The following is a 55687-nucleotide window of genomic DNA, read 5'->3' on the forward strand; positions in this document are numbered from 1 at the left end:
GAAGACCTCGCTCATCCGCGCACGCAGGAAGCGCCGGGCATCCGCCTGCGCCCTGAACGGTTTTTGCGCGGCGTCCCCGAAATCCCTGACGTGATGCACGATCACGATCCGTCCCCGCGTCGCATTCGCGAGGGATCGCAGTAGCACCCGGCAGTCGCGGAGACCGAGGTAGTAGAGAATCTCCGACACCACGATCAGGTCGAAGGTGCCTTTGGGCATTTCCCGCGGCAGAACCGCGACAGCCGTTTCGACCCCGTCCAGATGCGCCGTCCGCCGTTCTGCCTCGGTGATGACCGTCGGCGATGAATCGAGTGCCAGCAGCCGCAGGCTGCGCGGCGCCAGTGCGAGCGTCGTCTCGCCATTGGCGCAGGCAAGCTCCAGCGTCCGACCATACGGGCGGTCGCCGCAGGCGCGCAGCAGGACCTTCCGCTTGAACGCCTCGAATCGGGAAGCGCGATAGTTCCACGGGTCGACATCGGCCCGGAACATCGCCTCGAAACCCTCCGGCCCGATCGCCTTCATGGCAGCGGGCGCCAGTATTCTTCCGTCGGACCCGTGAGCCTGTCGATCGTCTCGGTCGAGAGACGAAAGGCAGTCGGATCGTCGTCGATCAGCGCCGTCGTCTGCGACAGGTGCGCGGCCGTCGCCGAGCGTTTGGCGGCAACCGCCGCGCTAATATCGTAGCCGACCCGCTCGGCCTCCCCGGCATGGGGATGGTCTCCCTCGGCGCCCAGTTCGTGAAGCCAGATCGCATATTCCAGCGTCTGCGGCGGATGCGGCAGCTCTGCCATCGCCCGGTGCAGCAGCGCCCATGTGTCGCGGTGGTCGCAATGCGGGTCGCGCCGCCAGGGCAGAAGAACCAGTTCGGGCCGAAAATCGGCCAGCAGGGCGATGACGGCCGATCGCGCCTCGGCCTCCGCATCACTCCCCGACGGCGGCATGGCCGCGTCGGGCAGACGCAGGAAGGTGCGCCCGGAGTCGGGCGTGCCGAGGCGCCCAATGGCATCGGCTGCCTCGACTTCGCGCTGTGCCGCCAGGGCCGAGCGGGACCAGACGGCGGAGCCGGTATGCGATGCGCCGCCGTCCGTCACGAAAAGGAAATGGAACGAGCGGCCGACGCGGGCGAGCGTCGCGATCAGCCCGCCGCAGCCGAGCGACTCATCGTCGGGATGCGGTGCCACGACGAGAATGCGCTCGGCCGCGACGGTCTCCGGGTCGAGCGATGGGCGAGGGTCAAGCTGTCTCATTGGCATGGTCATGCGTTCATCCTGGTGCCCACCGGCCGGCGACGATTGCCTGGCCGAGCGCGGCGAGCGCACCATCCGGATTGGGCTGGCGCAAATAGGTCCGGAGATCGCGCACGAGGCGCTCCAGCGGGTGGGGCGCGATGAACCCGCCCGCGCCGACGCTGCGCTCGGCCAGTTCCAGGACCCTCAGCGCCTCGGTCTCGACAACGGTCCGGAAGGCGTTGGCAGTCGAGACAAGGCGCTCGCTCGACGTCGGCGTCTTGGCCTCGGCGGCTTCCTGCCACGTGGCGGCAGCCCGGTCGAGCCAGGCATAGCCGGTCTCCACGGCGATCCCCATCCGTGCGATCCGGTGGCTCTGGTAGGGGTCTCCCTCTCGCCTGATCCGGGTCAGGTGGTTGACGGCGACGTCGAGGATGGCGTGCATGCCACCCAGCTGCACCGCGGCGAAGCGGATCGCACCACCGGAAAACCAGGGTTGTGCGATGTAGACGTCGGGATCGCCGAGTATCCAGCTTGGCGGGACTTCACGGCGGCCGAAATCGACGATGTGGCTGCCGGATGCGTGCATGCCCATCGGCCGCCACCAGCTGCGATCGACGCTGACGTCGTCGAGGGGAACCGCCAGCATCTGCCGCCCGCCGGGTGTCGAAACCGTCACGATCGCCGTGGCGAGGCCGTCGACGCCGGAGGCGAAATTCTTGGCGCCGACGAGATGACCGTCCTCCAGCAGAAGGGGGTTGCCCGGCATGTCCGTGTTCCAGACGCCGAAGACCTTGCCTTGCGCCGTCGCTGTGCGCGCGTCGGTGCGCTGTTCCGGCGTGCCGCAGGCCTCGATCAGCAGCATCGCATTGCAATGCCCCTCGAAGATCCGCCCGGTGCTGAGGTCGCCGCGCCCGACGGCGGCGAGAAGTTGCAGCAGGGTTCCGATATCCGAGGCGGCGATCGGCGGCAGGGCGACATGTCCACCGCTTCGCAGGATGTCGAAATTTCTCTCGGGAAAGCTGCCCGAGCGATCGCTGTCTGGCGCATTGGCAGCCAGTGCCCGCGTCAGTCCAAGGAAACCGGGAGCATCGAGCCGTTCATGCAGCACGGGCGATCTCCCTGATCTGCCCGAGCATCACCTCGACTGCCGCGATGGCCGCATCGATGGGAACGGTCGCTGCCGCGTCGGGCTCGCCGACCGCAAAACCCTCGACGAGACGGGCGCCGGGCAAGGGATTTCCCCCGCTGTCGCAGAGGACACCCGGATCGACGCCGATCTCGTAGGCGAGGGCGACCCGGTCTGCGACGGAGGCGTGTTCCAGTTGCCGCAGCCTGCGTCGGCGGCTCAAACGCGCGATGACGCGCAGCGGATCCTCGACGAGGAGCGGAGTGCCCAAGGCCTCCTCGCGCATCCACTCCTTCAGGCAGTCCGCCATGCCCCCCTTGGCCCGACCGACCAGGCGGGCCGAGACGTCGATGCGCACGTCCAGCGGATGCCGAAGCCGGTAGCCCGCTGCCACGACCTTCGAGACGAAGGCGATATCCTCGCGGAGCGGCAGCGTGGGCAGACCGCCGACGGCGGCATAGACGTCCGCCCGCACGGCAAGGCTGGCGCCCGTGTGGTCGCGATGGCGCGGCCATGGGTCATGCTCGATCGGATCGATCCACGCGGCCAGCCGATCGGTCAGTTTGGCATAGTGCAGATGAAGGCTCGCGCGACGGCGAAAGCCCGGGCCGAGTTGCGCCTCCTCCGCTTCATTGCCGCGGATGATGCCGCCGACAAGATCGACGTCGTTGAGGTGGCGCAGGTTCGCATCGACCCAGTCCGATGGAGGGACGGCGTCGGCATCCGTCGTCAGGATCGCGCAGTGCTGGCGGTCTTCGGCAGAAGCCAGAGCCGTGTCCATCGCCAGACGCCGGGCATTGCCGACATGGGCGTCTTCGGCGGGCAGCTGGATGTTGATGAGGGTGACGGACAGCCGCGGCTCGGCGTCGATCGCGGCGGCGACGGCCGCGCTGGAGCCGTCGACGCAATTGTTGAGGACAATGACCACAGCGAGCGGTCGACCGGAGTGTCGTTGCCAGCTTTGTCCGGCGAGCGCTGCCAGCAGTGCCGGAAGCCGCCGTTCCTCGTTGCGCGCCGGTATGGCTACTACCGGCCAGTGCTCCCCCGCCTTGCTCATGCCCGCTGTCCCGTCAGATGTCACAGAGTCATGAACTGACGAAGTCAGCTTATGTTGCGCGGGCTCGGTAGCTGGCTCCTTAGTCTTCGGTTCTGAGTTTCGCCGGACAGGCATTGCAGATGGCAAAGCTCCTAGGGCTGCAGCATGATCTTGCCCTTGTTGATGCCGCCCAGCGCCGGAGCCAATTTTTCCAAGGCTTCGCCGAGGGATAGAGTGGCGGCGACGTCGGTCTTCCAGGCGCCGGAGATGAACCGTCGCTGCACCGTCGTGAAGGCGGCCTCCCGCTGCGCCGGGGGCGCAGACTTCAGCCACTGGCTGAGCCAGAAGCCTTCGATCTTCTTTCCCATGAAGATGAGCTGAGCGAGATTGGCGAGGCGAGGCGGGGTGTCGGACAAAACGCCGTAGACGATCCAGTGCGCCCCCTGCGGCATGGCGGCAAAGATGTCGGCGGCGTTCTGGTCGCCGACGGCGTCGAGCAGCACGGTTGGCTTGTCCGCCACAAGGGCCGCGCCGAGCGCCTCGGCATAGTCGGACGCGCCGGAGTTCAGGACGGTCTGGGCCCCCATCTGCGCCAGCAGCGCACGATGCTCCTCCCGGCGCACGATCGGGATGGCGTGCATTCCCTTCTCGCGGGCAAGCGAGCCGATCAGCTTGCACAACTGGCTGGCGCCCGCCGTCATCAGGAAGGCCTTGGCGCCGAGGTCCTCGGCGACATGCACCATGGCGACGGCGCTCAGCGGGTTGACGATCAGCGCCGCCGCATCCTCGTCGCGCAGGCCTTCGGCAAGTGGCACCACGGCGGCGACGTCGGTCAGCGCATATTCGGCCCAGGTCCCGGAGCCCGTGGCCACAACCGACAGCGCGACGCGCTTGCCGATCAGGGCTTCGCCCGCCGCATCGCCCGCCGCCACGACCACGCCCATGCCCTCGAAACCCGCCGGCACGCCCCGGCGCCGCGGTTGTCCGTATTCCCCCTTGATGAAGTGGACGTCGGACGGATTGACGTTGGCGAGCCCGATCCTGACGAGGACATTGCGGCCCGTCGCCTTCGGCACCGGGATTTCCCGGAGCTCGAGCCAGTCGCCGGCCTGCGCGATGCCAAGGCCTGTCGACGTCCCGGCATAGCCTTCGCCGGTGACGACCAGCGCCTTCATCGTTTCGGGAGGGGTCATGGCGGGATCCTTTTCTGGGTGCCGTCGGCGTTTCACCAGGGGTGGCGGCCGGGGAATAGTGTTCGAAGATAGGCTGCGGGGGCCGGATGGGTACCGCCCGACGTCGCAAGCCACCGGCGACTGCACAGGCGATGGTGGACCAGCGGGACTCCCGGTGTCAGTTTCGGCGAAGGTGCCGCGCGGTCGCGGCTTCGGGAGGGAAGCAATGGGTGTTTTGGACAGGCTCTTTTCGGTTGAGGGCAAGACGGCGCTCGTCACCGGCGGCGCCACCGGCATCGGCCGGATGATCGCGACCGGTCTTGCCGCCGGCGGCGCGCGGGTGCTGATCGCCTCGCGCAAGGCCGAGGCCTGTCTTGCCGCTGCGGACGACATCAATGCCGAGGGCCATCCCGGCCGGGTCGAGGGGTTCGGCGGCGACGTCGCGACGGAGTCCGGCATCATGGCCCTCGTGGCGGCGCTGGGCGAGAAGACGGAGAGGCTCGACATCCTCGTCAACAATGCCGGCGTCTCCTGGGGGGCGCCGCTCGACGACTTCCCCCACGAGGCCTGGGCCCGCGTCATGGGTGTCAACGTCGCCGGCCTGTTCACGCTGACGCAGCAGCTCCTGCCGCAGCTCACGCGCCACGCCTCGGCTGGGGATCCCGCCCGCATCGTCAATCTTGGCTCGGTGATGGGGGCAGCGCCGCTCGGCGACGGCGCCTATTCCTACGCCGCCTCGAAAGCCGCCGTGCATCACCTGACGAAGATCCTCGCCAAGGAACTCGCCGGCCGCCACGTCACGGTCAATGCCCTGGCGCCCGGGCCCTTCGCCTCGAAGATGACGGCCTTTGCCACCGGCACGGCGGAAAAGGCCGCGGCGGTCGGGCGCGGCGTGCCGCTGGGCCGGATCGGTCATGCCGACGACATCGCCGGTGCGACCCTGTTTCTTTGCAGCCGTGCCGGGGCGTATACGACGGGAGCGATTCTGCCGGTCGACGGTGGCATCGGGGTCGAGACCGGCCATGCCTTGTTCGAGGAAGGATGATTCTTGTCAGATGCCGAAAGGCGCGCCGAAGAAGCGGCGCTGCAGAAAAAGCTGATTCCGCTCGCCGACTACCGGGCGCTTCTCGGCGGCGAGGAAAAGCTCTCGGACTGGCTGATGGTCGACCAGGCGATGATCGACACCTTTGCCGATGCGACGATCGACCATCAGTTCATCCACGTCGATCCCGCCCGCGCCAAGGCCGAGGCGCCCTTCGGCGGCACCATCGCCCATGGGTTCCTGACCCTGTCGCTGCTGTCGCGCCTCGCCTTCGACGCGCTTCCCGGCGTCGAGCGCACGCGCATGGGGATCAATTACGGGTTCGACCGCGTGCGCTTCATGAACCCGGTGAAATCGGGTGTCCGCATCCGGGGTCGGTTCAAGCTGGTCGACCTGACGGAAAGGGCGGTGTCGCTGCAATCGGCGTGGGACGCGACGATCGAGATCGAGGGCGCGGTGAAGCCTGCTTTGACCGCGCACTGGATCACCCTGGCAGTGCTCAGCCCGCCCGAGGAATAGTCTCGCCCGCGCACCCGCGCGCCGATATGTCCGGAGCGGATGGCTTCGCGCGGACGTTCTCGCGTGAAGCCGCCGGCCGCCAATTTCAGTGGGCGGAGACGCTCACCGCATCGATCGTCGGAACGTACCAGTCGGGGGGATCGAGCGGCGCGATGTGCACGCTCATGTCTCCCGGTTCCACCGGGCCGATGAAGTTGGCAAACGCGACCTCGGCGGCATCGCGGCCGACGCCGATCCGCACCAGTCCCTCGATCGCCGCCTGGCGGGTCGGGTCGAAGAGATACCAGCGCCCGCCGAGATAGGCCTCGAAGACGGCGTGAAAATCCTGCGGGCGAAGCCGCCAGGCATAGACGCTGACATAGCGGGCGGGAATGCCGAGCGCGCGGCAGAGAGCGATGCCGAGATGGGCGAAGTCGCGACAGACGCCGGCACGGTCGACAAGCGTGTCGAGCGTCGAGGTGTGGAGATCGCTCGATCCCGAGATGTAGCCGAGCTGGCCGTAGATCCAGTTGCAGATGCCGGTGACCCGGTCATGCCCGCGCGCCATCGCCCCGAACTCGATGTTGGCGAGGTGCGCCAGCCGGTCCGCCTCGCAATAGCGGCTTGGAATGAGATAGGGCAGCACCCGCGGCGGCAGCACCGCGGCATCGGTCTCGCCGATGTCCGTCGCGTCGAGACGCAGGGGATGGTGATCCACGATCGCCTCGTAGCGCAGCGTCAGCGGACCCGGCCCGGTCTCGAAGCGCAGGCAGCGGTTGCCGGTCTCGGGCATGACGTAGGTCTCGATGGTCTGCGGCGGGTCGATCGTCAGGCTTTCCTCGATCACGGTCTGACTCTCGTTGCCCGCCGCCTGCACATTGAAGAAGAACAGCGCCCGGTCCCAGGCTTCGTAGGAGAGCGTGCAGCCGAGCTTGAAGTGCATGAAGATGTCCGGCGGTTCGAGGTCGGCGTGGCAGGGTTCACGCTTTACGCGACGGCGACGTTGACGACCATATCCCGACGCGTGATCCTGCAAAAATCCGCAGCGAATGAACCCGCGAATCGGGCCGTCGCAGCTCGGCCTTCGCGCAGAGGCTGGGGCCCCGCTATCCGATCGCCGGGCGATCGCAGGACAAGGATGCAAAAGCGATGACCTCACCCTCCTGGCCGAAGGCCGTGCTCTTCGATCTCGACGGCACGCTGATCGACTCGGCGCCCGACATCCATGCCTCGCTGAACCAGACGCTGGAGAGCCTCGGCGAGCCGCCCTTCCTCCTCGAGGCGGTCGTCGGCATGATCGGGGGCGGGGTGCCGAAGCTGATCGAGCGGGCCTATGCGGCGCTGGGCAAGGACATCGACCCGGCCTCGCTCGACCGGGTCGTCGACCGCTTCCTCGCCATCTACAAGCCGCGCGCGACGGAACTGACGACGTTGAACGCCGGCGCCAGCGACACGACCCGCAGCCTGGGCGAAAGCGGCATGCCGATCGGCGTCGTTACCAACAAGCCGGAGGCCGAGACGCGTGAAATCCTCGTCCATTTCGGCCTTGCCGACCTCATGGCGATCATCGTCGGCGGCGATGCCGGGCCGGAGAAGAAGCCGGCGCCCGGACTGCTGCTGCTCGCCTGCGAAAGGCTGGGGCTGGCGCCGGCCGACGTCGTCTTCGTCGGCGATTCGGAGAACGACGTGGATGCCGCGAAGGCCGCCGGCATGGCGGTCGTCGCCGTCCGCGGCGGTTACACCAGCCACGGCGCCGACGCCCTCGGGGCCAGCGCCGTCGTCGATCGCCTGAACGATCTGCCGGATGCCTTGCAGGCCCTGGCGGCAGTCGAGGGCCGGGTGTGAGCGCCTTCATCTTCGATGTCGACGGCACGCTGTCGGAAACCGAGGAAATGCATCGCGCCGCCTTCAACGCGGCCTTCGCCGAGGCGAACCTGCCCTGGCACTGGGACACCGACCGCTACCGGGAACTGCTGAAGGTTTCCGGCGGCAAGGAGCGGCTGCGCACTTTTGTCGAGGAGGGGGAGATCGTCTCCGACATGCCGTTCGACGCGTTGATCCCGGCGCTTCACCAGGCCAAGACGCGCCATTACGTCGAGGCCGTCGCCGGGGGACAAACGGCCCTCCGGCCCGGCGTCCTGGACCTCGTGATGGAGGCCCGGCGGCGCGGCATCCGGCTGGCGATCGCGACGACGACGAGTCGCGAGAACGTCGACGGGCTGCTCGCCACGGCCTTCGGCGACGCCGATCTTTTCGAAGTGATCGCCTGTGGCGACATGGTCGCCGAGAAGAAACCGGCGCCCGACATCTACGACCTGGCGCTCGAAAGACTTGGCCTGCCGGCCGAAGCCTGCCTCGCCTTCGAGGATTCCAGCAACGGGCTGCGCGCCGCCAAGGCGGCGGGCCTGCGCTGCGTCGTGACCCCTGCACGGTACACCCTCGACGAGGATTTCACGGGGGCGGACCTCGTCCTGCCCGATCTCCGCCACGCCGGACCGGTGTGGAAACTTTTCGGCGCCGGGGACGGAAAGCAGCCGCCGGGTCTGCCCTTGTCCCCGTGACGGGAACACGAGACACTGACGGGGATTGTCGTACGGTGGCGCGGACGCGCCGGTGGTCGACGGGGTCTCGGCGCAGGCCGAAGGCCCGGCGTCAGGCACGAAAGGGAGATGAGCGATGAGCGAGTTGAATTACGAGATCGTCCAGCATGATGGCGGCTGGGCTTACAAGGTGTCCGACGTCTTCTCCGAGACATTTCCCACCCACGACCATGCTCTCGTGGCCGCCAAGAATGCAGCCGCCCGGCAGTCGCTTTCCGGCGAGACGGACGGCATCAGCTATCAGGACGCATCGGGACGGTGGCACGAGGAACTGGCGCAGGGGACCGATCGCCCGCAGACTCATGTCGTCGATGTCGCCGAACCCGATCCGAAGGGCTGAGGGGACCGGCGGGTCTTGGCGACAGGCCGGCAGTGGCTGTTTGACGCAGACTGCTATCGATGGGCTGCTCGGGTCCCACGCGATACCACGGTTGGACGGACCGCGACGGTGCGCTGATGTCGGCCAGAGACAGGATGAAGTGGAGCGAGGGGCGCCCCAGCCCTTGCGGCCCTGCGCCACCACGGGGGGATTGGGAGAGCCTGCCACCTGGCGGTACCCTTTCAAGACAGGAAGGGGATCCATGTCGCAGGTTCTGCACGAGCGAGATGTCGGCGAGGGGAGCGATCCAGGCCAGCGTGCCAAGGACGTCGCTGCACTCCTGCATTTCTCCATTTATATCGCGAAGGAAGCCAGTCGGCTGGGCATTCCTGCGGCGGCAGAGAAGGCGCGGATGATCGAGGAGGACCTCCTTCTCGCGCTCGTTCGCGACACTGATGGAAAGGATAAACGGAAATAGCCTTTGTGAAACCGCAACAGGTGCTCTAGCTCGTATCCTCGGGAGCCTAATATTTTCCTGGAGTATGAGAAGTGCGTTTAGAGCCAGATGTCGTGGATGTGCACGTGGGGCGTCGCGTCCGCCAAATTCGATTGCAGAAGAACCTGACCCAGGAAGAACTCGGGCAGAAGGTCGGCGTCAGCTATCAGCAGGTCCAGAAGTACGAAACCGGCGCGAACCGCATCAGCGCCAGCCGCCTCTACCGGATTGCCGTCGAGTTCGATGTTGCGCCGGGCTGGTTCTTCGATGGTATCGAATCCGTCGAGATGGATCTCCCTCAAAACGATAGCCATCAGCATTCGGAGCCGGCGGGCATTGCGAGGTTGGCGGTGATGGCGCCCAGAGCGCCGGCACCCGCCACGTGACATACCGCCGACTTCGCCGAGGATCGATCAAGCGTGCGGACCTCGTGTCGGCAGGAACTACCCCGAAGACGATTTCATGCCTGATCGCTGGGCCGGCGGGTTTCGCGGGCGCAGGCACTCTCCGGCCCTCCGGGCCGGGTGCCTTGGTCGGCCTCTGCAAGAGCACGCTGTCCAAGGCAGGCGCCGGACAATTCGGCCCTGTCTCGCGCCGGCCGCGCCGGTCGGTGCGTCGCGGATATGGTTTCGCCAACCCGCCGGCCTCGTCAGCAGTCGAGCGTGTTCTCGCGCTCCCAGTCGGTCAGGTGGCGGGAGTAGGCGTTCCACTCCTCGCCCTTCAGCTTCAGATAGCTCGGGACTACCGCGCCGAGCCGCTGCTTCATGATGTCGGACGCGCCGAGGGCGCGCAGCGCGTCGAGCAGATTCAGCGGCAGCCTCTTGGCATCACCGACCGTATGGCCTTCGGTGTACATGTTGATATCGAGCCGCGGACCGGGATCGCGCGCGTTCTCCAACCCGTCCAGCCCGGCGGCGATGATGCCGGCCTGCAGCAGATAGGGGTTGGCCGCGCCGTCGGCGAGGCGGATCTCGAAGCGGTTGCCCTCGGGGATGCGGATGAGGTGCGTGCGGTTGTTGCCGGTATAGGTGATCGCATTCGGCGCCCAGGTGGCCCCCGAGGTCGTCCGCGGCGCATTGATGCGCTTGTAGGAATTGACCGTCGGATTGAAGATCGCCGTCAACGCCTCGGCCGAGTGCATGATGCCGCCGAGGAACTGGTAGCCGATCTTGGAAATCCCGAGCTCTCCGTCCGGGTCCTCGAAGACGTTCGTCTCGCCTTGCCAGAGCGAGACATGCGCGTGGCAGCCCGATCCCGTGAGGTCGATGAAGGGTTTCGGCATGAAGGTTGCGCGCAGCCCGTGCTTCTCGGCGATCGAGCGGGCCATGTACTTGAAGAAGGCGTGGCGGTCGGCCGTGAGGAGCGCGTCGTCGAAGGCCCAGTTCATCTCGAACTGGCCGTTCGCATCCTCGTGGTCGCTCTGGTAGGGCTTCCAGCCGAGGGCGAGCATGGCGTCGCCGATCTCGGTGATGATGTCGTACTGGCGCATCAGGGCCGATTGGTCGTAGCAGGGCTTCATCTGCCGGTCGGCCTGATCGCAGACCGCCCGCCCGTCCGGCGTCGTCAGGAAGAACTCGCATTCGACGCCGGTCTTGACCGCATAGCCCTTGGCCGCGGCCTCGGCGACGAGCCGCTTCAGCGTGTTGCGGGGCGCGTGCTCGACCGGGGCCCCGTTCATCCAGGGATCCGCCGCGAGCCAGCCGACCTCCGGCTTCCACGGCAACTGAATGAGACTGTCCGGATCGGGCTTGGCGAAGACGTCGGGGTCGGCCGGCGACATGTCGAGCCAGGTGGCAAAGCCGGCGAACCCGGCGCCGTCCTCGGCCATCTTGTCGATCGCCTGGGCCGGCACCAGCTTGGCGCGCTGCACGCCGAAGAGGTCGGTATAGGAGATCAGGAAATACTTGATCCCGCGCTTTTTCGCGATCGCTTCCAGGCTGGCTGACATGAAATCCCCTCGGTCGAAATGGTCTTGTGATCGGGCAGGCATCGCGGGATACGAAGAAGGGGCGTCTTGCGCCCCTTCGATCAAAGTCCTGTCTGTCCGGGGATCCAGCTCGTCCCGGCGAGCGGCACGCGGGCCATGGCCGCCGCTTCCATGGTCAGGGCGACGAGATCTTCGGGTTCGAGATTGTGGACATGGCTCTTGCCGCACGCCCGGGCGATGGTCTGCGCCTCGAGCGTCAGGACGGCGAGGTAGTTGGCGAGGCGCCGGCCGGCGAGCACCGGGTCGAGGCGGGCGGCGAGCTCCGGGTTCTGCGTGGTGATGCCGGCGGGGTCGAGGCCCTCGTGCCAGTCGTCATAGGCGCCGGCCGTGGTGCCGAGCTTCTGGTATTCGGCCTCCAGCGCCGGGTCGTTGTCGCCGAGCGCGATCAGCGCCGCCGAGCCGATCGAGACCGCATCGGCACCGAGTGCCAGGGCCTTGGCGACATCCGCGCCGGAGCGGATGCCGCCGGAGACGATCAGCTGCACCTTGCGGTGCATGCCGAGGTCCTGCAGCGCCCGAACGGCCGGGGCGATGGCCGCGAGGATCGGCAGGCCGACATTCTCGATGAACACTTCCTGCGTCGCCGCCGTGCCGCCCTGCATGCCGTCGAGGACGACGACGTCGGCACCCGACTTCACCGCCAGCGCGGTGTCGTAATAGGGCCGGGAGGCCCCGATCTTGACGTAGATCGGCTTCTCCCAGTCGGTGATCTCCCGGAGTTCCTCGATCTTGATCTCAAGATCGTCCGGCCCGGTCCAGTCGGGATGGCGGCAGGCCGAGCGCTGGTCGATGCCTTCCGGCAAGGTGCGCATCTTGGCGACGCGCGGCGAGATCTTCTGGCCGAGCAGCATGCCGCCGCCACCGGGCTTGGCGCCCTGACCGATGACGATCTCGATCGCGTCGGCGCGGCGCAGGTCCTTCGGGTTCATGCCGTAGCGCGAGGGGAGGTACTGGTAGACGAGGATCGAGGAATGCCCACGCTCCTCCTCGGTCATGCCGCCGTCGCCCGTGGTCGTCGAGGTCCCGGCAAGGCTCGCGCCACGGCCGAGCGCTTCCTTGGCCTGCCCCGACAGCGACCCGAAACTCATGCCGGCAATGGTGACCGGAATTTTCAGCCGGATCGGCTTCTTGGCGAAGCGCGATCCGAGGACGACGTCGGTGCCGCATTTCTCGCGGTAGCCTTCGAGCGGATAGCGCGAGATCGACGCGCCGAGGAAGAGCAGATCGTCGAAATGCGGCACCTTGCGCTTGGCGCCGCCGCCGCGGATGTCGTAGATGCCGGTTGCCGCCGCGCGCTGGATCTCCGAGATCGTGTGCGGATCGAAAGTCGCGGAATAGCGCGGCAGCGTGCGGTGGACGGGTTTCATCGGAGCGTTCATGACGGGACCCGTTCAGTAGGCGTCGGCATTGTCGACGTGGAAATGATAGAGGCCGCGGGCCGAGCCGTAGAAGCGAAAATCGCTTGCCGCGACATCCTCGAGCCCGGCTTTGGCGAGGACGCCTTCCAGCGCTTCGATCTCCTCCGGCCCGAGCGGTTTTTCGATGCAGTCTGCGCCGAGGCTGGCGACCGAGCCGCGCACGAACAGCTTTGCCTCGTAGATGGAATCGCCCAGCGCCTCGCCCGCATCGCCGAGGACGACGAGATTGCCGGCCTGCGCCATGAAGGCGCTCATGGGGCCGATCGACCCCTTCACGACGATGTCGACGCCCTTCATCGAGATGCCGCAGCGGGCCGAGGCATTACCGTCGATGACGAGGAGGCCGCCATGCGCGGTGGCGCCCGCCGCCTGGCTGGCGTCGCCGGATATGCGGATCTCGCCCGACATCATGTTCTCGCCGACGCCGACGCCGGCATTGCCGGAGACGCGGATGGTCGCCCGGGCGTTCATGCCGCCACAATAGTAGCCGACATGGCCGTTGACCTCGACGGTGATCGGCGCATCGAGGCCGCAGGCGATGGCGTGCTTGCCGCCGGGATTGTCGATCACCCAGTGCGTCTCGTTCGTCGTCTCGGGCAGCGCATGCAGCGCCTGGTTGAGGTCGCGCAGCGGCGCGGCGGCGAGGTCGAAACTCGGCATCACGGGCGCTCCCAGACATAGACCGTCGCCGGTTCCGGCTCGAAGACGCGCGCCGTCTCGATGCCGGGCAGGCCGGCGAGCGCCCGGTATTCCGAGCCGAAAGCGACATAGTCCTCGGTCTCGGCCATGACCGCCGGCTTGCACGAGATCGGATCGCGCAAGACGGCAAATCCCTTCTCCGTCCCGACGACGAAGGTATAGAAACCGTCGAGATCGTCGAGGCCCTCTTCCAGCGCCTCGCTGAGGGTCGAGCCCTCCCGCATCTTCCAGGTGAGATAGCCCGCGGCGACCTCGGAATCGTTGTCGGTGGCAAAGCCGATCCCCTCGCGCGACAGCATCCGCCGCAGCGAGGCATGGTTCGACAGCGAGCCGTTGTGGACGAGGCACTGGTCGGTGCCGGTGGAGAAGGGGTGGGCACCCCGGGTCGTCACCGCCGATTCCGTCGCCATGCGGGTGTGGCCGATGCCGTGCGTGCCCGACATCGCGGCAAGGCCGAAGCGGCCGGCGACGTCGCCGGGCAGGCCGACTTCCTTGTAGAGTTCCATGCGCTCGCCGGCGCCGACGAGGCTGACGGCATCCTGCGTCGCAAGGAAGGCGCGGGCGTCGGCCAGTTGGCCGTCCTTCACGACGACGACGGCGTGGGTGTCGTGAAAGACCGGGGCGAGACTTTCCCCCAGCGCCTCCCCGAGGCTGGCGATGACTTGGCGCAGCCTTGCGGCGTCCGTGCCCCGGAGGGTCAGCTTGATGCTGCCGCCGGATCCCGCGCCATAGACGGCGAAGCCGGCGCTGTCCGGCCCGCGATCCGACATGACCTCGAGCATCCCTGAAAGAAGCGAGCCGAGCTCGCCCTCGTGTTTCGGCCCCTTCAGGAAGAGCCCGACGATCCCGCACATGGCGTGTTTCCTATGAGTGAAGTTTTCTAATTCACAGGAATATGTCGGGGGCGCCGGCCCGTCAATGCGCGCCGGGCGAATTCTTGCGAGCGGATGCGGGTCAGGGCTGCTCGCGGCTGTAGACGATGATCGAGAGATAGGTGCAGGGCAGCTGGTTCAGCCGCTCCGGGCCGTGCAGCGCGGCGGAATCGAAGAGCATGGCGTCGCCGGGCGACAGCTCGTAGGTCCGCTCGCCATGGCGGTAGGCGACGCTGCCGGTCAGCATGAAGATGAACTCGGTGCCCGCATGCTGGAAGTTCGTGTAGGGCAGGGCGTCCTCGTGCAGCTCGATCAGATAGGGCTCGACCACGACGTCGTTGCGCAGGCCGTGCCCGAGCAGGCGGTAGACATGCCCCGCCTTGGTGCCGCGGCGATCGATGATGACGCCCTGGTCCGCCCGGACGAAGGAGCAGTCGCGCTGCTCCTCGAACTCGGCGAACAGCGTCGACATCTGCACGCCCAGCGCCGAGGCGATCGCCTGCAGCGTCGTCAGCGAGGGCGAGATCTGGCCGTTCTCGATCTTCGACAGCATGCCGCTGGAAATGCCGGCCGCCGCCGACAGATCGGCGATCGACAGGTCCTTCTGCCGCCGCAGCCGGCGAACATGCGCGCCAAGCGCCCGCTCCAGGTTGCGGTGCTCGGTTCGCGGCGCGCTCGATCCGGTCGCAAGCTCGGTGTCGTCTGGGCCGTCGCTGCCCGTCCTGTCGCTCGTCATCCTGCCTCGCTTCTTGAGAATCCGGACTGGCAGGCAGTCCTTTCCCCGAACCAAAGGCCACAACGGCCAGTCTGTCAAAACACGCCTTGGCACAATTGCCGACTGACCAACGCGTGGCGCGCGGTCTATGCGACATTAGGCGACGAACGCCGACAAACGGGCTTGCCGCGAGTGCTGGCTAATGGCTGGGCTGGGTGGAAACCGGTCAGGCAGCTTTCGGGAAGTCGGCGTGTAAGGGCCGCCCTTCGCGGACCGCCGCCTGTGCTCCGAAATGTCATGAATATCCGATGCAGTCTCAGGCCACCGCCACCATCTGTGCTCGCGCTTGGCGGATGTCACGCGCGGGTGGTTGACCGAACATGCGACCATACTCGCGCGTGAACTGCGGGACGCTCTCGTAGCCGACATCATAGGCTGCGACCGCGACCGACTGCCCCTCCGCCAGCATTCGCCGCCGCGCCTCGATCAAGCGAAGCTGCTTCTGGAACTGGATCGGAGACAGCGAGGTCATGTTGCGGAAGTGGACGTGGAAGGCGGAGAGGCTCATTCCGGCCGCGTCCGCCAGAGCCTCGACCTTAATCGGTTCGGCATAGCGAAGACGGAGGATCGCGACGGCCCGTCCGATCCGCCCGGCATTGCTATCGGTCACGCCCAAGGCCCGGATCGCACCCCCATGGCGGCCACTCAGCAACCAGTAATGCATCTCGCGGCGGAGTTGAGGCTCCAGGACCTTGAGGCTCTCTGGCTTCTCGAGCAGACGCAGCAGTCGCCACGCGGCGTCGGCGACTTCCCCTTCGGTCGGATCGACCCGGATCGGCTGGTTTATCTCGAACGGCACCGATCCCATCTGGCCGACCAGTCCCGCAATGATCGAGGGGTCGAGTTCGAGAACCAGCGAGTAATAAGGCAAGACGCGGCTGGCCAAGGTGATCTGGCTGACGGTGGGAACATCGGTGGAGATGACCAGCGACTCGCCCGATCCGAAGTCGAAGCTCCGGCTCCCCATCGTCACGCGCTTGCCGCCCTGAAGGACCAAGGCCACCAAGGGTTTCGACACCGCATATTGCAGCATGGTCGGCGCTGTCTCGCGCAGGATCACCAAGCCGTCGACGGGCGTTGCGGCGACGCCGTTGCGGTCGGCATGAGCGTCGGCATAGCGCCGGGCGTGGTTGAGAAGCGGATCGTGCATGGCACGACCATAGATGCCGGCGCCGACGACGGCAACGCGGCAGGAGAATCAGGCAAGTTTCAGGGAGGATCGTGCAACGGCGTCACGGGCAGGTGCGGCATAAGGATGACCGAACCCCAACTCGGAGACATCCATGACCCCCATCTCTCTCGTGACAGGCGGCAGCCGCGGTCTCGGCCGCAACATAGCGATCAGCATCGCCCGGCATGGCGGCGACGTGATCCTTACCTACCAGAGCGGTCAGGCCAATGCGCAGGCCGCCGTTGCCGAGATCGAGGCGCTCGGTCGCAAGGCGGTTGCCTTGCAGCTCGACACGGGCGACATCTCGGCGCTTCCGGCCTTCGTGGAGACACTGCGGAACGCGCTGCGCGATACCTGGGGCCGCGACACGCTGGACCACCTCGTCAACAATGCCGGCCATGGCGAAATGGCAGATTTTGCGTCCACGACGGAGATGCAGTTCGACAAGCTGTTCGCCGTTCACGTCAAGGGCGTGTTCTTCCTGACACAGGCGCTGCTGCCGGTGCTGGCGGACGGCGGACGGATCGTGAACTTCTCGTCCGGTCTGACCCGCGTCTCCTTTCCCGGCTTCTCAGCCTACTCCGCCGCCAAGGGGGCGGTCGAGGTCCTGACCGTATACATGGCGAAGGAACTCGGCGGCCGCGGCATCACCGCCAACACGGTCGCCCCGGGCGCCATTGAGACCGATTTCCTCGGAGGTGCGGTGCGCGACATCCCCGACTACAACACCGCCTTCGCCGGCATGACGGCGCTCGGACGCGTCGGCCTGCCGGACGACATCGGCCCGATGGTGGCCAGTCTCCTGGGACCCGACAACCGCTGGGTCAACGGCCAGCGCATCGAGGTGTCGGGCGGCCAGACCATCTGACACCTTCGACGGGACATTCCGTGGTGTAGGCCGTCCCGTCGCGCGCCGCATCCTCGGAGAGGCCGCTCGACGGCAGCTTCTGGAGATGCCGCCATGCTGTCAGAATGGCTGTGAAGGGTCGAAACCGGCCGTCCTTTGGTGGCCATTCCTGCATGATCCCGGATCGACGTGCCTCCAGCGGTTGAGCAGGCGCCCGGACCGCCCATAGACGCCAGCGGGACCGCCCTGTCAGGCGATCGGCGCGTCGAGGGAAACGCCATATTCGGCCGAACTCGTCGTCAGCCAGGCCCAAAAATCGGCGGCATGGCTGCGGAAGACCGCGATGTCGTAGGTCGGCGCCGCGTCCACCTGCCACAGGACGATGCCGACATGGCCGGCGAGCGTCACCGCGCTGTCGCCCGGCGAAAAGGCTGAAGCGTCGAGATCGAGCGGCACGCCCTTGGCCAGGACGGCGCGCACCGAGGGGCCGGACAGCCTGAGGACGCCATAGCCCGAGGACTGGTCTGCGACCGAGGCGGTGCCGGCGAGATCCGCGCCGAGCCTTTTGGCGAAGGATGGATCGTTTCCGGCCGCGATCGCCAGCCAGCTGCGCGGACCGGTGCCGATGAGGCTCACCCTGTCCCCGTGGGAGACTTTTGGCCCGGATCGCAGCGTGATGCCGAAGCTTTGAGCCAGCCGGTCGCGCAGGGCCGTTTCGGCGCCCCGGCGCAGCGTCACGGTGGCAAGACCGAGCGGATGGCGCTCGGCGACGGTCACGCCGGCGCGTCCGTCCCCGGCGGTCGGTAGAGCGAGGCGGGCGAAGGCGGAGACGGCGGCAAGCCGCGGGCGGTCAAGCATGGTGGCGGCTCCCCTCGGGGTCGACGAAACAGGGCGAGCAGATCTCGATCTCGACATCGGTGCGGCGCAGGAGGTCGACGGCGCGCAGGCGCTCGCCGATCCGCTCCGGGCCGCGCTTCATCAGGCCGAGGCCGATCCACTGGCCGAGCGCCGGCGAGAAAACGACCGAGGTGACGTAACCCAGATCGTTCGCCGTCATCGGCGCCGCGCCCGTATCAAGGAAGTGCGCTCCGCCCGAGACTTTTCGCGCGGGGTCGACCGGCTTGAAACCGACGAGGCGCAGACGGTCGGGATCGACGAGACCCTCGCGGAAGGCGAGCGTATTGCCAACGAAGCGCTTCTTCGTCGACAGCATGCGGCCGAGACCGAGATCGCCGGCGGTCGTCGTGCCCGACAGCTCGTTGCCGGCGACATGGCCCTTTTCGACGCGCAGCACGCCTAGTGCCTCGGTGCCGTAGGGCATGGCGCCGAAAGCCTCGCCCGTCTTGGCCAGTTCCCGCGCGAGCGCCTCGCCGTAATCGGCGGGGACGGCGATCTCGTAGGCGAGTTCGCCGGAGAAGGAGATGCGAAACAGCCTGACCGGAATGCCGGCCCAGTCGAAGGCCGCCACGGCCATGAAGGGGAAGGCCGCGTTCGCCAGATCGATGCTGTCGCCGAGCATCGCCTGCAGCAGCGCCCGCGATTTCGGGCCGGCGATGGCGACCTGCGACCAGGCCTCGGTGACGGAAGCGAGTTGCACGTCGAGGTCGGGCCAGAGCACCTGGGACAGGAAATTCAGGTGCTTCATGATCCGCCCGGCATTGGCCGTGGTGGTCGAGACGACGAAATGCTCAGGCGCAAACCGCGCCACCGTGCCGTCGTCGAGCACGAACCCGTCCTCGCGCAGCATCAGCCCGTAGCGGGCGCGCCCGACCGCAAGGCTCGCCATCGCGTTGGCATAGACGCGGTCGAGGAATTCGGCGGCGTCCGGCCCCTGCACGTCGATCTTGCCAAGGGTCGAGACGTCGCAGAGCCCGACATTCTCGCGCACGTTGCGGGCCTCGCGCGTCACCGTTTTCAGCCAGTCCGCCTCGCCGGGGCGGGCATACCATTGCGGCCGCAGCCAGGGCCCCGCCTCGATGAAGGTCGCTCCCTGTTCGGCGGCAAAGGCGTGCGCCGGGATATGCCGCGTCGGCTTGAAATGCCGGCCGCGCGCGGTGCCGGCAAAGGCGGCGATGGCGACCGGCGCATAGGGTGGGCGGGCGACCGTGGTGCCGACTTCCGGGATCGGGCGGCCGGCGAGCTCGGCCATGATGGCATGGCCGTTGATGTTCGACAGCCGTCCCTGGTCCGTCGCCATGCCGAGCGTCGTGTAGCGCTTCAAATGTTCGACCGAGCGAAAGCCTTCGCGGTGGGCCAGCGCGATGTCGGCGGCGGTGACGTCGTGCTGGAAGTCGACAAAGGCTTTTCCCTTGCCCGCGACGTGCCAGAGCGGTGTGAGCGCGGCGGCCTCGTCGTCCGCGAGGGGCGCAAGGCCGCTCGATGCGGAGAAGCCGCAGGCTTCGGCCGCCGTCGTGCCGGCGGCATGGCCTTCGCCGAGCCCGCGCCCGAGCGTCATCGTGCCGTTGGCGGCGCCGGCGACCGCCATGCCTTCAGGCGGCGTGCCCGGCACGAAGGCGGCGATCGCGTCCGAGAAGGACGGGCGGCCGCCGAGATGGGTGGATAGCGCCAGCGCCGGATTCCAGCCGCCGCTCATCGCCAGGAGGTCGGTCGGGATGCGCGACAGGCCGCCATCGGCGCGGGCGATGGTGATCTCGGCAAGGCTCTTGCCGCCCTGCGTCGCCACCACCCGCCCGCCGGCGACGACGCGCGCACCGAGACGCCTGGCCCTTTCTTCGAGGGCGGCCGGGATCGTCGCCCTCGAATCGACGACCGCCTCGATCGCGGCGCCGGCCTCGGCGAGGTCGAAGGCGGTGCGCCAGCCGTCGTCGCCATTGGTGAAGACCGAAACGTTTCGCCCCGGCAAGACGCCGAAGCGCTGGGCGTAGGTGCGCAGGGCAGACGCCATCATCACGCCCGGCCGGTCGTTGCCCGCAAAGACCAGCGGCCGCTCGACGGCGCCGGCGCAGAGGATCGAGCGTCTTGCCGTAATCTGCCAGAGGCGCTGGCGCGGCTGCCCATCCGGCGGCACGGGCAGGTGGTCGGAAACCTTCTCGATCGCGCCGAAGGTGCCGCCGTCATAGGCGCCGAAGACGGCGGTGCGCGGCATCAGCCGGACATGGGGCAGAGCCATGAGCTCCGCGACGGCGCGGTCCGCCCAGCCGGCGGCCGGCAGTCCGTCGACCGTGTCCTTCTCGGCCAGCAGCCGTCCGCCGAGCGCGAAATCCTCCTCGCACAGGATGACGCGGGCACCAGCTCGGCCGGCCGCAAGCGCCGCGGCAAGCCCGGCGGGACCGGCGCCGATGACCAGCACGTCACAGAAGGCGAAGGCCTTTTCGTAGGCGTCGGGATCGGGAAGCCCCGCCGCGCGGCCGAGGCCCGCGGCGCGACGGATCGCCGGCTCGTAGAGTTTTTCCCAGAAGGCGGAGGGCCATTTGAAGGTCTTGTAGTAGAATCCGGCGACGAGGAGGGGCGAGAACAGGCCGTTGACCGCGCCGACGTCGAAGCCGAGCGAGGGCCAGCGGTTCTGGCTCCGCGCCCGGAGGTCGTCGAACAGCTCGACCGTCGTCGCCTTGGTGTTCGGCTCCCGCCGCGCGCCCTCACGCAGTTCGACGAGGGCGTTCGGCTCCTCGGGGCCGGCCGTGACGATGCCGCGCGGCCGATGATATTTGAACGAACGCCCGACCAGCCGCACGCCCGAGGCCAGCAGCGCCGAGGCCAGCGTGTCGCCGGCAAAGCCGTCATACGACGTTCCGTCGAAGCGAAAGCGCAGCGACTTGGTGCGATCGATGTGGCCGCCCGTGGGAAGACGGTAAGGAGCGGCGCTCATCGCCCGCCCTCGCGTCCGGCTTCCGCGCCCGCCAGCTGGACCGAATGCACCGCGTGGCTCACGGTGTCGCGCTCGACGAGCAGCCAGGAACGGCAGCCGGCCTCGTGGTACCAGAGCCCGGTGTGGCGACCGGCGGGATTGCTCCGGAGATAGACGCGATCGGCTTCGCTCTCGGGCGAGACGTCGGCCTCCCAGCCGCCGGCGGCAGCGTCGGCGTCGCCGAGAAAGCTGAACTCGCGCAGATCCCGCGATCCGCAATAGGGGCAGTCGATGCGCATGCTAGAACTCCCCAGGGGTGGGAATGGTCAGGGCGACGAGCGCGGGGAAGGCCGTGACGGTGACGCGACGGGCTGGCGCCGCGACAGCCGTAAAACGTGGCGCAGTCCTCTGAACTTCGTCATCCTCGGGGCCTTGGCCCCGGGGATCCATGCCTCGACGTCGAGGCGCGCACGAAGGCTTGAGCGGCGATCGACGGGAGACGTCGAACGACGTTCCCGTTGCGGCATGGGTCCCCGGGGCTACGGCCCCGAGGATGACGATCTGAGATGTCGGTGCCGTTTCCATCATGCGGCTCAATGCAGGTTCGCCTGGGCGCCCTGGCCCTTTTCGTCGATAGCATGGCCGCGCCGAAAGCGGTCCAGCCGGTAGGCTGAGGCCGTCGGCTCCGGCCTGTCGGTGGCGATGAGATGGGCGAAGGCGTGACCGGAGGCGGGCGTCGCCTTGAAGCCGCCATAGCACCAGCCGGCATTGATATAGAGGCCCTCGACCGGCGCTTTGTCGATGATCGGCGAGCCATCCATGGTCATGTCCATGATGCCGCCCCAGGAGCGCAGCATCCGCACCCGGCCGATCCCCGGCATCAGCGCCATGCCGCCCTCGCAGACGTCTTCCACCGTCGGCAGGTTGCCGCGCTGGGCGTAGGAATTGTAGCCGTCGATGTCGCCGCCGAAGACGAGACCGCCCTTGTCGGACTGCGAGATGTAGAAATGCCCGGCGCCGAAGGTGACGACATTGTCGATCATCGGCTTGATCGCCTCGGAGACGAAGGCCTGCAGCACATGGCTTTCGATCGGCAGGCGAAGCCCCGCCATCTCGGCAACGCGCGAGGAATTGCCGGCCACCGCCATCGCCACCTTCTTCGCCCGGATCGGCCCGCGGCTCGTCTCGACGCCGGTGACCGCGCCCGAGGCATCGCGCAAAAATCCGGTGACGGCGCAGTTCTGGACGATGTCGACGCCGCGCTCTGACGCCGCGCGGGCATAGCCCCAGACGACGGCGTCGTGCCGCGCCGTGCCGCCGCGCCGCTGCATCAGCCCGCCCTTGATCGGAAAGCGGGCGTCGTCGAAGGCGAGGTACGGCATTTCGCGCCGGACGTCGTCGAGCGACAGGAGTTCGGCGTCGATCCCCTCCAGCATCATCGCATTGCCGCGCCTGATATAGGCGTCGCGCTGGGCGTCGGAGTGGAAGAGGTTGAGGACGCCGCGCTGCGACACCATGGCGTTGTAGCCGAGATCCTGTTCCAGCCCCTCCCAGAGCTTCATCGACAGTTCGTAGAAAGCGAAATTGCCGGGCAGCATGTAGTTGGAGCGGATGATCGTGGTGTTGCGGCCGGCATTGCCCGAGCCGATCCAGCCCTTCTCGATCACCGCGACATTTGTGATCCCATGGTTCTTGGCCAGATAATGCGCCGTCGCCAGCCCGTGCCCGCCGCCGCCGATGATGACGACGTCGTAGTCCGGTCTCGGCGCTGCGTCCCGCCAGGCAGGCCGCCAGCGCCGGTGGCCGGACAAAGCGTTCAGCGCGAGCGAGAAAAACGAATAGCGCATGGGGCAATTCCGGCGGCAAAGGCTTGAACCAAGCGCCATCATCCGTCATTGCCGGACATGGCCTTGCACGGGAGAGACGCTTCCTTGACCTGGAAAGACGCAGCGACGAGCGATGTCGTCAACGCAAAGGCGCCCTCGGCCGTGACGCGCGTCGCGCTTCTGCTCATTCCCGGCTTTGCCCTGATGTCCTACGCCTCGGCACTGGAGCCCTTGCGCGCCGCGAACACGCTGGCCGGTCGCACGCTCTACGCCTGGCGTCACGTCTCGCCCGATGGCCGGCCCGTCGAAGCTTCCAGCGGCCTTGTCCTCGACGTCGATGGCGGGCCCGGGGAGGGCGTGAGCCCCGACATGCTCATCGTCTGCGCCGGCGGCAACCCGGCCGCGTTCGACGACGCTGCGACCTTCGCCTGGCTGCGCGCTCTGGCGCGGCAGGGCGTCGTCATCGGCGGCGTCTCGGGCGGTCCGGTGATCCTCGCCCGTGCCGGCCTTCTCGACGGCCACCACGCCACCGTCCACTGGGAGCACGCCGCCGCCTTCGCCGAGGATTTTCCTGACGTGACGCTCGTTCCCTCGCTCTACCAGATCGACGGGCGGCGGCTCACCTGCGCCGGCGGCGTCGCCGCGCTCGACCTGATGCACCAGGTGATCGCCGAGGCGCACGGAGGAGAACTTGCCCGTGCCGTCAGCGACTGGTTCCTGCAGGCGCATGTGCGCCCGGGGAGCGGCGGCCAGCGCCTGGCGCCGCGCGAGCGCCTCGGCATTTCGAGCCCGAAACTCGAAGCCGTCGTCGGCGCCATGGAAGGCCAGCTGGAAGAGCCGCTCGGCCGCGCGGCGCTCGCCAGAATCGCCGGCCTCTCGCTGCGCCAGCTCGACCGGCTCTTTTCAGCCCATCTCGGCACCAGCCCCGAGCGCTTCTACCTGTCGCTGCGTCTTGATCGCGCCCGCCAGTTGCTGCGCCAGAGCGGCCTGTCCGCCACCGAGATCGCCGTCGCCACGGGGTTTGCCAGCGGCAGCCATTTCTCTCGGGCCTACCGGCAAAAATTCGGCGTGCCGCCGACCGGGGAGCGGCGCTCGCGAAACGGCTAGGTCGCCGCCGCGCGCAGCAACATGCCGAACAGGTCGCGCGGCTCGTCCGGATCGGCGAGGAGGTCGATCTCGGCATAGAAGCCGGTGCCCGGCAGTTTTGCCTTGACGTAGCGCAGGGCGGAAAAGTCCTCGGTGGCAAAGCCCACGCTGTCGAACAGCGTGATCTGAGCGGCATCGCGGCGCCCGACCGCCCGGCCGGCGATCACCTCCGACAGCTCGGTCACGACGTGGTCGGGGGCGAGCTGCTGGATCTCGCCCTCGATGCGCGTCTGCGGCGGGTATTCGACAAAGATGTCGGCGCGGTGGAGGATGCCGGGGTGGAGCTCGGTCTTGCCCGGGCAGTCCCCGCCGACGGCGTTGATGTGGAGGCCCGCGCCGACGAGGTTGTCGGTGAGGATGGTGGCATTCTGCTTGTCGGCGGTCACGGTGGTGACGATGTCGGCGCCCTCGACCGCCGCCTCGACGCTCTGGCAGAGGGTAATGTCGAAGCCGAAGCCGGCGAGGTTCCTGCGGCATTTCTCGCTGGCCGAAGCGTCGATGTCGTAGAGGCGCAGCCGGTCGATGCCGAGCAGCGCCTTGAAGGCGAGGGCTTGGAACTCCGACTGTGCGCCATTGCCGATGATCGCCATGGTGAGCGAATCCTTGCGCGCCAGGTGTTTTGCCGCCACGGCCGAGGTCGCGGCGGTGCGCAGCGCGGTGAGGATGGTCATTTCCGAGAACAGCACGGGATAGCCGTTGGCGACGTCGGCAAGGACGCCGAAGGCGGTCACCGTCTGGCGGCCGTCGCGCATGTTCTTCGGGTGGCCGTTGACGTATTTGAAGCCGTAGATGGCCCCGTCCGAGGTCGGCATCAGCTCGATCACGCCTTCGGCGCTGTGCGAGGCGATGCGCGCCGTCTTGTCGAAGACCTCCCAGCGGGCGAAATCCTCCTCGACGAAGGCGGAGAGCTCCAAGAGGAAGCGCTCGACGCCGATCGACAGCACCAGCTTCATCATGTGGTCGACGCTGACGAAGGGCACGAGGTTGAGCTTGCGGTCCATAGTCAAAAACTCCGTGTCGGACGGTCGAGGACGCGGCGGCCCATCAGGCTGGCGGCGAGGTCGACCATCAGCAGCGCCGTGCGGCCGCGCTCGTCGAGGAAAGGGTTGAGCTCGACGAGGTCGAGGCTGCGCACGAGGCCGCTGTCGTGCAGCATTTCCATCACGAGATGCGCCTCGCGGAACGTCGCGCCGCCGGGCACGGTGGTGCCGACGCCGGGCGCGACGGCGGGATCGAGGAAATCGACGTCGAGGCTGACATGGAGAAGCCCGCCGGCGGCTTCGACCTTGGCGAGAAAGGCACCGACGAGCGGCGCGATGCCATGCTCGTCGATCGCCCGCATGTCGTGGACGAGGATGCCGGCCTCGCCGAGCGCCGCGCGCTCGGCCGGATCGACGCTGCGAAGTCCCATCATGCAGACGTTCTCCGGCTTCACCGCCACGGCAAGCGGCGGGAAAACGCCGTCAAAGCCCGGGCGCCCGCTGGCATAGGCCATCGGCACGCCGTGCAGGTTGCCGCTCTTCGTCGTGTCCGGCGTGTGGAAGTCGGGATGGGCGTCGAGCCAGAGCACGAAGAGCTCGCGCCCTTCCTCGGCCGCTCGCCGGCTCATGCCGGAGACGGTGCCGGCGGAAAGGCTGTGGTCGCCGCCGAGAAAGACCGGCAGGCCCTCGCCGCCCGCGGCAAAGGCAACCTCGGCCAACAGCTTTGTCCAGGCCGCCACTTCCGCGAGCTTCTTCAAGGCCGGATTGGCGTGGTCCTGTCGTTCCGAGGGCGCTTCCGGCGCGACATTGCCGCGATCGACGACGGTGAAGCCGAGTTCCTGCAGCGCACCGGCAAGCCCCGCCGTGCGGTAGGCGCTCGGCCCCATGTCGCAGCCAAGCCGCCCGGCGCCGTCCTGCACGGGCACGCCGATGAGTATGCAGTTCCTGTCCATCGCAACCCCCTTCTGGTCATGCGAGGCTAACAGGGGAGACTGGCGGAACGAACGAGACATATTGGCAAAATGGACGATAAAGGCTATCAGATTGCGTAATATCGTTTGCCATTATGGGCTGGCACCGGGATTGGAAGGGCCCCCATGGACGATCTCGACCGTCAGCTGATCACGCATCTGCGCCACAATGGCCGGCGCTCGGTCTCCGACATCGCGCTGGAGCTGGGCGTCTCGCGCGCCACGGTCCGGGCGCGGATCGAGCGAATGGAGGAGCGCGGCGATATCGTCGGCTACACCGTGATCCTCAGGGCCGACGCGGTGTCGCTGCCGGTGCGCGGGCTGACGCTGATCGAGGTCGAGGGCCGCAAGGCCGACCGCGTCGTCGAGGCGCTGGCCGGATTTCCGGAGATCGGCGCGGTGCATACCACCAATGGGCGCTGGGACCTCGTCGTCGAGATTTCCGCGCAGAGCCTTTCCGATCTCGACGCCGTCCTGCGTCGCATGCGCCTCATCGACGGCATCACCACCTCCGAGACGAATCTGCTGCTGGCAACGCCGCGCAGCACCCGGGCAAGACTGTAGGGACCGGCACGCCGGCAAGCCGGCGCGTGCGCACAATCGTCGGGATCCGCATGCCCGCGACGCCGGCGCTTCCGGGCCGATGGCCGATGAGAGCCGCGGGACAGGAGCCCGAACGAAAATCTCCCTTTTCGCCCGAAATTAGATTGGCATACGTCGCAGCCGATCCGCCCCGGGCATAAGTCTCCGACAACCCCGGAGCATCCCATGTCATCGATCGCCGCTTCTTCCACGCGCCTGTCCGTTCCCCCATCCTTCGGAACGGCCGGTTACGTCTCCCTTGCCATCCTTCTTGCCGGCACGCTGGCGCTCGGCATGGGCTACGGCCCGGCCCATGGAGCGCTCTTCCTTGTCGGCGGGGGGCTCGGCATTGCGCTCTACCACGCCTCCTTCGGTTTCACCGCGGCGTGGCGGGCCTTCATTCTGGAGGGTCGCGGCCGCGGGCTGAGAGCGCAGATGGTGCTTCTCGCCCTGGCGGTGGTGCTGTTCTTTCCCGCGCTCGCGGCGGGAACGCTGTTCGGCAACCCGGTGGCCGGGCTCGTCCAGCCGCTCAGCCTCTCGGTCGTCATCGGTGCCTTCATGTTCGGCCTAGGCATGCAGCTCGGCGGCGGCTGCGCCTCCGGCACGCTGTTCACCGCCGGCGGCGGCAATGCGCGCATGCTGGTGACGCTGTTCTTCTTCGTCGTCGGTTCCGTCCTCGCCACGGTGAACTTCGACTGGTGGGTGTCGCTTCCCTCCTTTGCGCCGGTCACGCTGGTCTCGCTCGGCGCACCGGTCGGCATCCTCGTCTCGCTCGCCCTTTTCGCGGCGATTGCGGCTCTCACCGTCGTCGTCGAGAAGCGGCGCAACGGCGCCCTCGAAGAAGCACCGGCGGCGCCGCGCCACGGACTGGCGCGCTATCTCAGGGGGCCCTGGCCGATCCTCGCGGGCGCCGTGGCGCTGGCTGTCCTCAACTTCGCCACCCTCGCGCTTGCCGGGCGCCCCTGGGGCATCACCTCGGCCTTCGCGCTCTGGGGCGCCAAGGGAGCGGAGATCATCGGTTTCGACCCGTCCGCCTGGGCCTACTGGCAGAGCGCCGGCAATGCCAAGGCATTGCAGGCCAGCGTGTTCGCCGATGTCACCTCGGTCATGGATTTCGGCATCATTGCCGGTGCCATGCTGGCGGCCGTCCTCGCCGGAAAGTTCGCCCCGAACTTCCGCATCCCGCTGCGCTCGCTCCTCGCCGCCGTCGTCGGCGGGCTGTTGCTCGGCTATGGCTCGCGCATCGCCTATGGCTGCAACATCGGCGCCTATTTCTCCGGCATCGCCTCGGGCAGCCTGCACGGCTGGCTCTGGGCCGTGGCGGCCTTCGCCGGGAACATCGTCGGCATCAAGTTCCGGCCCGCGTTCTTCGGCCGCGCTTGAGTGGCGGCAGGACCGCCTTTGGACGCTCCGACTGTCCGATCCGGGCGGCCGATCGACTGGGCCTTCTGATCAAGATGGCGCAGGCTCCATCCCCCGGTGGAGCCTGCGCCGACCGGCAAGGACCTGCATCCGTCCCGCATGGGGTCCTCGCCCTTGCGCCCCAGCTTTCGCTCGCCCCTCCAGGCGTCGATCGCGGGTCGCAACTCGCGTGTGCTGGCCTCAGTGCGACATCAGCACCGGCACGGTCATGTGCCGGAGGATATGCCGCGTCACGCCGCCGAACAGCATTTCGCGCACGCGCGAATGGCCGAAGCATCCCATGACGAGAAGGTCCGAGCCCTGGTCGGCAAGGCTCGACAGGATGTCGTCGCCGACGGAGAGATCGCCGCTGAAGGACGTGGCCGCCTCGACCGCGACGTCCTGGCGCGCGAGCGCGAGGACGAGATCGTCTGCGGTGGCGAGGCCCGGGGTCGGACGATCATTCCGCGGATCGATGGTCAGCACCCGCACACGGCTGGCCGTCTTCAGGAGCGGCAGGGCATCGGCGGCAGCGCGGGCGGCCTCGCGCGTGCCGTTCCAGGCAATGAGGACGCGGTCGCCAACCCGCTCGAAGCGCCCGGCATAGGGCACGATCAGCACCGGGCGGCCACAGCCCATCACGAGGTCGGCCAGCACCGGGTCGCTGCCGGCGGCGGCATCGGGTCCCTGGCCGGCGATGACGAGGTCGGCGCACATGGCATGGCGGTTGAGGATGCGGCCATCGTCCGGCCGCACGGTCTCTTCCCGCCGCCATTCGCTCCGGTCTGCGCCGGCAGCACTCACCTTCCGGCGGAAGATCTCCTCGATGGCCTCCGCCTCCTCAACACGCAGGCGCCGCGTCTCGGCGATGAATTCGGCAGGAATTTCGGCGGGAAACATGCCGACCATGCTGCCGATGTCGGCAGCCAGCACATGAACGCCGACGAGATGGGCGTCATGGCGCTCGGCGAGCGACAGCGCAACGTCCACGAGAGCCGCGGCGCGCGCCTTGGAATCGAGCACGACCAGGATCGTCTTGTACATCGCTGTCCTCCCAAAGCCGGCATGCCGCGCGGGCTGCCCTGATGATCGGACGCTGCGCCTTTCGCCAGGGGAAAACTTTGATCTGACGCAAATCCCTGCATCGCAGCCATGGCGGATGTCGCAGTGGACGAGCCGCCAGAGCCTACGCTCGGGCGGGCCCGGATGCTGCCGAAAGTGTCAGTGCGCCATCAGGAGAGGAACGACGCTTTTCGTCAGGAGGTCGCGGGTGACGCCGCCGAGGAGGAATTCGCGCAGGCGCGATCGGCCATAGGCGCCGATGACGATGAGCTCCGCCCCGACGAGGGCGGCCTCGTTGAGCAGTCCATCGGCAGGGCTCGTCCCGTTGGCGACGCTTCTCACCTCGATCGCAATGCCATGCCGCGCGAGGTGACGGGCCATGTCGGCTGCGGGCGGGCTCGCGCGCGGATCGGCGGAGTTCGTTTCCCTGACTTCGACGAGAAAGACGCGCTCGGCATTTTTCAGGAAGGGAAGCGCTGCCGCGATGGCATGCGAGCATTCGGTCGTGTCGCGCCAGCCGATGAGGATCCTGTCGGGATCCTTGGGGTGCGATGCTTCCGGCGGGACGACGAAGGCGGGTGCGCCGGCATCGAAAAGGACGGATTCGAGGAGATCGGGCCAGCGGGACGAACCGCCATAGGGCCGCCCCATAATGACGAGGTCGACCGCCCGGGCGAATTGCGCGACGGCGCGCCCAAGCTCGTGCGACATGCCGTCGATGCGCAGGAGGTCGGTCCCCGCCCCGAGGAGCAGCAGCCGCTGTCGCGCCTGTGCCTCGGCCTTGTCGAAGAGGGCGGCGTCGTTCTGCCAGAAGGCCGCGGAGAGCCGTTCCAGTTCCGGCTCGAGCGTGACGAGGGCGGCGGGAATGGCATGGGTGATGACACCGCGGACATGCGCACTGAAGACGGTGGCGATCATCTCGGCATGGGCGAGATTGGCCAGATCCTGTGTCGATCCATCGAGATGGACGAGGATGTCGCGGACCGCATCGACCGTGACGGCCGTGCGCGCCATGTCGTCTGTCGATGCCGCTGACTTGTCGGCGAAGGCGGCCGTGCTGATGGCACTCGTCCCCAATCCGTTCATCGCAATGCCGCCTCCCGCAGATGAAGAAGAGACCTCTCCACGGCCGGATTGTCGCACCTCTGGAAATTCAGGCATTGATCCCGATCAATGCGGGGAGGTGGGCAGGACGGGCGTCGTGGGGAGTGGCCGCCCGTTATGGCGGACGCGCTTGGTACCGGGATGACGAAGACGCGGGCCGTGTCGACCGGCGCTCGAACCGGCACGTGGCGGTCCGGGCCTTCGCCCGATGTTGACGATCTGCCGCCCGGCGCTCCGAAGAGGACCGGGCCGGCGATTTCCTGCCGGAGCCCGCCGAACGATCGCGCTGACCCCTCGCTGCCGATGTCAGCTGCGGTTTACGTATTTGCGCCAGTCGTGCACGTCCTCGAAGCCCAGCACCTCCCGGATCTTGCGATTGGACAAGGGAGCTTCCCGTGGCCCCAGTTCGCGCGTCAGCGCAATATCGGGACAGTACTTTGCCAGGAACTCCGCCGTCGGCAGGTCGGCGGTGATGGTGTCGTTCACCGCGTTGAAAACCTGGAAGCCGAGGCCGTCCTTGCCGAGGCAAAGATCGACGATCTGGCCGAGATCGCGCGCGTCGATATAGCTCCACGCATTGCGCTTGCGCGACATCGGATCGTCGAGGAAAGCGGGGAACATGTCGTATTCGTGCGGCTCGATCACATTGCCGATGCGCAAGGCGTAGATGTCGGCGCCCGAGCGCATGGCGAACGCCCGCGCCGTCTTCTCATTCACGACCTTCGACAGCCCGTAGCTGTCCATCGGGTCGATGTCGTAGTCCTCTTCCAGCGGGAAGGAGTGATAGTCCTTGTCGCCCTCGGCAAAGCAGACGCCGTAGGTCGTCTCGCTCGACGCGATGATGATCTTGCGGATGCCGAGCTTCACCGCGGCCTCGATGACGTTGTAGGTGCTGACCGTGTTGATGCGGAAGGTCTCGTTGTCAGGCCGGATGAGGACACGCGGCACGGCCGCGAAATGCACGACGGCATCGATCGGGGCCGGGCCCTGGCCGGTCTCGAAGCCATCGAGGCCGAAATGCGAGGACAAGGCGTTGAACACCTGGCCGCTGTCGGCGACGTCGGCGATCAGCGTGTTGACGCCGGGATGGTCGAGCGGGACGAGATCGACATTGAGCACCTCATGCCCCTTGTCCACGAGATAGGGCACGACGTGGCGTCCGGCCTTGCCGGTGCCGCCGGTGAAAACGATGCGTTTGCTCATGAATTTCTCCCAGTAAAGAGCGGGCACCGCAATGTGGCCCCGGCGGGTGCGGCCGGTAGACGCAAAGCGATGCCGTGGTCAGGCAGCGAGGGCGCTGGGTCGAAAAGGCAAGGTCTGAGGCGCTGCCGGGGCGATCTATTCGCTTTGCCGGAAGTTGCGCAGACGATCGAAGAGGACGGCCATGAGGATCGCGCCGCCGATGAACGTGCCCTGCCAGAAGGCGTTGATGCCGAGGAGACCGAGGCTGTTGCGGATCACCTCGATCAGCGCCGCACCGACCAGGGCACCGAAGGCGGTCCCGACGCCACCGGCGAGATTGGCGCCGCCGATGACCGCGGCGGCGATAACCTGCAATTCCATGCCGGCGCCGATATTCGTCGTGACGGCGCCGAGCCAGCCGGTCTGGATGATGCCGGCGATGCCCGCCGACAACGCCGAGATCATGTAGACTGCGACCTTGATCGGCTTGACCGGCACGCCCGTCAGCGTCGCCGCATGCTCGTTGCCGCCGATGGCGAAGACATGGCGGCCGAACTTCGTCCAGCGCAGGACGAAGCCGGTAATCAGCGCCAGGACGACCATGTAGATCACCGGATTGGCGATGCCGAACAGCCAGGCGCCGCCGCCGAGCGACAGGAGCTTGTCGTGGTCAGGCCCGAACTGGAAGACGACGGTGTTGTTCGACGCGACCATGGCGAGGCTGCGCGCCACCGAGAGCATGCCGAGCGTCACCACGAAGGGCGGGAAATCGAGATAGGCGACGAGGATGCCGTTGAACGCGCCGACGACGAGGGCGGTGCCGATCGCCGCGAGGATGCCGACCTCGATCGAGTAGCCGGCATTCATCGTCACAGCCAGCACCATGCTGCAAAGGCACAGGACCGATCCGACCGAGAGATCGATGCCGCCCGAGATGATCACCATGGTCATCCCCAGCGCGATGATCGCGGTGAAGGTGACGTTGCGGCTGATGTTGTAGAGATTCTTCGACGAGGCGAAGGAATCGGTGGCGAAGGACAGGAAGAGGCAGGCCAGAAGCAGTGCGGCCAGGACCCAGAAGGTCTGGCTCGCCATCTGCGTCGCCAGCCAGCTCTTCGGCTTGTGTTCGATGGGCTGATCCAGGGAAAGGGCCATGGTCGATCTTCTCGAAATGTTGCCCGGAATGTCCGGGAATGGTGGCGGCGCCGGGCGTGCCGGGCCTGTCAGGCGAGTTCGATGGCGCCGGTGATCAGGCCGGTCACTTCTTCCGGCGAACTCTTGGCGATCACCTTGTCGGCGACCTTGCGGCCCCGGCGCATCACGATGACCCGGTCGGCGACGTCGAAGACATCCGGCATGCGGTGGCTGATCAGGACGACGGTGATGCCCTGGTCGCGCAGCCGCCGGATGAGATTCAGCACCTCCGCCACCTGGCGCACCGAGATCGCCGCGGTCGGCTCGTCCATCAGCACGATCTTGGCGTCCGACAGCCGGGTGCGGGCGATGGCGACGGCTTGCCGCTGGCCCCCGGACATCTGCTTGACGAGATCGCGCGGCCGCGTCTCAGACTTCAGCTCGGCGAAGATCTCGCCGGCGCGGCGGTACATGCCGGCATAGTCGAGGACGCTGAACGGTCCGAACCCGCGCTTCAGTTCGCGGCCGAGGAAGACGTTCGCCGCGGCGGTGAGATTGTTGCAGAGCGCCAGGTCCTGGTGGACGATCTCGATACCGTGATGGCGCGCCTCCACCGGGTGGTTCATCACCAGTTCCTTGCCGTCCATGCGCAGGTGGCCGTGGTTGGGCCGAAAATTGCCGGCGATCATCTTCACCAGCGTCGACTTGCCGGCGCCGTTGTCGCCCATCAGCCCGACGACCTGGCCGCGCTCCAGCGTGAACGAGACGTCGTTGACGGCCTGGATGGCGCCGAAATGCTTGGAGATATTCTGGAGTTCGAGTACGGCCACGCGGCATCGATCCTTCGGCGCATCATTGGGCAGACAGGCTTCGCTCTCGTCGTCGATGCCGGTTCCGATTCTCGTTCTTCTCGTCGAAAAGAAGAGATCGGGGCCAATAGCGCATACTCCTCCGCCGGGCGTCAATCGCGGTTTTATTGTGCAATGCAATATAGATGCCGGTTGCGACGCAAAAATAATCCGATGCTCGGAATAAATACTGTTGACCACCACTCGAAGCCAAGCTTAGATCGTCGGGAGGGTGATGCGGGATCTCCCGAACTCGTCGGAGACCGACGGTTTCCGTCAGCTTTCGCTGAATGCCGGCAGCGGTCGGGAACGTTGCGTCACCGTCCGTCGGCATGCCGGCGGTGCAGGGAACGTGCGGCGGCCGACGGCCGCGGCAAGTGTTTTAGGGATCAGGCTGCAGGAAGGATCCTTCGGGATCGACGTCGTGCGGTGCGCAAGACAATCGATCGCAGACCCCTTCGATCATCCATGCCGGAGCGCTTCCGGTCTTCGTCCGGCGAAACAGCAGTCGTCAGAACTGCCGCCGTCACCATCCGTAAAACGCCTCACGAGGGCGGCGGGTACACATCGGGAGGAATGCATGAAGAAACTCACCCTACTGGTCGCTGCGGCGGCACTGGCATTGGGCGCCGGACCGGCGCTCGCCAAGAAGCAGCTTGTCATCGTCGTGAAGGGCCTCGACAACCCCTTCTTCGAGGCAATCAACCAGGGCTGCCAGAAGTGGAACGCGGAGAACGCCGCATCCGAATACGAATGCTTCTACACCGGGCCCGCCTCGACCTCTGACGAAGCCGGCGAGGCGCAGATCGTCCAGGACATGCTGGGCAAGGCCGACACGGTGGCGATGGCGATTTCGCCGTCGAACGCCAAGCTGATCGCCCAGACCCTGAAAGTCGCCGCGCCCACCATCCCGATCATGACCATCGACGCCGATCTGGCGGCCGAGGACGCGGCGCTGCGCAAGACCTATCTGGGCACCGACAACTATCTCCTCGGCTTCAAGCTCGGCGAGTACATCAAGAAAGCGAAGCCCGATGGCGGCTCGGTCTGTCTGATCCAGGGCAATCCTGGTGCCGACAACATCCTGCGCCGTGCGCAGGGCACGCGTGACGCGCTGACCGGCGAGAAGGGCCTGACGGCGCTGGCGGGTGAGGGCGGCTGGACCGAGGTTGCGGGCTGCCCGGTCTTCACCAATGACGACGGCGCCAAGGGCGTCCAGGCGATGACCGACATTCTTGCCGCCAATCCCGAGCTCGATGCCTTCGGCATCATGGGCGGCTGGCCGCTGTTCGGCGCCCCGCAGCCCTACCGCGACCTGTTCCGGCCACTCGCCGACCGAATCGCCAGCGGCGACTTCGTCGTCGCTGCCGCCGATACGATCGGCGACGAGGTGGCGATCGCCGGCGAGGGCCTGGTCACCGCGCTCGTCGGCCAGCGGCCGTTCGAGATGGGCTACAAGGCGCCCTCGGTGATGATCGACCTGATCGAGGGCAAGACGGTGGAAGATCCGGTCTTCACCGGCCTCGACGAGTGCACCAAGGACACCGTCGACACCTGCATCCAGAAGTAAGCAGCCGCCAACTGGATCTCAAAATTACGAAAGAGGGGCGCCCGCATGCCGGGCGCCCCTCTTTCGTGTCGTCCCTCTTTCGTATCGTCCGACCATCTCGTGACCAGGCACCGGTTGCGAACCGCCAGATGGCGGCGGCACCTCGCGAAAGTCGCCTGACCGGCCCTCGGCGTCTTGCAGGACCCGACAGGGCGAACTCCGTACGGCTCCGCTGCAGACGCGAAAGCGTCCCTCGCCGCGAACCTATGCTGGTCCGCGGGCCTTTCCGCCGGGGCGAACGCTGTCGATCGCCCGCCGGATGGCGTTCTTGCGGGGCCGCTTGCCGAGCGCGGGCTGCAGATTGCCTTTCAGGATCTCCTCGCCGATCGCCGCCTTTTCCTCCCCGGTGAGATCGCGACCGCGCATCTGCATCGCCTCGGCTTCCCACTGCTTCATCATCTGCTCGGCCATCGTCGTTCCCTCCTCGCCACTGGGTGCGGCAAAATCCCGGCTTGCCGCGCCGGATAGGGCGAAACACCGGATCCGACTTTCCCGCCCGGCGCTCTAACGGAGAGCGGCCGCGGCCGTTCCGGCTCCTGTGCCTTTTGCTGCGTCCGCGGGGGCAGCCTTGCCGCCCCGATGCAGGTCTCGACTCTTCTCAAGAGGTCGACGAGCGGCCCGTGCCGATTTCCGACCGCGGCCTGACGGGTAGGGCGGCCTGATCCGGTCGCCGGAAAAGCCGCCATTCCTCGCCCAAGCCGAGCAGTTGCAGGATGACGGCTCTGCGCTGCATGGCTCGCCGGCGAAGCTCTCCTGCTTCCCCTGGTGCGTATCGAGCGCTCAGGTCATCATCTTGATCGATGTGATGGCGAGGAAGACGCCGAACAGCCGGCGCAGCCATTTCGGCTCCAGCGCGTGGGCGGCGCGCGCGCCGAGGGGCGCGAAGAACATGCTGCTGGCCGCGATGAGGACGAAGCCGGCCAGATTCACATGGCCGAGCGAAAACGGCGGCAGGTCGGTCTTGCCCCAGCCGTTGATGACGAAGCCGAGTGCCCCGGGGACCGCGATGATGAGGCCGACCACCGAGGCGGTGCCGACGGCCCGGCGGACGGGATAGGAGGCGAGCGACAGGACGGGAACCGTCAGCGTGCCGCCGCCGATGCCCATCATCGACGAGATCGTCCCGATGCCGCCGGCGAGCAGCGCCTGGATCGTGCGGCCGGGCAGCCGTGGCGCGACATGGGCGCCTTCCGGCGAGAACAGCATGTAGCCGGCGACGACAAGCGCGACGACGGCAAAGACGAGGGTCAGGACATCGCCGTCCACGAAGGCCGCGATGGTGACGCCGAGGACGACGCCGATCGCGACGAACGGCGCCCACCATTTCAGGAGCTCGATGTCGACCGAGCCGCGGGCATGGTGGGTGCGGAAGGACTGGATCGAGGTCGGGATGATGGTCGCGAGCGAGGTGCCGACGGCGATGAAGGGAATGAGGTCGGAGTCGACGTCGAAGGCCGAAAGAACGATGTAAAGCACGGGCACGACGACGATGCCGCCGCCGACGCCGAGAAGGCCGGCCAGGAAGCCCGAGACGCAGCCGGTGAGGAGAAGCCCGAGCGCGAAGAGGGCGAGAAAGGAGGGGTCGTGCATCGGGCGCGGCTCCGGCCAAGGGCATGGCCCAGGCGATGGCTTGAGGACGCCATTGCCCAGGCAATGGCATGAGGGATGACAAGATGCGGCGGGCGCCGCGTCTGCCGCGGCGCCCGCCAGGGTCGATCAGGGTCGATCAGGATCGAACGGAAGGCAGAGGATCAGGCGACGCGCGTGCGCAGTTCGCCGACGCCCGCCACCGTGCCGACGAGTTCGTCGCCGCGCTCGACGGCGCCGACGCCTGCCGGGGTTCCCGCGAAGATGAGGTCGCCCGCCTTGAGCTCGAAGAGACCCGAGAGGTAGGAGATCATTTCCGGGATCTTCCAGATCATCTGGTTGAGGTCGCCGCTCTGGCGGATCTCGCCGTTGACGGTGAGCTGGATCGTGCCGGCGGTGACGTCGGAGACCTCGGATGCCGGGACGAGTTCGGTGCAGGGCGCGGAGGCCTCGAAGGCCTTGCCCGTCTCCCACGGCCGGCCCATCTTCTTCGCCTCGCCCTGGAGATCACGCCGCGTCATGTCGAGGCCGACGGCATAGCCGAAGACGTGGGTCATGGCCTGGTCGAGCGGGATATCCGTGCCGCCCTTCGAGAGCGCGACGACCAGCTCGATCTCGTGATGCACGTCGCTCGACGCCGAGGGGTAGGGAAAATCGCGACCGGAAAGGACGAGCGTGTCCGGGTTCTTCTGGAAGAAGAAGGGCGGCTCGCGGTTCGGATCGTGGCCCATCTCGATCGCGTGGTCGGCGAAGTTGCGGCCGACGCAGTAGATGCGGTGCACCGGGAAGAGCTTGTCGGTGCCGCGCACCGGCAGGGTCGGTACCGGCAGGGGGGTGAAGACGTAGGCCTCGGGTGTCGCGTGGACGTTCATGCTCTGGCTCCTGCGTAATATTCGATCTTGGTTTCGAAGTGTTCGACGATGGCCGACAGGATCATGGCGGCGGCGAAGAGGAGGATGGTCAGAGCCCAGAAGCTCGCCATCTCGAAGTTGCGGGAGAAGAGCTCGAACAGTTCGCCATAGCCGAGGATCGACACGAGGATCTGCCCGATCACGACGCCCTTCACCCCGCGGATGAGGCCGATGCGGATACCCGCGAGGATCTCCGGAAGGGCCGACAACAGGATGATCTTGGAAAACAGCGTCCAGCCATTCGCCCCGTAGGAGCGGCCCATCTCGAACAGCGAGCGGGGCACCTGCATGACGCCTGCCCGCGCGTCGAGGACGATGATCCAGACCGCGAACAGGAAGACGGTGACGACGACCGTCGTCTCGCCGAGACCGAAGAGGATCATCAGGATCGGCACCAGCGCCGAAAGCGGCGCGGAGACGAACATGTTCACCCAGACGGCCATCAGGTTGTCGACGCTCTTGAACAGCCCCATCAGGATGCCCAGAGGCACGCCGACGCCGATGGCCAGTGCCATGCCGAGCGCGAAGGAGCGCACGGTGAGCAGAGTCGCGTTCTGCCACGAGCCGGTCTGGACGAGACGGATGCCGGCCTCGATGATCTCCGTCATCGGCGGGATGAGGAAGATGACGTCGAGACGCCCGACGATCTCCCAGACCACGGCCCAGACGAGGAGCGAGGCCATCATGGGAATGCGGAAGCCGAAAAGCATCATGGCCGGTTACTCCGCATAGTGGCGAAGACCGTTCCAGATCTCCTCCACGGTATCGAGATATCCCGGATCGCGGCGGATCTCGTCGGGCGAGGCGCTGCGGTCGATTTCGGGATCGATCGTCTGGGAGATGCGGCCGGGACGCGGCGAGAGAAGGACGATCCGGTCGGAGACGTAGACCGCCTCCTCGATCGAGTGCGTGACGAAGATGAACGTCTTGTTCTCGAGCGCGACGAGCCGCAGGAGGTCCTCCTGGAATTTCCGCCGGTTCTGCTCGTCGACGGCCGAGAAGGGTTCGTCGAGGAGGAGCACGTCGGCGTTGACGGCAAAGGCCCGGGCGATGCCGACGCGCTGCTTCATGCCGCCGGAGAGCTCGTGCGGATACTTGTTCTCGAAGCCGGACAGGCCGACCTCGTCGATGTAGCGCTGGGCCGTGCGGCGGCGCTCGGTCTCGCCGATCCCCTTCAACTCGAGGCCGAAGGCCACGTTGCGCATGACGGTCGCCCAGGGCATCAGCGCAAAGTCCTGGAAGACGAAGGCGCGCTCGGGGCCCGGACCGCTCACGACCTTGCCGTTGACGACGATCTCGCCGCGGGTCGCCGGAACAAGGCCGGCGATGATCTTCAGGAGCGTGGTCTTGCCGCAGCCGGAGGGGCCGAGCAGCGTCGTCAGCTTGCCGCGGGCGACGTCGAGGTCGACATTGCGCAGCGCCTCGATGTCGCCATAGGTTTTCGAGATGCCGCGAACGCGCACGACGGCGTCCTCGGCGGCGATGGGGGGAGCGTGGAGCGGCTCCTGCAGGCGTGTGCGAGACATCAGGCTGACATCCTCTTCTCGGGCCGCATGAAGCGCAGTTCGAAGCGCTGAAGACCGACGAGCGTCACGGTGGACAGAACGATGATCGAGGCGACGGCGGCGTACATGTGGCCGTAATTGGCAACGGAGCGGTGGTAGGTGATGAGGTCGCCCACACCGGTCGGCGTGATGAGCAGTTCGGCGAGCATCACGCCGATGAAGCCGGCGGCGATGCCCAGGCGAAGCCCGGCGAAGATCACCGGCGAGGCGTCGGGGATGATGATCTTCATGATCCGCTGCAGCCGCGAGCCACCGAACGAGCGGCACATGGCGACAAGCGAGGGGTTCACGTGACGCACCGCCTTGTAGGAATTGAGGACGATCACCGGCAGCGCCAGCATGATGACCGCCAGCGTCTTCGCCGTCAGCCCGATGCCGTAGACGAAGGTGACGAGCGGCACGAGAGCCGCCATCGGCGCGGCCTGGAGGACGATGAAGATCGGCGCGAGCAGCCATTCCGTCTTCTTCGACAACCCCATGGCGACGCCGAGCGCCACGCCGAGAAACCCGGAGATCGCGACGCCGAGAACCAGCGGCTGCAGGGTGATGAAATAGGCGTAGGCCATCGACCCGTCGGCGACCATTTCGACGAAGGCGACGAGCGTTTCGGAGAAGGGGGGGAAGGCGAAGCTGATCGGTACCCGGCCGGCGATTTCCCAGGCGCTGAAGAGGATCGTCAGCGAGGCGATCGTCCACAGCGAGGGAAAGCGGGTGAAGGCGGCCGAGACCCGCGCCCCCGTCGTGAGGGGTGCAGGCGGCCTTGCGGCCGCCTCCACCTTCATGATCGAAGCCATGGGGCGCCTCAGCCCTGGCCGAGCTTGGCGAGCGCCGCCTGCAGCGGCCCGAAGTCCCAGAAGTCCTCGACCTTCAGATCCTTCGCCTCGCCTTCGAGCGCGCCGGAAGTGGTGTAGAAGTCGAAGTCGTCCTTCACTGCCTCCTCGCCGCCACCGTTCAGCGGCATGCCGGCCGCGGCGGCTTCGCTGAAGTAGGGCGCGATCTCGGCGACCATTTCGGGGCTGGCATCGGGAAGAAGCTTGTACTTCTCGCGCAACCGCTCGACGGCGGACGGGTCCTTGGCCACCTCGCGCCAGGTCGAGAGAATTGCCTCGACAAGGATCGCCACCTCTTCCGGATTCTCCTTCATGTAGTCGGTATTGGCGAACAGGCCTTCGTCGGTCGCCGAAAGGTCGTCGAGCGGGAGGTAGAGGAATTTGCCCGGCGCCTGCGCCTCGAGGATGCGCTTGCCCGAGGCATCGACGATGGTCGCCTTGACGTTGCCCTGGAGCAGCGCGCCGGTGCGCACTTCCGAGCCGGGGATATAGGAAATGTTAGAATACTTGATGCCGTTCTTCTCGGCGGCAAGGCGCATGATCGCCTCGGTGCCCGAGCCGCGCGAATGCACCGCGACTTCCTGGCCGTCGAGGTCCTTCCAGCCCTTGTAGGTGTCGGCCGCGACCACCGGATACATCTGCAGCGTGGAGAGCTGCATGAACATCCGCACCGGCGCGCGGACCTTCTGGATCAGCGAATACGGCCCGCCGACGCCGACGTCGGCCTGGCCGCCGACGACGGCCTGTGCCGCGATGTCCTCGGACTTGAGATAGGTCACCTCGAGTTCGAGGCCGGCTTCCTTGGCCCGCTCGAAGGCGATGAGAAGGTGGAGCGTCTCGACGCTCGGAATGTCGCCGAAGGCGACGCGCAGCGGCTCGGCCTCGGCCGAGGCCGGGGACAGCGCAACGAGGCAGCCGAGCGTTGCCGCTGCGACGGATTGCTTAAGAACTTTCAGTAGGGTCATCAGACATTTCCTCCCGGATAAAGCGACCTGTGCGCTCCGGCACATTGGTCAACCAATCTCTGATTAAACAGACATTGGTTTCACCTCGATGTCAACGCTGACCCGCAGCCATGCTGATGAAAAAGTCAGAAAATCTGCCGGATGGGCCGAATATGGTGATTCTGGTCCAGAATCGCGGCATAAAATCCCGATCTACCCGACGGGAGGACGGATTGACCCCGTTCTCCCCTGAGTCTATATCTTAAACCAATCAGGAATTGGTACAGGAGAGGTGCCGTTGAATATCGAGGTGTCGTTGCCGGCGGATGCGCTGGACCGTCTGCGCGACTTCCTGGCGGAGGCTGCCCTCGGAGACGACGGGCGGCTTCCCCCGGAGCGCGAGCTCGCCGACCAGCTCGGCCTGACGCGCGCGTCGCTGCGCAAGGCACTGACCACGCTTCAGAGCGAGGGAGTGCTCTGGCGCCATGTCGGCAAGGGCACGTTTGCGGGTAATCGCCCCATCGATACGGCCTGCGACGTCGCCGCCATGGCCCGCCGGACCAACCCGATCGAGATGATGAATGCGCGGATCTCGTTCGAGCCGGAGATCGCGCGCGTCGCGGCGCTGAACGCGACGCCGGCGATCCTGTCGGAGATGCGACAGTGCATGGCGCGCGCGGTGGACGCACCGGACTGGCGGCAATACGAGCACTGGGACAACCGCCTTCACCGCAGCATTGCCGAGGCGACGCAGAACAGCCTTCTCGTTGGCCTCCTCGACACGCTGAACGCCGTGCGCCGCGAGGTGAACTGGGGCCGCCTGCGCGCCGACCCCAAACGCCCGCCGGTCGACCACCACAGCTTCGCGGAGCATCGCGAGATCGTCGAGGCCATCGCCAACCGCGATACGACCGGCGCTGCCGCCGCCATGCGCCGCCATCTCCAGAGCGTCGAGCGCCATCTGCGCAACGCTTGATCGACAGTGCAGCAGGCGCGGCTGCGATGCCGGGCTGGCGGTGAGGCTTCTGCGGGCGTCCGCCGCCATGCCGCTTCAGTCAGCGGACTACTTCGTCTCCTCGGCACCACGGTTGTAAATGTCATCACGGCGGACGATATCGTCCTCGCCGAGATAGCTGCCGATCTGCACCTCGATCAGTTCCAGCGGCACCTTTCCCGGGTTTTCCAGTCGGTGCCACTGCGTGGCCTGGATGTAGAGGCTCTCGTTCTCGCGGGCGAAGCGAACCTCGTCGCCGACGGTGACCTTCGCCGTGCCCTTGACCACGATCCAGTGTTCCGAGCGATGATGATGCATCTGCATCGACAGCTGGCTGCCGGGCGTGACGTGCAGCATCTTGACCTGAAAGCGCTGCTGCAGCGAGAGCGTCTCGAAATAGCCCCAGGGGCGGTGGTTGCGCAGATGCTGTTCGTGCTCGCGCCGGCCGCTCTGCTTCAGCTGCTGGACAAGGGTGCCGACCTCCTGCGACCGGGAGCGGTCGGCGACCAGCAACGCGTCTGGCGTATCGACGATGATCAGGTCGCTGACGCCGAGCGTGGCCACCAGCGATCGGTCGGAATGGACGTAGGTGTTCTGGGTGTCGATCATGACCGCCTCGCTGTGGATGGCGTTGCCATCGCCATCGCGCGACGAGGCCTCCCAGAGCGAACCCCACGATCCGACATCGCTCCAGCCGACGGCCAGAGGCAGGACGACGGCGTGGTCGGTGCGCTCCATGACCGCGTAGTCGACCGAGACCGAGCGGGCCCGGGCAAAACTCGATTGGTCGAGGCGGGTGAAGGCAAGGTCGCGCGTGGCGCCATCGACCGAGTCGCGGACCGCGGCAAACATCTCGGGCTCGAGCCGCGCGACTTCGGCGAGGAAGGTACGGCCGTGCAGAAGGAAGATGCCGCTGTTCCAGAGGTATCCGCCGCTGGCCAGATAGCGCTCCGCGGTCTCGATATCCGGCTTCTCGGCAAAGCGCAGGACATGGGCCGCACCGCTGTCGCCATCGAGCAGTGCCCCGGTCTGGATATAGCCGTAGCCGGTGTTTGCCTCGGTCGGGGTGATGCCGAACAGGACGAGCCGACCCTGGCGGGCGATCCCGGCAGCGGCCACGACGCCGGCGAGAAAGCCCGCCGCGTCGCCGATCAGGTGGTCGGAGGGCATGACGCAGAGGACGGCGTCGGGGTCCTCGTCGACCAGCAGCATGGCGGCGGCGGTGATTGCCGGGGCGGTGTTGCGGGCCTGCGGCTCCAATACGATCATCTTCGGCTCGATGCCGGCAGCTTCGCACTCGGCGCGCACGAGAAAGCGATGGTCGTTGTTGCACAGGATCGTCGGCGCGGCGACGCTGGAGTCGGCACTGAGACGGCGCAGGGTCGCGCCGAGAAAGCTCGGCTCTTCCTTGCCGAAGAAGGGGATGAACTGCTTTGGATACATCGAGCGCGACAGCGGCCACAGCCGGGTGCCGGAACCGCCGGAAAGGATCACCGGGTATATCGTCATCGCGTGCCCCTTTGGAAAAATCGCGTCACCGCCGTGCGTCGCGTCCAAGATGTTCCCGACGTCTTAACGTTCAGCCAAAGCATGGCAAACGTCGAAACGCCAGAGACCAGCACCGCAGTCAACCTTCTCCTTTCGGCTGGATCGATTGGCCTGGCAGGTGAAATTGTGCGTTCGTCTCGACAGAGCGGCTCTGTCGACCGACCTGCGGTCGCGTCCGATCGATGGCCGCCCGCCGGCAGGATATCGAGCACGGACCTGAGGCGTGTCGAATCCGGGGTCGCCGCCCCGGCGGTTGGACGCCGCAAGGTTTTTCTTTCTGGCGTCGTCCCTCCCGATCCGGTGCCTGCCGGCGACTGCCCCACCTTCATCGGAATCGGCGCCGCGTGCTCTTCGGCGGGCGGCGGCTCAGCGGGCCGAGGCGACGAGGCGAGCGGCGAGGCGAATGGCGTTCTCGAAGGCGCCGGTATCGGCAATGCCGCGACCGACGATGTCGAAGGCGGTGCCGTGCGCCGGCGTCGTGAACACCGTGGCGAGCCCCGCGGTGACCGTGACGCCGCGGTTGAAGCCGCGCATCTTGGTCGCGATCTGGCCCTGGTCGTGATACATCGACAAAACCCCGTCATAGTCGCCCGCAAAGGCCTTGAGATAGACCGTGTCGGACGGGAAGGGACCCTCTACGGCAATGCCCTCGGCGGCCATGGCCGCGACCGCCGGCCGGATGATCTCGATCTCCTCCATGCCGAACAGCCCGCCCTCGCCGCCATGCGGGTTGAGCGCGGCAACCGCGAGCCGCGGCCGGGGGATGCCGGCCTTGACCATCATTGCCGCCGCCAGCGTGATCGCCTCCCGGATCGCCGGCCCGGTGACCTGATCGAGCGCCTGGCGCAGCGAGACATGCGAGGTCACGCGCGACATCCACTGCCCGTCGAGGACGTTCATCTCGCTGAAATAGCCGGAATGGCCGAGGAGGTTGGCGAACATCTTGTGCTCGTCGGGAAATTTCCAGCCGCCGTCGAACATGGCCCGCTTGTTCAGGGGCGCGAACGACACCGCATCGACGACGCCGGCTTTGGCGAAATCGATCGCCCGCGCCAGCGTCTCGCCGGTGACGCGACCGGACTGCGCACTGGCGATTCCCGGCGGGTAGAGTGCCGGGTCGGTATTGCCGAGATCGACCAGCGGCACGGAGGGATCCGACCAGTCCACCGCCGCCGGGTCGTCGGTGCGGCGATAGGTGAAGGAGACGCCCGCCTGGCGCATGCCGAGATCGAGGACGCGCGCGTCGCCGACGACGACGATGCGGGCGACGTCCGCCATGCGCCGGTCGGCAAGAATGCGCGCGGTCTGCTCGGGCCCGATGCCGGTGCAGTCGCCGGGCGTGAGGGCGATGATGGGTAGGGTCATGCGATCCTCCGGGACGCTGGGCCGGCGGCCAGAAGCGCGTCGGCGACGGCCTTGCCGGCCGTGATGGTGTCGGCGCTGCCGCCGAGGTCGCCGGTGCGGGTTGTCGGGTCGGTGAGCGTTGCCTCGACCGCGGCGACGATGGCGGCGGCCGCCTCGGCATGGCCGAGATGGTCGAGCATCATCGCGCCCGCCCAGATCTGGCCGACCGGATTGGCGATGCCCTTGCCGGCAATGTCGGGCGCCGAGCCGTGCACCGGCTCGAACAGCGAGGGAAAGGCGCGCTCGGGGTTGATGTTGCCCGACGGCGCGATGCCGATCGTGCCGGTGCAGGCGGGGCCGAGGTCGGACAGAATATCGCCGAAAAGGTTGGAGGCGACGACCACGTCGAAGCGGTCCGGGTTCAGCACGAAATGGGCGCAGAGGATGTCGATGTGGTACTTGTCCCAGCGCACATCCGGATAGGCTTTCGCCATCTCCTCCACCCGCTCGTCCCAGTAGGGCATGGTGATCGAGATGCCGTTCGACTTGGTCGCCGAAGTCAGGTGCTTCTTGCCGCGGCTCTTCGCGAGGTCGAAGGCGAAGGCGAGGATGCGGTCGACGCCGACCCGGCTCATCACTGTCTCCTGCACCACGATCTCGCGCGCCGTGCCCGGAAACATCTTGCCGCCGATCGAGGAGTACTCGCCCTCGGTGTTCTCGCGCACGACGAAGAAGTCGATATCGCCGGGCTTGCGGCCGGCGAGCGGCGAGGGCACGCCCGGCATCAGGCGCACCGGGCGAAGGTTCACATACTGGTCGAACTCGCGGCGGAACTGCAGCAGCGAGCCCCAGAGCGAGACATGGTCGGGCACGGTGTCCGGCCAACCGACGGCGCCGAAGAAGATCGCGTCATGGCCGCCGATCCGGGCCTTCCAGTCGTCCGGCAGCATCTTGCCGTGCTTCTCGTAATAGGCGCAGGACGAGAAATCGAATTCGTCGAAGGCAAGGTCGAGGTCGAAACGCTCGGCCGCCGCCTTCAGGACACGCAGCCCTTCCGGCATGACTTCCGTGCCGATCCCGTCACCGGGGATGACGGCGATGCGCCTCGTGTTGCGGGCCATGGAAACTCCTATTCGTTGTCGCCGAGAAGGGCGGCGCAGACGGCCTCGGTCACCCTGTCCGTGGTCGCGGTTCCGCCGAGATCGGGCGTGTGCAGGGCCGGGTCGGCGGTGACGCGCTCGATGGCGCGCATCAGCCGCGCTGCCGCGACGGGCTCGCCGAGATGCTCCAGCATCATCACCGCCGACCAGAAGGTGCCGACCGGATTGGCGATGCCCTTGCCGGTGATGTCGAAGGCCGAGCCGTGGATCGGCTCGAACATCGAGGGAAAGCGCCGTTCGGGATTGAGATTGGCGGTCGGCGCGATGCCGATGGAGCCGGCGAGCGCGGCGGCAAGGTCCGACAGGATGTCGGCGTGGAGGTTGGTCGCGACGATGGTGTCGAGCGAGGCGGGGTGGAGCGTCATGCGCACGGTCATGGCGTCGACGAGCATCTTGTCCCAGGTCACGTCCGGAAAGTCTTCGGCGACCTCCTTCGCGATGTCGTCCCAGAGCACCATGCCGTAGCGCTGGGCATTGGACTTGGTGACGACGGTCAGCAACTTGCGCGGCCGCGACCGCGCGGTCTCGAAGGCGAAGCGCATGATCCGCGTGAGGCCGGCGCGGGTGAAGATCGAGACCTCCGTCGCCACCTCCTGCGGTAGACCGCGATGCGAGCGCCCGCCCTGGCCGGCATATTCGCCCTCCGAGTTCTCGCGCACGATCACCCAGTCGAGATCCCTGGCGGTGACGCCGCGCAGCGGGCTCTCAATGCCCGGCAGGATCCGGGTCGGGCGGACATTGGCATATTGATCGAAGGGCTGGCAGATGGCGAGGCGCAGGCCCCAGAGGGTCAGATGATCGGGCACGTCGGGAGCGCCCACGGCGCCGAAATAGATGGCGTCGAAGGCTTTCAGCGTCTCGGTGCCGTCTTCCGGCATCAGTCGGCCGGTTGCCTTGTAGCGGTCCGATCCCCAGTCGAAGTGGGTGACGTCGAGGGCGAACCCATCACGGGCAGCGGCCGCCTCCAGCACCCGCAGGCCGGCCGCGATCACTTCCTTGCCGATGCCGTCGCCCGGAATGGCCGCGATCTTGTAGCTGCTCATGCTGTCAACGCTCCCGAAGTTCTTGCAGTCGATGCCTCGCAATGCCGAAGACCGGAAAAATTGTCAATTATAAACTGTTGACAACTTGAATGCCGGAGCGCGACGGTTAGGTCCGACCGGCGACGTCTGCCGCGCCGCGCGAGAGAAGAAACGCCATGTCGCCAGAGAACGCCATGCCCCCGCTCGAAGCCCATCCCGGCCAGTTGATGGCCGGCTTTCGCATCGAAACGCTCCGCACCGCCGGCGCCGAGATCCATGTCGCGATCGGCGGTTCGGGACCGCCGCTTCTGCTCCTGCATGGCAATCCTCTGACGCATGTCAGCTGGCACAGGATCGCCCCGACCCTGGCCAGGAGCTTCACGGTCGTCGCGCCGGATCTGCGCGGCTATGGCGACAGTTCCAAGCCGGACGGTGGCGAGGACCATGCAGCCTATTCCTTCCGGGCGATGGGCCGGGACAATGCCGAGATCATGACCCAGCTCGGCTTCGACACGTTCCAGGTCGCCGGCCACGATCGCGGCGCGCGCGTGGCCTTCCGCATGGCGCTCGATTTTCCGGACCGGGTGACGCGGCTCTGCGCCCTCGACATCATTCCGACCTATAATCTCCTGTCGAACGTGACCCTCGGCTGGGGGCTGGAGAGCTATCACTGGTTCTTCATGGCGCAGAAGGCACCCTTTCCCGAGAAGCTGATCGGTGCCGATCTCGACTATTACATCAACTACAAGCTGAACAAGAAAGGCGTCGGCCTCTCGATCTTCGCACCCGAGGCCTTGGCCGAATACGCGCGCTGCACGACGCAAGAGCAGATCCATGCGGTTTGCGAGGATTATCGCGCGACGGTGACGCTCGACTATGCCTTCGATACCGCAGATTTCCAGGCCGGCCGCAGGATCGCCTGCCCGGTGCTGGTGCTCTGGGGCTCGAACAGCCATGTCGGCCGGCATCTGAAGCCCATCGAGGCCTGGGGGCAGTGGGCGGACGATCTTGCGGGATGGGCTGTGCCGACAGGTCACTATCCTGCCGAAGAGCGTCCCGACCTCATCTATGCCGCGCTGTGGCAGTTCTTCAGCGGCGCCACGCCGCGGCCGGCCTGATGCCCGGCCCGATTCCAGCCGAGGCGGCCAAGGCCGTGCTGCACGGGAAAAGCGAGGTCGCCTGCCTCGACGTCCGCGAGCACGGCCAATATGGCGAGGGCCACCCCTTCCTCGCCGTGCCCTGTCCCTACAGCCGGCTCGAGATCCTCGCGCCTGCCCTGGTGCCGCGCGCCGGCGTGCCGATCATCCTCGTCGACGACGGCGACGGGGTGGCGGAACGGGCGGCGCCAGTCCTGGCCAGGCTCGGCTACCGCGACCTGTCCTGGATCGCCGGGGGCGCGACCGCCTGGGCGGCGGCCGGCTTCACCCTGTTCAAGGGCGTCAACCTGCCGAGCAAGACGCTCGGCGAGCTCCTCGAAACGGAGTGGCACGTGCCGCGGATCGACGTCGAGACGCTGGCCGCCTGGCAGGCGGAGGGTCGTTCGATCCAGCTGTTCGACGGCCGGCCGGGGTCGGAATACCGCAAGATGACCCTGCCGGGCGCGGCGTCCATGCCGAACGGCGAACTGGCGCATCGCATGGCCGACAGCGTCCCTGATCCCGCTCTGCCCGTCGTCATTCACTGCGCCGGCCGCACCCGCAGCATCGTCGGTGCCGCAAGCCTTTCCCTGGCGGGGGTCCCGAACCCGGTCTTCGCCCTCGAGAACGGCACCCAGGGCTGGGCCCTATCCGGGCGCGCGCTCCGGCACGGCGCCGATCCTGGACCGATGCCGGCGCTGAGCCAGAGCGCCCGGCGCGAGAGCCGCGCCCGGGCGGACGCCGTCATCGAACAGCACCGGCTGAACGTGATCGCGCCGGACGATCTCGAAAGCCTGTCCGCGGACCCGTCCCGCACGCTCTATCTCTTCGACGTGCGCAGCGACGCCGAATTTGCGGAAGGGACACTTCGGGGGGCGGTCCATGCGCCGGCGGTGCAGCTCGTGCAGGCGAGCGACGCCTGGATCGGCGTGCGGCGGGCCCGCGTGGTGCTCGGCTGCGATACCGGGCTGCGTGCGGCGACAACGGCGATCTTCCTGGCCGCGTTGAACTACGACGTCTTCGTCCTGCCGCGCATCGGCGATCATCCCGCCCATCCCGGCCTGCGGCAGCCGGATCCGCCGGTTTCCGGCGAACTGCCGTCCCTCCTCCAGATCACGGCGGAAGCAGCCCTTGCGCTGAAGGAGGCCGGCGGAGCGCTGCTCGATCTGAGGGGTTCGCTGGCGTTTCGCGCGGGCCATCTCGCCGGCGCGCGCTGGGCCGTCCGGCCGCGCCTCGCCAGGACCGATCCCGCACGGCCAGTGGCCCTGATCGGGTCGGCGGATGTCGTCGGGCTCGCCGCTGCAGATCTACGGGCCGAGGGCTATGGCGACATTCGCCACGTCGCGGGAGACCCGGCCAGCTGGCAGGCGAGGGGGCTGCCGGTCGAAGCCACTCCGGACGTTCCGTCCGACGCCGCCGCGATCGATCATCTGTTCTTCGTCCACGACCGGCACGACGGCAATCTCGACGCGGCCCGCCGCTACCTCGCCTGGGAGATGGGTCTGATCGGCCAGCTCGACGCGGCCGAGCGCGCCGAGTTCCGGATCGGGCCCGGACCCTTCGCCGGGACATAGGCGTCTCGACGGCGGGAAAGCTCCGTCTCGATCCGGGGGGCACACAAAACGCGTCGGCGACGGCGGGAGAGGGGGCTCTGCATCGCCGCAAGCCCGGTCGTTATCGACAAAACAGGGATGATCCCCTACGACCGAATTCTTGTGTGAAGTCCTGCACGCGCGCTTCACGTTCTGGGAGGAACACCGTGACCATCGATCGCCGCGCCTTTTCCATGATGCTCGCCGCGCTGGCCGGAGGCGCGACGCTGCCGATGCTCCGCCCGTCCGGCGCCCGGGCTGCCGCGCTCGAAGAGCTGACGATCATCGCGGCGGCGAGCACCGGCGGAGGCTATGACACGCTGGCCCGAACCGCGCAGATGCTGCTGCAGGACGGCAAGCTGGTTGGAAACGTCGAAGTGATGAACGTGCCCGGCGCCGGCGGCACGGTGGGCCTCGCCCAGCTCATCAGCCGCGGCCGCCCCTCGACGCTCCTGACCGCCGGCCTCGGCATGGTCGGCGCGGTGATCATCAACAAGTCCGCTGCCACCTTGTCGCAGACCCGTCCGGTGGCGCGCCTGCAGGGCGAGTACCAGCCGCTCGTGGTCGCCGCGGAGTCGCCGATAAAGTCGCTCGACGATCTGGTGAAGGCCTACAAGGCCGAACCCGGCGCCGTCTCCTGGGCCGGCTTCGGCCTCGGCAGCCCGGACCATCTCGTTTCGGCGCAGGTGGTCAAGGCGACCGGCGGCGACGTCAGGGAGATGAACTACATCGTCGTCGGCGCCGGCTCGGAAATGCTGCCGCTGGTGCTTTCGAACCAGGTGACGGTGGCCACCGGCGGCTACAACGAGTTCGCCGACATGATCGCCACCGGCAAGCTGCGGGCGCTCGGCATCTCTTCGCCCGAGCGGCTGAAGGGCATCGACGTTCCGACCTTCCGCGAGCAGGGCATCGACACCGAACTGGTGAACTGGCGGGGTCTCGTCGGCAGCGCCAAGCTTGGCGACGAGGAGATCGCCGGCATGGACGAGGCCTTCGGCGCGATGGCCAAGAGCGCGGCGTGGAACGAGATCTGCGACAGCCGCGGCTGGCAGAACCTCTACATGCCCTCGGCCGAGTTCACGACCTTTCTCGCCGCCGAACAGACCCGCATCACCGCGCTCCTGACAGAGCTCGGCCTCGGCGGCTGATCCGCTCGGGAGCGGCACGGACGGCGTTCCCTGCGAAACGGCGCCGGTCTTCTGAGAGGACCGGCGCCGTTTTTGCCTGTTGTTCCCTGCGGCAACCCCGCCGCGCTTGGCTCGGCTGGTTTCAGCCTGCTTCCGCCTCGATGGCCGCAATGATGCCCTGCGTCATGCCTTCGGTGCCGGTCGTGCCCTTGATGTCGCGCGTGCGCGTCGCGGGATCGGCAAGGGCCTTGGTGATGGCCCGTTCCATCAGCGCGGCGGCGGCCAGCGCTTCGGGGATCTGTCGGTTGTGGCCGAGCCACTCCACCATCATCCGCGCCGATTCGATCATCGCGAAGGGGTTGGCGATGCCCTGGCCGGCGATGTCGGGGGCCGAGCCGTGCGTCGCCTGCGCCATCGCGATCGCACCCTCGCCGATGCACAGGCCCGGCGCCATGCCGAGCCCGCCGACGAGACCCGCCGCCTCGTCCGTCAGGATGTCGCCGAACATGTTGGTGGTGACGACAACGTCGAAGCTCCAGGGATCGCGGATCAGCCGCATGGCCATGGTATCGACGATCACCTCGTCGATCGTGACGTCCGGAAATTCCTTGCCGACGCGGTAGCATTCCTCGACGAACATGCCGCAGCCGAGCTTGAAGACGGTGTTCTTGTGCACCACCGTCAGCCGCTTCTTGCGCTGGCGGGCGATCTCGAAGGCGGCGCGGGCGACCTTGGAGGATCCGGCGCGGGTGATCACCCGGACCGAGATGGTGACGTCCTCGGTCGGACGGAACTCGCCCGATCCGGCGACGACATTGCGGTCGGGCTGGAAACCCTCGTTGTTCTCGCGCACGATGACGAGGTCGATATTGTCGTAGACGGCGCCGAGGCCGGGATAGGACCGCGTCGGCCGGACATTGGCGAAGAGGCCGAAACCCTTGCGCATCAGCGGGTGCGGATTGATCGCGCCGGGCACCTTGGGATAGGCGCGGTGGCCGATCGGGCCGAGGATGAAGCCGTCCATCTTCGCCAGCGCCTCCATCGTGCCTTCCGGGAAGGTGGAGCCGTGGGTGGCGAGCGCGGTCGCGCCGATCGGCATCGGCCGCCAGTTGATGCCGAGACCGGTGCGGGCCGCGGCGGCGCGCACGACCGCGACCGCTGCCGGAACGATTTCAAGGCCGATGTCGTCGCCATCGAGGATGCCGAGGGTGAGATGGTTCTGCATGGACCCGTTTTCCCGACCGTTCAGGAGCGAGCCGCGGCGGCGCGCGCGATGGCTGCGACGTCGTCGCTGGATTCCAGCGCCCAGCCCATGGCGAGCAGCGCCTCGGACGGCGCCTGGCCGATCACCGGCACCGACTGGGTGACGAACTTCTCGCCGATCGCCTCGTTCGACAGCGGGCGCTCGAGGCTGCCGATCGCATGCGGCACATGCAGCTCGATGCGCTCGCCGTCGGTGAGGGTGACAGCGATGTGGACCGCGTCCTCGTGCACCGAGGTGTCGCTCGTCGCCTTGACCTTGTCGCGCAGCGCCATGACGGCGGGGTCGCGCACCCTCTCGTCGGTGAAGGCGGTCGGCGAGCCGTCGCCGTAGAGGAGGGCCGCCGCGGCGGAATGGAAGACCGAGAACTTGCCTTCGAGGCCGGTGGTCGGCGCCGTCTTGCCGGTCAGTTCCAGCACCAGGGGGTGGGTGCGCAGCGCAACCGCGGCGATGTCGGCGACGCGGGTGCCGAGCTTCTGTCGCAGCTGCTGGCAGCCATCGATGGCGGGATGGATGACGATGCCGCAGGCGAACGGCTTGTAGGTGTTGAGCCCGGCCTCCCAGCGCGTGCCGAGGCCGTCGACGATCTCGCCATAGTCCTGCTTGGTCGACAAGACGTTGGCCCAGCCGCGCGGCGCCTCGATGGCGCGCAGCGAGGAGTCGAAATTGGCCTTGGCGAGGAAGGCCGCCATGGCGCCGTTCTGCGCCGCGCGGCCAGGATGGAAGCTCTTGCACATGGTGCCGAACATTTCCCGGAAGCCCGAGGACTGGGTGGCGGCGATGCCGAAAGCCCAGGTCATCTGCAGTTCTGTCAGGCCGAGCAGGCGCCCCGTCGCGGCAGCCGCGCCGAAGACGCCGGCGGTGCCGGTAATGTGCCAGCCGCGGTCGTAGTGGTCGGGATAGACCGAATTGCCGATTCGGCATTCGACCTCGATGCCGGCGATGAGGGCCGTGAGGAAGTCGCGGCCGGAGACGGCGCGCGTCTCGGCCACCGCCAGGATCGCCGAGGCGACCGGTCCGGCCGGGTGGATGATGGTCTTCAGATGCGTGTCGTCATAGTCGAGGACATGCGAGGAAATGCCGTTCAGGAGGGCGGCGTGCAGTTCGTCGACGCGCTCGGCGCGGCCGATGACCTGCGCCCGGGCCGGGCCGGAAAAGGGCAGGGCCGCGGCGAGCGCCCGGTCGACGGTCTCGTGACGGGCGCCACCGACGGCGCAGCCGAGCCAGTTGACGAAGGTGCGCACGCCTTCGGCGCGAACCGTCGCGGGGATGGCCTCGGCGTCGAGGCCGACCGTCCAGGCTGCCAGGCGCTGGGTGATCTCGGTATCCTGCATGTCGTCTCTTTCTCGAAGGGCACCTGTGCCGAGGCTTCGGCCGGCAGCGCGGTGTGCCGGCCAGGCCTGTCGCCTTGGCGCGAGGTGCTGGAACTGGAGTTTTGTTGCTCCGGGGTCTGCGATGTCTTTGGTCGGGGGCGAAACCGGTCCTCGCCCCCCACGGCCTCAGGCGACGGTGATCAGGCGCTGGGTCAGCGCGTCGAGCGACGACATGCCCTCGAGGCCGCGCACGAGGTCGACGATCTCGTCGGCCCGGCTCCTGGCCATGCCGGCGAATTCGGCATTCTCGCGGAACTTGCCGGCGACTTCGTCATAGCTCATCGGAAAGGCCGGGCTGCCCTTGCCGAAATCGGCGCGGCCGGAAATCTTGCGGCCGTCGGCAAGCTCGATATCGATCAGCGTCGTCATCAGGTGGTAGCCGGCGGCCTCCGCCTCGTCGTCGATGACGAAGTCGACCTTCTCGATCATCGCCTTGACGTCCTCGCGCTCGACGGCCGCGTCGGTGAACTCGTTCAGTCCGGCGCGGCCCTCCAGGAGGAGGATGGCCATGCAGAATTCCATCGAGAATTTCGCCTGCAGCTCGTCCTTCGGGCGGTGATGGATGAGGGCGTTGGGCATGTTGGAATTGGTGCCGACGCGCACATGCCGGACGTCCTCGGCGCGGATGCCGTTCTCCTTGATCAGGCGCAGCATCTCGGTCATGCCGGGATGGGTGAGCGAGCCCGACGGATGCGGCTTGATCGAGACGCCCGGGCTGGCGAATGTCCAGGGCGCGCCGAGCTTGCCGAAGATGGCGCCCTGGTCGTAGCCGCCGCCGGCGGCAGCGAAGAAGCCGCGCGGCGCCTCGAGGATGCGGGCTGCCGCGGTCCAGCCATAGGACGCGAACTGCGCCGCAGCGACGCCGCTTTCGGCCGCCTTGCCGGCATGGAAAGGCTTGGTCATGGTGCCAAAATTCTCGCGCAGGCCGGCCGACTGGCTGCCCGCGATCGACAAAGCGCGCTGGGTCGTGGCGACGTCGAAGCCCATGAGCTTGGCGGCCGCGGCAGCCGCAGCGAAGGTGCCGCAGGTGGCGGTGGCGTGAAAGCCTGTCTGGTAGTGGCGCGGCGCGATCGCCTCGGCGATCTTGCACTCGACCTCGACGCCGAGATGGTAGGCGAGCATGAAGTCGCGGCCCGAGGCATTCAGGAGTTCCGAGATCGCCAGCGCGGCCGGCAGGGCCGGGGCGGTCGGATGGGTCAAGAGGCCGTAGACCCGGTCCTTGGCGACGGCGAGCTGCGTGTCGTCGTAGTCGTCGGCATGGATGCCGACGCCGTTGGCAAACGCGGCGAAGCGCGGGGCGACACGGCGGCCACCGCCGATCACGGTCGCGGCGCCTTCCCCGAGATCGAGGTCGGCGAGATGGCGGCGCACCAGTTCGCCGCTTTTGGCGACAGAGCCCGACAGCGCGAGGCCGAAGCCATCGAGGATCGACTTCTTGCCGAGCTCGACCATCTCGGCGGAGAGGTCCTCTACCTTGGCCGCGACGATGAATTCGGCGACGTATTTCGTCAGCTCGACGTCGACTGCGCTGTTCTGGTTCATGAAATCCTCGTCAGTTTGGATCCGTATGCGGACAATGCCTCGGCCCGACCGTGCGTCGTCAACTGTTAATTGTCAACAGTTTTGTGCTTATATCCCTTCCGCATCGCCAGCATTGATCCCGGCTCCGTGACGATGCCTTGCAGCAAGCGGGAACAGGACGGCGAACACGAGGGAAGAGCCCGAGAGTGCATGCCGGTTGCCGCTCCACAAGGCATACGGCGACGACAAGGGCTGCCGGCGTGGTGCGGCCAACCACAAGTCGAAGGCCAATCTGTCGAAGCTGACGCGCCGTGTCGCGTCAGCCCGGCTTGACGGCCCGCGGCTTGCGCGTCGGCTTGGCCGCGGCAGCCTCGCCGGGTTCGGCCGGTCCGCCCGGCTGGCCCGCCTTGCGGGTCCGCACGATGCCGTTGAGAATATGCGAGCGCGCCGCGACGAGGGCCGCGGCGGGATCACGGGCGGCCAGCGCGTCGACGATGGCGCGGTGTTCCTCGTTGGATATCGCTAGGACGTCGCGGCTCGACAGCGCGCGATAGCGCTGGATGTGGAGTTCGCGCACGAAGCTCTGATAGATCAGCGCCAGCCGATTGTTGCCGGCCATCAGCGTGATCTGCTTATGAAATTCCAGATTGACGGGATAGTAGACATGCACGTCGCCGAGGGCGACGATCTCGTCCATGCGCTGCAGCAGGGCGCGCAGGATCGCGATCTGGGCATCGGTGGCGGTTTCGGCCAGCATCATCGCCATGCAGCCGAACACGCCGGCGCGGGCCTCCGACAGATCCTGCGCCTCGTCGTTGGACAGCGCCCGGATGAA

The 55687-nt window shown here is 67.3% G+C and carries 54 protein-coding genes (2 of these 54 only partly in view); 16 read left to right on the plus strand and 38 right to left on the minus strand.

The genetic code is table 11. The features are described 5' to 3' along the window. The 5 genes from Sa4125_RS04165 to Sa4125_RS04185 all read right to left on the minus strand — a co-directional run. Positions 1–522 carry the 5' portion of an SAM-dependent methyltransferase gene (locus Sa4125_RS04165; protein WP_224003964.1) on the minus strand. It extends 69 nt beyond the left edge of the window, so the window shows 522 of its 591 coding nt (coding positions 1–522); it begins with the start codon at positions 520–522; its stop codon lies beyond the left edge, outside the window. Beyond that, the gene (locus tag Sa4125_RS04170) at positions 519–1247 is read right to left on the minus strand and encodes a PIG-L deacetylase family protein (RefSeq protein WP_224003966.1); all 729 of its coding nucleotides are present in this window, start codon (positions 1245–1247) and stop codon (positions 519–521) included. Before Sa4125_RS04170 ends, Sa4125_RS04165 begins: the two co-directional genes overlap by 4 nt. Before the next feature lie 16 nt (positions 1248–1263). Then, the gene (locus tag Sa4125_RS04175) at positions 1264–2337 is read right to left on the minus strand and encodes an acyl-CoA dehydrogenase family protein (protein ID WP_224003968.1); all 1074 of its coding nucleotides are present in this window, start codon (positions 2335–2337) and stop codon (positions 1264–1266) included. After that, complete coding sequence (locus Sa4125_RS04180; protein ID WP_224003970.1) at positions 2327–3412, minus strand: glycosyltransferase; 1086 nt, start codon at positions 3410–3412, stop codon at positions 2327–2329. Before Sa4125_RS04180 ends, Sa4125_RS04175 begins: the two co-directional genes overlap by 11 nt. Before the next feature lie 131 nt (positions 3413–3543). Further along, the gene (locus Sa4125_RS04185; protein ID WP_224003973.1) at positions 3544–4584 is read right to left on the minus strand and encodes a zinc-binding dehydrogenase; all 1041 of its coding nucleotides are present in this window, start codon (positions 4582–4584) and stop codon (positions 3544–3546) included. A 205-nt stretch (positions 4585–4789) separates the two neighbouring features. Here Sa4125_RS04185 and Sa4125_RS04190 point away from each other — a divergent pair, with 205 nt between their 5' ends. Next, entirely contained in the window at positions 4790–5608 is an 819-nt protein-coding gene (locus Sa4125_RS04190; protein WP_224003975.1) for an SDR family oxidoreductase, read from the plus strand. A gap of 3 nt (positions 5609–5611) precedes the next feature. Beyond that, the gene (locus tag Sa4125_RS04195) at positions 5612–6124 is read left to right on the plus strand and encodes a MaoC family dehydratase (protein WP_275967463.1); all 513 of its coding nucleotides are present in this window, start codon (positions 5612–5614) and stop codon (positions 6122–6124) included. Positions 6125–6209: 85 nt separating this feature from the next. Here Sa4125_RS04195 and Sa4125_RS04200 read toward each other — a convergent pair whose 3' ends face one another. Continuing rightward, positions 6210–7046: a transglutaminase family protein gene (locus Sa4125_RS04200; protein WP_224003977.1), complete on the minus strand. Its 837-nt coding sequence runs from the start codon at positions 7044–7046 to the stop codon at positions 6210–6212. A gap of 206 nt (positions 7047–7252) precedes the next feature. Here Sa4125_RS04200 and gph point away from each other — a divergent pair, with 206 nt between their 5' ends. The 5 genes from gph to Sa4125_RS04225 all read left to right on the plus strand — a co-directional run bounded on the left by gph (position 7253) and on the right by Sa4125_RS04225 (position 9904). Continuing rightward, positions 7253–7948 (plus strand): phosphoglycolate phosphatase, encoded by a 696-nt coding sequence (gene gph / locus Sa4125_RS04205; protein WP_224003979.1) that lies wholly within the window; start codon positions 7253–7255, stop codon positions 7946–7948. Beyond that, a complete protein-coding gene (locus Sa4125_RS04210) occupies positions 7945–8664 on the plus strand; it encodes an HAD-IA family hydrolase (protein ID WP_224003981.1) in 720 nt (239 codons plus the stop codon). The genes gph and Sa4125_RS04210 overlap by 4 nt, the downstream gene beginning before the upstream one ends. Positions 8665–8779: 115 nt before the next feature. Further along, the gene (locus tag Sa4125_RS04215; RefSeq protein WP_224003983.1) at positions 8780–9043 is read left to right on the plus strand and encodes a DUF2188 domain-containing protein; all 264 of its coding nucleotides are present in this window, start codon (positions 8780–8782) and stop codon (positions 9041–9043) included. Positions 9044–9284: 241 nt separating this feature from the next. Further along, positions 9285–9500, plus strand: coding sequence for a hypothetical protein (locus Sa4125_RS04220; protein WP_224003985.1), 216 nt, complete (start codon positions 9285–9287; stop codon positions 9498–9500). Between the two features lie 104 nt (positions 9501–9604). Continuing rightward, on the plus strand, positions 9605–9904 hold the full coding sequence (locus Sa4125_RS04225; RefSeq protein ID WP_224003987.1) for a helix-turn-helix transcriptional regulator: 300 nt from the start codon (positions 9605–9607) through the stop codon (positions 9902–9904). 263 nt (positions 9905–10167) lie between these two features. Here Sa4125_RS04225 and glnT read toward each other — a convergent pair whose 3' ends face one another. The 6 genes from glnT to Sa4125_RS04255 form a co-directional block, all read right to left on the minus strand. Then, positions 10168–11466: a type III glutamate--ammonia ligase gene (glnT, locus tag Sa4125_RS04230; protein ID WP_224003989.1), complete on the minus strand. Its 1299-nt coding sequence runs from the start codon at positions 11464–11466 to the stop codon at positions 10168–10170. Between the two features lie 80 nt (positions 11467–11546). After that, positions 11547–12884 (minus strand): FMN-binding glutamate synthase family protein, encoded by a 1338-nt coding sequence (locus Sa4125_RS04235; RefSeq protein WP_224003991.1) that lies wholly within the window; start codon positions 12882–12884, stop codon positions 11547–11549. A gap of 12 nt (positions 12885–12896) precedes the next feature. Further along, positions 12897–13583 (minus strand): protein glxC, encoded by a 687-nt coding sequence (locus Sa4125_RS04240; protein ID WP_224003993.1) that lies wholly within the window; start codon positions 13581–13583, stop codon positions 12897–12899. Further along, a complete protein-coding gene (locus tag Sa4125_RS04245) occupies positions 13583–14476 on the minus strand; it encodes a glutamine amidotransferase family protein (RefSeq protein ID WP_224003994.1) in 894 nt (297 codons plus the stop codon). The genes Sa4125_RS04240 and Sa4125_RS04245 overlap by 1 nt, the downstream gene beginning before the upstream one ends. Before the next feature lie 100 nt (positions 14477–14576). Continuing rightward, positions 14577–15230 (minus strand): XRE family transcriptional regulator, encoded by a 654-nt coding sequence (locus Sa4125_RS04250; RefSeq protein ID WP_224003996.1) that lies wholly within the window; start codon positions 15228–15230, stop codon positions 14577–14579. A 295-nt stretch (positions 15231–15525) separates the two neighbouring features. Beyond that, positions 15526–16419, minus strand: coding sequence for an AraC family transcriptional regulator (locus Sa4125_RS04255; RefSeq protein ID WP_224003998.1), 894 nt, complete (start codon positions 16417–16419; stop codon positions 15526–15528). A 133-nt stretch (positions 16420–16552) separates the two neighbouring features. Here Sa4125_RS04255 and Sa4125_RS04260 point away from each other — a divergent pair, with 133 nt between their 5' ends. Further along, the gene (locus Sa4125_RS04260) at positions 16553–17308 is read left to right on the plus strand and encodes an SDR family oxidoreductase (protein ID WP_224004019.1); all 756 of its coding nucleotides are present in this window, start codon (positions 16553–16555) and stop codon (positions 17306–17308) included. Positions 17309–17536: 228 nt separating this feature from the next. On the opposite strand, the gene Sa4125_RS04265 is transcribed toward Sa4125_RS04260, so the two are convergent. From Sa4125_RS04265 to Sa4125_RS04280, 4 genes are all read right to left on the minus strand, one after another. Further along, a complete protein-coding gene (locus Sa4125_RS04265; RefSeq protein WP_224004021.1) occupies positions 17537–18145 on the minus strand; it encodes a sarcosine oxidase subunit gamma family protein in 609 nt (202 codons plus the stop codon). Further along, positions 18138–21113 carry a sarcosine oxidase subunit alpha family protein gene (locus Sa4125_RS04270; RefSeq protein WP_224004023.1) on the minus strand — a complete coding sequence of 992 codons (2976 nt, stop codon included), beginning with the start codon at positions 21111–21113 and terminating at the stop codon, positions 18138–18140. Before Sa4125_RS04270 ends, Sa4125_RS04265 begins: the two co-directional genes overlap by 8 nt. Next, positions 21110–21391, minus strand: a complete 282-nt coding sequence (locus Sa4125_RS04275) for a sarcosine oxidase subunit delta (protein WP_224004025.1) — start codon at positions 21389–21391, stop codon at positions 21110–21112. The genes Sa4125_RS04270 and Sa4125_RS04275 overlap by 4 nt, the downstream gene beginning before the upstream one ends. A 294-nt stretch (positions 21392–21685) precedes the next feature. Further along, positions 21686–22939, minus strand: coding sequence for a sarcosine oxidase subunit beta family protein (locus tag Sa4125_RS04280; protein ID WP_224004027.1), 1254 nt, complete (start codon positions 22937–22939; stop codon positions 21686–21688). A gap of 84 nt (positions 22940–23023) precedes the next feature. On the opposite strand from Sa4125_RS04280, the gene Sa4125_RS04285 reads away from it, so the two are divergent. After that, positions 23024–24025: a GlxA family transcriptional regulator gene (locus Sa4125_RS04285; RefSeq protein WP_224004029.1), complete on the plus strand. Its 1002-nt coding sequence runs from the start codon at positions 23024–23026 to the stop codon at positions 24023–24025. Here the strand turns inward: Sa4125_RS04285 and Sa4125_RS04290 are convergent. Both Sa4125_RS04290 and rocF read right to left on the minus strand, forming a co-directional pair. Continuing rightward, on the minus strand, positions 24022–25065 hold the full coding sequence (locus tag Sa4125_RS04290; protein WP_224004031.1) for an ornithine cyclodeaminase: 1044 nt from the start codon (positions 25063–25065) through the stop codon (positions 24022–24024). The two genes, Sa4125_RS04285 and Sa4125_RS04290, sit on opposite strands and share 4 nt — an antisense overlap. 2 nt (positions 25066–25067) lie before the next feature. Beyond that, positions 25068–25997 carry an arginase gene (rocF, locus tag Sa4125_RS04295; RefSeq protein ID WP_224004033.1) on the minus strand — a complete coding sequence of 310 codons (930 nt, stop codon included), beginning with the start codon at positions 25995–25997 and terminating at the stop codon, positions 25068–25070. Between the two features lie 144 nt (positions 25998–26141). On the opposite strand from rocF, the gene Sa4125_RS04300 reads away from it, so the two are divergent. Beyond that, positions 26142–26579 (plus strand): Lrp/AsnC family transcriptional regulator, encoded by a 438-nt coding sequence (locus Sa4125_RS04300; protein WP_224004035.1) that lies wholly within the window; start codon positions 26142–26144, stop codon positions 26577–26579. Between the two features lie 204 nt (positions 26580–26783). Beyond that, positions 26784–27980: a YeeE/YedE family protein gene (locus Sa4125_RS04305; protein ID WP_224004037.1), complete on the plus strand. Its 1197-nt coding sequence runs from the start codon at positions 26784–26786 to the stop codon at positions 27978–27980. A 219-nt stretch (positions 27981–28199) separates the two neighbouring features. Here Sa4125_RS04305 and Sa4125_RS04310 read toward each other — a convergent pair whose 3' ends face one another. The 5 genes from Sa4125_RS04310 to Sa4125_RS04330 form a co-directional block, all read right to left on the minus strand. After that, positions 28200–29042, minus strand: a complete 843-nt coding sequence (locus Sa4125_RS04310) for a universal stress protein (RefSeq protein WP_224004039.1) — start codon at positions 29040–29042, stop codon at positions 28200–28202. A gap of 177 nt (positions 29043–29219) precedes the next feature. Beyond that, positions 29220–30146 (minus strand): universal stress protein, encoded by a 927-nt coding sequence (locus Sa4125_RS04315; protein WP_224004041.1) that lies wholly within the window; start codon positions 30144–30146, stop codon positions 29220–29222. 324 nt (positions 30147–30470) lie between these two features. Next, positions 30471–31367, minus strand: coding sequence for an NAD(P)-dependent oxidoreductase (locus Sa4125_RS04320; RefSeq protein ID WP_224004043.1), 897 nt, complete (start codon positions 31365–31367; stop codon positions 30471–30473). 135 nt (positions 31368–31502) lie between these two features. Next, positions 31503–32501: an ABC transporter permease gene (locus Sa4125_RS04325; protein WP_224004045.1), complete on the minus strand. Its 999-nt coding sequence runs from the start codon at positions 32499–32501 to the stop codon at positions 31503–31505. Between the two features lie 68 nt (positions 32502–32569). Continuing rightward, positions 32570–33310 (minus strand): ATP-binding cassette domain-containing protein, encoded by a 741-nt coding sequence (locus Sa4125_RS04330; protein WP_224004047.1) that lies wholly within the window; start codon positions 33308–33310, stop codon positions 32570–32572. A 598-nt stretch (positions 33311–33908) separates the two neighbouring features. Here Sa4125_RS04330 and Sa4125_RS04335 point away from each other — a divergent pair. After that, positions 33909–34898 (plus strand): substrate-binding domain-containing protein, encoded by a 990-nt coding sequence (locus tag Sa4125_RS04335; protein ID WP_224004049.1) that lies wholly within the window; start codon positions 33909–33911, stop codon positions 34896–34898. Positions 34899–35141: 243 nt separating this feature from the next. On the opposite strand, the gene Sa4125_RS04340 is transcribed toward Sa4125_RS04335, so the two are convergent. The 7 genes from Sa4125_RS04340 to Sa4125_RS04370 form a co-directional block, all read right to left on the minus strand. Next, entirely contained in the window at positions 35142–35348 is a 207-nt protein-coding gene (locus Sa4125_RS04340; protein ID WP_224004051.1) for a hypothetical protein, read from the minus strand. Between the two features lie 369 nt (positions 35349–35717). Then, positions 35718–36527, minus strand: a complete 810-nt coding sequence (locus Sa4125_RS04345) for a sulfite exporter TauE/SafE family protein (RefSeq protein ID WP_224004053.1) — start codon at positions 36525–36527, stop codon at positions 35718–35720. Positions 36528–36688: 161 nt separating this feature from the next. After that, positions 36689–37396 (minus strand): fumarylacetoacetate hydrolase family protein, encoded by a 708-nt coding sequence (locus Sa4125_RS04350; RefSeq protein ID WP_224004055.1) that lies wholly within the window; start codon positions 37394–37396, stop codon positions 36689–36691. After that, a complete protein-coding gene (locus Sa4125_RS04355) occupies positions 37393–38148 on the minus strand; it encodes an ABC transporter permease subunit (protein ID WP_224004057.1) in 756 nt (251 codons plus the stop codon). Before Sa4125_RS04355 ends, Sa4125_RS04350 begins: the two co-directional genes overlap by 4 nt. A gap of 6 nt (positions 38149–38154) precedes the next feature. Further along, on the minus strand, positions 38155–38961 hold the full coding sequence (locus Sa4125_RS04360) for an ABC transporter ATP-binding protein (RefSeq protein ID WP_224004059.1): 807 nt from the start codon (positions 38959–38961) through the stop codon (positions 38155–38157). Then, positions 38961–39794, minus strand: a complete 834-nt coding sequence (locus tag Sa4125_RS04365) for an ABC transporter permease (protein WP_224004060.1) — start codon at positions 39792–39794, stop codon at positions 38961–38963. Before Sa4125_RS04365 ends, Sa4125_RS04360 begins: the two co-directional genes overlap by 1 nt. Positions 39795–39802: 8 nt before the next feature. Then, entirely contained in the window at positions 39803–40795 is a 993-nt protein-coding gene (locus Sa4125_RS04370) for an ABC transporter substrate-binding protein (protein ID WP_224004062.1), read from the minus strand. A 277-nt stretch (positions 40796–41072) separates the two neighbouring features. Here Sa4125_RS04370 and Sa4125_RS04375 point away from each other — a divergent pair, with 277 nt between their 5' ends. Next, entirely contained in the window at positions 41073–41750 is a 678-nt protein-coding gene (locus Sa4125_RS04375; RefSeq protein ID WP_224004064.1) for an FCD domain-containing protein, read from the plus strand. An 87-nt stretch (positions 41751–41837) separates the two neighbouring features. On the opposite strand, the gene Sa4125_RS04380 is transcribed toward Sa4125_RS04375, so the two are convergent. The 4 genes from Sa4125_RS04380 to Sa4125_RS04395 all read right to left on the minus strand — a co-directional run bounded on the left by Sa4125_RS04380 (position 41838) and on the right by Sa4125_RS04395 (position 46863). Next, positions 41838–43277 (minus strand): mannose-1-phosphate guanylyltransferase/mannose-6-phosphate isomerase, encoded by a 1440-nt coding sequence (locus Sa4125_RS04380; protein ID WP_224004066.1) that lies wholly within the window; start codon positions 43275–43277, stop codon positions 41838–41840. A gap of 405 nt (positions 43278–43682) precedes the next feature. Then, positions 43683–44681 (minus strand): 4-hydroxythreonine-4-phosphate dehydrogenase PdxA, encoded by a 999-nt coding sequence (locus tag Sa4125_RS04385; protein WP_224004069.1) that lies wholly within the window; start codon positions 44679–44681, stop codon positions 43683–43685. Then, positions 44678–45781 (minus strand): tartrate dehydrogenase, encoded by a 1104-nt coding sequence (locus tag Sa4125_RS04390; protein ID WP_224004071.1) that lies wholly within the window; start codon positions 45779–45781, stop codon positions 44678–44680. The genes Sa4125_RS04385 and Sa4125_RS04390 overlap by 4 nt, the downstream gene beginning before the upstream one ends. 8 nt (positions 45782–45789) lie before the next feature. Beyond that, a complete protein-coding gene (locus Sa4125_RS04395; RefSeq protein WP_224004073.1) occupies positions 45790–46863 on the minus strand; it encodes a tartrate dehydrogenase in 1074 nt (357 codons plus the stop codon). A 155-nt stretch (positions 46864–47018) separates the two neighbouring features. Between Sa4125_RS04395 and Sa4125_RS04400 the strand changes: the two genes are divergently transcribed. The 3 genes from Sa4125_RS04400 (at position 47019) to Sa4125_RS04410 (ending at position 50718) form a co-directional block, all read left to right on the plus strand. Then, positions 47019–47960, plus strand: coding sequence for an alpha/beta hydrolase (locus tag Sa4125_RS04400; protein ID WP_224004075.1), 942 nt, complete (start codon positions 47019–47021; stop codon positions 47958–47960). Continuing rightward, positions 47921–49552, plus strand: a complete 1632-nt coding sequence (locus Sa4125_RS04405; protein WP_224004077.1) for a rhodanese-like domain-containing protein — start codon at positions 47921–47923, stop codon at positions 49550–49552. Before Sa4125_RS04400 ends, Sa4125_RS04405 begins: the two co-directional genes overlap by 40 nt. 185 nt (positions 49553–49737) lie before the next feature. Next, positions 49738–50718, plus strand: a complete 981-nt coding sequence (locus Sa4125_RS04410) for a tripartite tricarboxylate transporter substrate-binding protein (protein ID WP_224004079.1) — start codon at positions 49738–49740, stop codon at positions 50716–50718. 121 nt (positions 50719–50839) lie between these two features. On the opposite strand, the gene Sa4125_RS04415 is transcribed toward Sa4125_RS04410, so the two are convergent. The 4 genes from Sa4125_RS04415 to Sa4125_RS04430 all read right to left on the minus strand — a co-directional run. After that, positions 50840–51922 carry an isocitrate/isopropylmalate family dehydrogenase gene (locus Sa4125_RS04415; RefSeq protein ID WP_224004081.1) on the minus strand — a complete coding sequence of 361 codons (1083 nt, stop codon included), beginning with the start codon at positions 51920–51922 and terminating at the stop codon, positions 50840–50842. Positions 51923–51942: 20 nt separating this feature from the next. Beyond that, entirely contained in the window at positions 51943–53292 is a 1350-nt protein-coding gene (locus Sa4125_RS04420) for an MmgE/PrpD family protein (protein WP_224004083.1), read from the minus strand. A gap of 165 nt (positions 53293–53457) precedes the next feature. After that, entirely contained in the window at positions 53458–54873 is a 1416-nt protein-coding gene (locus tag Sa4125_RS04425) for an MmgE/PrpD family protein (protein WP_224004084.1), read from the minus strand. A 298-nt stretch (positions 54874–55171) separates the two neighbouring features. Beyond that, on the minus strand, positions 55172–55687 hold the 3' portion of the coding sequence (locus Sa4125_RS04430; RefSeq protein ID WP_224004086.1) for an FCD domain-containing protein. 246 nt of this gene lie beyond the right edge of the window; 516 of the gene's 762 nt are visible here — the last part of the coding sequence; the start codon falls outside the window, past its right edge — the gene reads right to left on this strand; the stop codon is at positions 55172–55174.

The organism is Aureimonas sp. SA4125 (assembly GCF_019973775.1).
In the GTDB taxonomy this organism is placed as follows: Bacteria; Pseudomonadota; Alphaproteobacteria; order Rhizobiales; family Rhizobiaceae; genus Plantimonas.

What these genes read in the sequence shown, in the direction of transcription:
- Sa4125_RS04170 (WP_224003966.1), bottom strand. Translation starts at nt 1,247, where the DNA reads ATGAGACAGCTTGACCCTCGCCCATCGCTCGACCCGGAGACCGTCGCG.
- Sa4125_RS04180 (WP_224003970.1), bottom strand. Translation starts at nt 3,412, where the DNA reads ATGAGCAAGGCGGGGGAGCACTGGCCGGTAGTAGCCATACCGGCGCGC.
- Sa4125_RS04185 (WP_224003973.1), bottom strand. Translation starts at nt 4,584, where the DNA reads ATGACCCCTCCCGAAACGATGAAGGCGCTGGTCGTCACCGGCGAAGGC.
- Sa4125_RS04190 (WP_224003975.1), top strand. Translation starts at nt 4,790, where the DNA reads ATGGGTGTTTTGGACAGGCTCTTTTCGGTTGAGGGCAAGACGGCGCTC.
- Sa4125_RS04200 (WP_224003977.1), bottom strand. Translation starts at nt 7,046, where the DNA reads ATGCACTTCAAGCTCGGCTGCACGCTCTCCTACGAAGCCTGGGACCGG.
- gph (WP_224003979.1), top strand. Translation starts at nt 7,253, where the DNA reads ATGACCTCACCCTCCTGGCCGAAGGCCGTGCTCTTCGATCTCGACGGC.
- Sa4125_RS04215 (WP_224003983.1), top strand. Translation starts at nt 8,780, where the DNA reads ATGAGCGAGTTGAATTACGAGATCGTCCAGCATGATGGCGGCTGGGCT.
- Sa4125_RS04220 (WP_224003985.1), top strand. Translation starts at nt 9,285, where the DNA reads ATGTCGCAGGTTCTGCACGAGCGAGATGTCGGCGAGGGGAGCGATCCA.
- glnT (WP_224003989.1), bottom strand. Translation starts at nt 11,466, where the DNA reads ATGTCAGCCAGCCTGGAAGCGATCGCGAAAAAGCGCGGGATCAAGTAT.
- Sa4125_RS04235 (WP_224003991.1), bottom strand. Translation starts at nt 12,884, where the DNA reads ATGAACGCTCCGATGAAACCCGTCCACCGCACGCTGCCGCGCTATTCC.
- Sa4125_RS04240 (WP_224003993.1), bottom strand. Translation starts at nt 13,583, where the DNA reads ATGCCGAGTTTCGACCTCGCCGCCGCGCCGCTGCGCGACCTCAACCAG.
- Sa4125_RS04245 (WP_224003994.1), bottom strand. Translation starts at nt 14,476, where the DNA reads ATGTGCGGGATCGTCGGGCTCTTCCTGAAGGGGCCGAAACACGAGGGC.
- Sa4125_RS04250 (WP_224003996.1), bottom strand. Translation starts at nt 15,230, where the DNA reads ATGACGAGCGACAGGACGGGCAGCGACGGCCCAGACGACACCGAGCTT.
- Sa4125_RS04255 (WP_224003998.1), bottom strand. Translation starts at nt 16,419, where the DNA reads ATGCACGATCCGCTTCTCAACCACGCCCGGCGCTATGCCGACGCTCAT.
- Sa4125_RS04260 (WP_224004019.1), top strand. Translation starts at nt 16,553, where the DNA reads ATGACCCCCATCTCTCTCGTGACAGGCGGCAGCCGCGGTCTCGGCCGC.
- Sa4125_RS04265 (WP_224004021.1), bottom strand. Translation starts at nt 18,145, where the DNA reads ATGCTTGACCGCCCGCGGCTTGCCGCCGTCTCCGCCTTCGCCCGCCTC.
- Sa4125_RS04270 (WP_224004023.1), bottom strand. Translation starts at nt 21,113, where the DNA reads ATGAGCGCCGCTCCTTACCGTCTTCCCACGGGCGGCCACATCGATCGC.
- Sa4125_RS04275 (WP_224004025.1), bottom strand. Translation starts at nt 21,391, where the DNA reads ATGCGCATCGACTGCCCCTATTGCGGATCGCGGGATCTGCGCGAGTTC.
- Sa4125_RS04280 (WP_224004027.1), bottom strand. Translation starts at nt 22,939, where the DNA reads ATGCGCTATTCGTTTTTCTCGCTCGCGCTGAACGCTTTGTCCGGCCAC.
- Sa4125_RS04290 (WP_224004031.1), bottom strand. Translation starts at nt 25,065, where the DNA reads ATGGACCGCAAGCTCAACCTCGTGCCCTTCGTCAGCGTCGACCACATG.
- rocF (WP_224004033.1), bottom strand. Translation starts at nt 25,997, where the DNA reads ATGGACAGGAACTGCATACTCATCGGCGTGCCCGTGCAGGACGGCGCC.
- Sa4125_RS04300 (WP_224004035.1), top strand. Translation starts at nt 26,142, where the DNA reads ATGGACGATCTCGACCGTCAGCTGATCACGCATCTGCGCCACAATGGC.
- Sa4125_RS04305 (WP_224004037.1), top strand. Translation starts at nt 26,784, where the DNA reads ATGTCATCGATCGCCGCTTCTTCCACGCGCCTGTCCGTTCCCCCATCC.
- Sa4125_RS04310 (WP_224004039.1), bottom strand. Translation starts at nt 29,042, where the DNA reads ATGTACAAGACGATCCTGGTCGTGCTCGATTCCAAGGCGCGCGCCGCG.
- Sa4125_RS04315 (WP_224004041.1), bottom strand. Translation starts at nt 30,146, where the DNA reads ATGAACGGATTGGGGACGAGTGCCATCAGCACGGCCGCCTTCGCCGAC.
- Sa4125_RS04320 (WP_224004043.1), bottom strand. Translation starts at nt 31,367, where the DNA reads ATGAGCAAACGCATCGTTTTCACCGGCGGCACCGGCAAGGCCGGACGC.
- Sa4125_RS04325 (WP_224004045.1), bottom strand. Translation starts at nt 32,501, where the DNA reads ATGGCCCTTTCCCTGGATCAGCCCATCGAACACAAGCCGAAGAGCTGG.
- Sa4125_RS04335 (WP_224004049.1), top strand. Translation starts at nt 33,909, where the DNA reads ATGAAGAAACTCACCCTACTGGTCGCTGCGGCGGCACTGGCATTGGGC.
- Sa4125_RS04340 (WP_224004051.1), bottom strand. Translation starts at nt 35,348, where the DNA reads ATGGCCGAGCAGATGATGAAGCAGTGGGAAGCCGAGGCGATGCAGATG.
- Sa4125_RS04345 (WP_224004053.1), bottom strand. Translation starts at nt 36,527, where the DNA reads ATGCACGACCCCTCCTTTCTCGCCCTCTTCGCGCTCGGGCTTCTCCTC.
- Sa4125_RS04350 (WP_224004055.1), bottom strand. Translation starts at nt 37,396, where the DNA reads ATGAACGTCCACGCGACACCCGAGGCCTACGTCTTCACCCCCCTGCCG.
- Sa4125_RS04355 (WP_224004057.1), bottom strand. Translation starts at nt 38,148, where the DNA reads ATGATGCTTTTCGGCTTCCGCATTCCCATGATGGCCTCGCTCCTCGTC.
- Sa4125_RS04360 (WP_224004059.1), bottom strand. Translation starts at nt 38,961, where the DNA reads ATGTCTCGCACACGCCTGCAGGAGCCGCTCCACGCTCCCCCCATCGCC.
- Sa4125_RS04365 (WP_224004060.1), bottom strand. Translation starts at nt 39,794, where the DNA reads ATGGCTTCGATCATGAAGGTGGAGGCGGCCGCAAGGCCGCCTGCACCC.
- Sa4125_RS04370 (WP_224004062.1), bottom strand. Translation starts at nt 40,795, where the DNA reads ATGACCCTACTGAAAGTTCTTAAGCAATCCGTCGCAGCGGCAACGCTC.
- Sa4125_RS04380 (WP_224004066.1), bottom strand. Translation starts at nt 43,277, where the DNA reads ATGACGATATACCCGGTGATCCTTTCCGGCGGTTCCGGCACCCGGCTG.
- Sa4125_RS04385 (WP_224004069.1), bottom strand. Translation starts at nt 44,681, where the DNA reads ATGACCCTACCCATCATCGCCCTCACGCCCGGCGACTGCACCGGCATC.
- Sa4125_RS04390 (WP_224004071.1), bottom strand. Translation starts at nt 45,781, where the DNA reads ATGGCCCGCAACACGAGGCGCATCGCCGTCATCCCCGGTGACGGGATC.
- Sa4125_RS04395 (WP_224004073.1), bottom strand. Translation starts at nt 46,863, where the DNA reads ATGAGCAGCTACAAGATCGCGGCCATTCCGGGCGACGGCATCGGCAAG.
- Sa4125_RS04400 (WP_224004075.1), top strand. Translation starts at nt 47,019, where the DNA reads ATGTCGCCAGAGAACGCCATGCCCCCGCTCGAAGCCCATCCCGGCCAG.
- Sa4125_RS04415 (WP_224004081.1), bottom strand. Translation starts at nt 51,922, where the DNA reads ATGCAGAACCATCTCACCCTCGGCATCCTCGATGGCGACGACATCGGC.
- Sa4125_RS04420 (WP_224004083.1), bottom strand. Translation starts at nt 53,292, where the DNA reads ATGCAGGATACCGAGATCACCCAGCGCCTGGCAGCCTGGACGGTCGGC.
- Sa4125_RS04425 (WP_224004084.1), bottom strand. Translation starts at nt 54,873, where the DNA reads ATGAACCAGAACAGCGCAGTCGACGTCGAGCTGACGAAATACGTCGCC.